General features: G+C 56.6%; 50 protein-coding genes, 1 tRNA gene, 4 pseudogenes and 1 riboswitch (2 of these 56 only partly in view). Of the genes and pseudogenes, 44 read left to right on the plus strand and 11 right to left on the minus strand.

Annotation, left to right across the window (positions count from 1 at the left end):
* On the plus strand, positions 1-353 hold the final stretch of the coding sequence (gene ltaE / locus WJM78_RS07940; RefSeq protein WP_042034357.1) for a low-specificity L-threonine aldolase. The gene continues 664 nt to the left of window position 1, outside the view; 353 of the gene's 1,017 nt are visible here — the last part of the coding sequence; its start codon lies off the left edge, out of view; it ends in the stop codon at positions 351-353.
* 55 nt (positions 354-408) lie between these two features.
* Here the strand turns inward: ltaE and WJM78_RS07945 are convergent, their stop codons facing one another.
* The 4 genes from WJM78_RS07945 to WJM78_RS07960 all read right to left on the minus strand — a co-directional run bounded on the left by WJM78_RS07945 (position 409) and on the right by WJM78_RS07960 (position 3,646).
* Positions 409-840, minus strand: coding sequence for a PAS domain-containing protein (locus WJM78_RS07945; protein ID WP_042034356.1), 432 nt, complete (start codon positions 838-840; stop codon positions 409-411).
* A 9-nt stretch (positions 841-849) separates the two neighbouring features.
* The gene (locus WJM78_RS07950) at positions 850-1,878 is read right to left on the minus strand and encodes a response regulator (protein WP_339014984.1); all 1,029 of its coding nucleotides are present in this window, start codon (positions 1,876-1,878) and stop codon (positions 850-852) included.
* Between the two features lie 54 nt (positions 1,879-1,932).
* Entirely contained in the window at positions 1,933-2,871 is a 939-nt protein-coding gene (locus tag WJM78_RS07955; protein ID WP_339014986.1) for a LysR family transcriptional regulator, read from the minus strand.
* Between the two features lie 73 nt (positions 2,872-2,944).
* Positions 2,945-3,646: a DUF2982 domain-containing protein gene (locus WJM78_RS07960; RefSeq protein ID WP_042034352.1), complete on the minus strand. Its 702-nt coding sequence runs from the start codon at positions 3,644-3,646 to the stop codon at positions 2,945-2,947.
* 169 nt (positions 3,647-3,815) lie between these two features.
* Between WJM78_RS07960 and WJM78_RS07965 the strand changes: the two genes are divergently transcribed.
* The 4 genes from WJM78_RS07965 to WJM78_RS07980 all read left to right on the plus strand — a co-directional run bounded on the left by WJM78_RS07965 (position 3,816) and on the right by WJM78_RS07980 (position 8,083).
* Positions 3,816-5,753 carry a putative bifunctional diguanylate cyclase/phosphodiesterase gene (locus WJM78_RS07965; RefSeq protein ID WP_339015799.1) on the plus strand — a complete coding sequence of 646 codons (1,938 nt, stop codon included), beginning with the start codon at positions 3,816-3,818 and terminating at the stop codon, positions 5,751-5,753.
* Between the two features lie 94 nt (positions 5,754-5,847).
* Positions 5,848-6,573: an oxygen-insensitive NADPH nitroreductase gene (nfsA, locus tag WJM78_RS07970; protein ID WP_339014989.1), complete on the plus strand. Its 726-nt coding sequence runs from the start codon at positions 5,848-5,850 to the stop codon at positions 6,571-6,573.
* A 188-nt stretch (positions 6,574-6,761) separates the two neighbouring features.
* Positions 6,762-7,526, plus strand: coding sequence for a hypothetical protein (locus WJM78_RS07975; RefSeq protein ID WP_042034349.1), 765 nt, complete (start codon positions 6,762-6,764; stop codon positions 7,524-7,526).
* Complete coding sequence (locus WJM78_RS07980) at positions 7,520-8,083, plus strand: VOC family protein (RefSeq protein WP_339014991.1); 564 nt, start codon at positions 7,520-7,522, stop codon at positions 8,081-8,083. Before WJM78_RS07975 ends, WJM78_RS07980 begins: the two co-directional genes overlap by 7 nt.
* A gap of 59 nt (positions 8,084-8,142) precedes the next feature.
* Here WJM78_RS07980 and WJM78_RS07985 read toward each other — a convergent pair whose 3' ends face one another.
* Positions 8,143-9,357, minus strand: a complete 1,215-nt coding sequence (locus tag WJM78_RS07985) for an MFS transporter (protein ID WP_339014993.1) — start codon at positions 9,355-9,357, stop codon at positions 8,143-8,145.
* A gap of 93 nt (positions 9,358-9,450) precedes the next feature.
* Between WJM78_RS07985 and WJM78_RS07990 the strand changes: the two genes are divergently transcribed.
* Positions 9,451-10,326 (plus strand): LysR family transcriptional regulator, encoded by an 876-nt coding sequence (locus WJM78_RS07990; RefSeq protein WP_339014995.1) that lies wholly within the window; start codon positions 9,451-9,453, stop codon positions 10,324-10,326.
* A gap of 73 nt (positions 10,327-10,399) precedes the next feature.
* Complete coding sequence (gene cysB / locus WJM78_RS07995) at positions 10,400-11,374, plus strand: HTH-type transcriptional regulator CysB (protein ID WP_042034344.1); 975 nt, start codon at positions 10,400-10,402, stop codon at positions 11,372-11,374.
* Positions 11,375-11,454: 80 nt separating this feature from the next.
* On the opposite strand, the gene ribA is transcribed toward cysB, so the two are convergent.
* On the minus strand, positions 11,455-12,048 hold the full coding sequence (gene ribA, locus WJM78_RS08000) for a GTP cyclohydrolase II (protein ID WP_042034343.1): 594 nt from the start codon (positions 12,046-12,048) through the stop codon (positions 11,455-11,457).
* A gap of 248 nt (positions 12,049-12,296) precedes the next feature.
* On the opposite strand from ribA, the gene cmk reads away from it, so the two are divergent.
* The 6 genes from cmk (at position 12,297) to pyrF (ending at position 17,575) form a co-directional block, all read left to right on the plus strand.
* Positions 12,297-12,989 (plus strand): (d)CMP kinase, encoded by a 693-nt coding sequence (gene cmk / locus WJM78_RS08005; RefSeq protein ID WP_339014998.1) that lies wholly within the window; start codon positions 12,297-12,299, stop codon positions 12,987-12,989.
* A gap of 94 nt (positions 12,990-13,083) precedes the next feature.
* Entirely contained in the window at positions 13,084-14,754 is a 1,671-nt protein-coding gene (gene rpsA, locus WJM78_RS08010) for a 30S ribosomal protein S1 (protein WP_042034339.1), read from the plus strand.
* 92 nt (positions 14,755-14,846) lie between these two features.
* Positions 14,847-15,131, plus strand: coding sequence for an integration host factor subunit beta (ihfB, locus tag WJM78_RS08015; protein ID WP_005299934.1), 285 nt, complete (start codon positions 14,847-14,849; stop codon positions 15,129-15,131).
* A 156-nt stretch (positions 15,132-15,287) separates the two neighbouring features.
* Positions 15,288-15,572, plus strand: coding sequence for a LapA family protein (locus tag WJM78_RS08020; protein WP_042034338.1), 285 nt, complete (start codon positions 15,288-15,290; stop codon positions 15,570-15,572).
* A 9-nt stretch (positions 15,573-15,581) separates the two neighbouring features.
* Positions 15,582-16,748, plus strand: a complete 1,167-nt coding sequence (gene lapB, locus WJM78_RS08025; protein ID WP_042034337.1) for a lipopolysaccharide assembly protein LapB — start codon at positions 15,582-15,584, stop codon at positions 16,746-16,748.
* A 125-nt stretch (positions 16,749-16,873) separates the two neighbouring features.
* Positions 16,874-17,575 (plus strand): orotidine-5'-phosphate decarboxylase, encoded by a 702-nt coding sequence (gene pyrF, locus WJM78_RS08030; RefSeq protein WP_042034336.1) that lies wholly within the window; start codon positions 16,874-16,876, stop codon positions 17,573-17,575.
* Positions 17,576-17,639: 64 nt separating this feature from the next.
* On the opposite strand, the gene rrtA is transcribed toward pyrF, so the two are convergent.
* A complete protein-coding gene (gene rrtA, locus WJM78_RS08035) occupies positions 17,640-18,218 on the minus strand; it encodes a rhombosortase (RefSeq protein WP_258224666.1) in 579 nt (192 codons plus the stop codon).
* Between rrtA and WJM78_RS08040 the strand changes: the two genes are divergently transcribed.
* The 5 genes from WJM78_RS08040 to WJM78_RS08060 all read left to right on the plus strand — a co-directional run bounded on the left by WJM78_RS08040 (position 18,148) and on the right by WJM78_RS08060 (position 21,073).
* Positions 18,148-18,837, plus strand: a complete 690-nt coding sequence (locus WJM78_RS08040; protein WP_275929444.1) for a tRNA-uridine aminocarboxypropyltransferase — start codon at positions 18,148-18,150, stop codon at positions 18,835-18,837. The two genes, rrtA and WJM78_RS08040, sit on opposite strands and share 71 nt — an antisense overlap.
* Positions 18,838-18,858: 21 nt before the next feature.
* Positions 18,859-19,548, plus strand: a complete 690-nt coding sequence (gene queC, locus WJM78_RS08045; RefSeq protein ID WP_275929443.1) for a 7-cyano-7-deazaguanine synthase QueC — start codon at positions 18,859-18,861, stop codon at positions 19,546-19,548.
* Positions 19,549-19,609: 61 nt separating this feature from the next.
* Positions 19,610-20,281: a 7-carboxy-7-deazaguanine synthase QueE gene (gene queE / locus WJM78_RS08050; RefSeq protein ID WP_181364727.1), complete on the plus strand. Its 672-nt coding sequence runs from the start codon at positions 19,610-19,612 to the stop codon at positions 20,279-20,281.
* 1 nt (position 20,282) lies between these two features.
* A complete protein-coding gene (locus tag WJM78_RS08055; RefSeq protein ID WP_042034330.1) occupies positions 20,283-20,513 on the plus strand; it encodes a DUF3820 family protein in 231 nt (76 codons plus the stop codon).
* Positions 20,510-21,073, plus strand: a complete 564-nt coding sequence (locus WJM78_RS08060) for a cob(I)yrinic acid a,c-diamide adenosyltransferase (protein ID WP_339015007.1) — start codon at positions 20,510-20,512, stop codon at positions 21,071-21,073. Before WJM78_RS08055 ends, WJM78_RS08060 begins: the two co-directional genes overlap by 4 nt.
* Positions 21,074-21,140: 67 nt before the next feature.
* Here the strand turns inward: WJM78_RS08060 and WJM78_RS08065 are convergent, their stop codons facing one another.
* Positions 21,141-21,545 carry an H-NS family nucleoid-associated regulatory protein gene (locus WJM78_RS08065; RefSeq protein ID WP_042034328.1) on the minus strand — a complete coding sequence of 135 codons (405 nt, stop codon included), beginning with the start codon at positions 21,543-21,545 and terminating at the stop codon, positions 21,141-21,143.
* Between the two features lie 321 nt (positions 21,546-21,866).
* Positions 21,867-22,038: riboswitch (Lysine riboswitch) on the plus strand.
* Between the two features lie 86 nt (positions 22,039-22,124).
* Here WJM78_RS08065 and WJM78_RS08070 point away from each other — a divergent pair.
* The gene (locus WJM78_RS08070; protein WP_042034327.1) at positions 22,125-23,705 is read left to right on the plus strand and encodes a Na+/H+ antiporter NhaC family protein; all 1,581 of its coding nucleotides are present in this window, start codon (positions 22,125-22,127) and stop codon (positions 23,703-23,705) included.
* Between the two features lie 86 nt (positions 23,706-23,791).
* A complete protein-coding gene (locus WJM78_RS08075) occupies positions 23,792-24,373 on the plus strand; it encodes a thymidine kinase (RefSeq protein ID WP_042034326.1) in 582 nt (193 codons plus the stop codon).
* A 58-nt stretch (positions 24,374-24,431) separates the two neighbouring features.
* Here the strand turns inward: WJM78_RS08075 and WJM78_RS08080 are convergent, their stop codons facing one another.
* The gene (locus tag WJM78_RS08080) at positions 24,432-25,769 is read right to left on the minus strand and encodes a flavohemoglobin expression-modulating QEGLA motif protein (protein WP_339015010.1); all 1,338 of its coding nucleotides are present in this window, start codon (positions 25,767-25,769) and stop codon (positions 24,432-24,434) included.
* Positions 25,770-25,926: 157 nt separating this feature from the next.
* On the opposite strand from WJM78_RS08080, the gene WJM78_RS08085 reads away from it, so the two are divergent.
* The 4 genes and pseudogenes from WJM78_RS08085 to WJM78_RS08100 form a co-directional block, all read left to right on the plus strand.
* Positions 25,927-26,382 (plus strand): YbjN domain-containing protein, encoded by a 456-nt coding sequence (locus tag WJM78_RS08085; RefSeq protein WP_339015012.1) that lies wholly within the window; start codon positions 25,927-25,929, stop codon positions 26,380-26,382.
* 213 nt (positions 26,383-26,595) lie between these two features.
* A tRNA-Ser gene (locus WJM78_RS08090) sits at positions 26,596-26,683 on the plus strand.
* 299 nt (positions 26,684-26,982) lie between these two features.
* Positions 26,983-27,365: pseudogene (locus tag WJM78_RS08095) on the plus strand (transposase); the annotation flags it as partial.
* A 163-nt stretch (positions 27,366-27,528) separates the two neighbouring features.
* Positions 27,529-27,773: pseudogene (locus WJM78_RS08100) on the plus strand (integrase core domain-containing protein); the annotation flags it as partial.
* A gap of 71 nt (positions 27,774-27,844) precedes the next feature.
* On the opposite strand, the gene WJM78_RS08105 reads toward WJM78_RS08100, so the two are convergent.
* Both WJM78_RS08105 and WJM78_RS08110 read right to left on the minus strand, forming a co-directional pair.
* Positions 27,845-30,538: a cation-transporting P-type ATPase gene (locus WJM78_RS08105; protein ID WP_339015014.1), complete on the minus strand. Its 2,694-nt coding sequence runs from the start codon at positions 30,536-30,538 to the stop codon at positions 27,845-27,847.
* 320 nt (positions 30,539-30,858) lie between these two features.
* A pseudogene (locus tag WJM78_RS08110) lies at positions 30,859-31,308 on the minus strand (transposase); the annotation flags it as partial.
* 379 nt (positions 31,309-31,687) lie between these two features.
* Between WJM78_RS08110 and hcp1 the strand changes: the two are divergent.
* The 20 genes and pseudogenes from hcp1 to WJM78_RS08210 form a co-directional block, all read left to right on the plus strand.
* Positions 31,688-32,206, plus strand: a complete 519-nt coding sequence (gene hcp1, locus WJM78_RS08115; protein ID WP_010634822.1) for a type VI secretion system effector Hcp1 — start codon at positions 31,688-31,690, stop codon at positions 32,204-32,206.
* A gap of 276 nt (positions 32,207-32,482) precedes the next feature.
* On the plus strand, positions 32,483-34,528 hold the full coding sequence (gene tssI / locus WJM78_RS08120) for a type VI secretion system tip protein TssI/VgrG (RefSeq protein ID WP_339015017.1): 2,046 nt from the start codon (positions 32,483-32,485) through the stop codon (positions 34,526-34,528).
* Positions 34,518-35,246, plus strand: coding sequence for a DUF4123 domain-containing protein (locus WJM78_RS08125; RefSeq protein WP_339015019.1), 729 nt, complete (start codon positions 34,518-34,520; stop codon positions 35,244-35,246). The genes tssI and WJM78_RS08125 overlap by 11 nt, the downstream gene beginning before the upstream one ends.
* A complete protein-coding gene (locus tag WJM78_RS08130; protein WP_339015021.1) occupies positions 35,243-40,123 on the plus strand; it encodes an RHS repeat-associated core domain-containing protein in 4,881 nt (1,626 codons plus the stop codon). The genes WJM78_RS08125 and WJM78_RS08130 overlap by 4 nt, the downstream gene beginning before the upstream one ends.
* A 2-nt stretch (positions 40,124-40,125) precedes the next feature.
* Positions 40,126-40,347, plus strand: a complete 222-nt coding sequence (locus WJM78_RS08135) for a hypothetical protein (protein WP_042036294.1) — start codon at positions 40,126-40,128, stop codon at positions 40,345-40,347.
* Positions 40,348-40,684: 337 nt separating this feature from the next.
* A pseudogene (locus WJM78_RS08140) lies at positions 40,685-42,877 on the plus strand (RHS repeat-associated core domain-containing protein); the annotation flags it as partial.
* Positions 42,874-43,245: a hypothetical protein gene (locus tag WJM78_RS08145; protein ID WP_339015024.1), complete on the plus strand. Its 372-nt coding sequence runs from the start codon at positions 42,874-42,876 to the stop codon at positions 43,243-43,245. The pseudogene WJM78_RS08140 and the gene WJM78_RS08145, both read left to right, overlap by 4 nt.
* A gap of 227 nt (positions 43,246-43,472) precedes the next feature.
* On the plus strand, positions 43,473-44,252 hold the full coding sequence (locus WJM78_RS08150) for a hypothetical protein (RefSeq protein WP_339015026.1): 780 nt from the start codon (positions 43,473-43,475) through the stop codon (positions 44,250-44,252).
* The gene (locus tag WJM78_RS08155; protein WP_422388441.1) at positions 44,252-44,455 is read left to right on the plus strand and encodes a hypothetical protein; all 204 of its coding nucleotides are present in this window, start codon (positions 44,252-44,254) and stop codon (positions 44,453-44,455) included. Before WJM78_RS08150 ends, WJM78_RS08155 begins: the two co-directional genes overlap by 1 nt.
* A 685-nt stretch (positions 44,456-45,140) precedes the next feature.
* Entirely contained in the window at positions 45,141-45,644 is a 504-nt protein-coding gene (gene tssB / locus WJM78_RS08160; RefSeq protein WP_042036289.1) for a type VI secretion system contractile sheath small subunit, read from the plus strand.
* A 38-nt stretch (positions 45,645-45,682) separates the two neighbouring features.
* Entirely contained in the window at positions 45,683-47,161 is a 1,479-nt protein-coding gene (tssC, locus tag WJM78_RS08165) for a type VI secretion system contractile sheath large subunit (RefSeq protein ID WP_042036288.1), read from the plus strand.
* Between the two features lie 6 nt (positions 47,162-47,167).
* On the plus strand, positions 47,168-47,599 hold the full coding sequence (gene tssE / locus WJM78_RS08170; protein WP_042036286.1) for a type VI secretion system baseplate subunit TssE: 432 nt from the start codon (positions 47,168-47,170) through the stop codon (positions 47,597-47,599).
* A 3-nt stretch (positions 47,600-47,602) separates the two neighbouring features.
* Positions 47,603-49,369, plus strand: coding sequence for a type VI secretion system baseplate subunit TssF (gene tssF / locus WJM78_RS08175; RefSeq protein WP_339015029.1), 1,767 nt, complete (start codon positions 47,603-47,605; stop codon positions 49,367-49,369).
* Entirely contained in the window at positions 49,333-50,331 is a 999-nt protein-coding gene (gene tssG, locus WJM78_RS08180) for a type VI secretion system baseplate subunit TssG (RefSeq protein WP_042036282.1), read from the plus strand. Before tssF ends, tssG begins: the two co-directional genes overlap by 37 nt.
* Before the next feature lie 40 nt (positions 50,332-50,371).
* Positions 50,372-51,613 carry a type VI secretion system-associated FHA domain protein TagH gene (tagH, locus tag WJM78_RS08185; protein ID WP_339015032.1) on the plus strand — a complete coding sequence of 414 codons (1,242 nt, stop codon included), beginning with the start codon at positions 50,372-50,374 and terminating at the stop codon, positions 51,611-51,613.
* The gene (gene tssJ / locus WJM78_RS08190; RefSeq protein WP_042036279.1) at positions 51,610-52,125 is read left to right on the plus strand and encodes a type VI secretion system lipoprotein TssJ; all 516 of its coding nucleotides are present in this window, start codon (positions 51,610-51,612) and stop codon (positions 52,123-52,125) included. The genes tagH and tssJ overlap by 4 nt, the downstream gene beginning before the upstream one ends.
* A gap of 2 nt (positions 52,126-52,127) precedes the next feature.
* Positions 52,128-53,462 (plus strand): type VI secretion system baseplate subunit TssK, encoded by a 1,335-nt coding sequence (gene tssK, locus WJM78_RS08195; protein ID WP_339015035.1) that lies wholly within the window; start codon positions 52,128-52,130, stop codon positions 53,460-53,462.
* Positions 53,463-53,484: 22 nt separating this feature from the next.
* Complete coding sequence (gene icmH / locus WJM78_RS08200; protein WP_181364890.1) at positions 53,485-54,264, plus strand: type IVB secretion system protein IcmH/DotU; 780 nt, start codon at positions 53,485-53,487, stop codon at positions 54,262-54,264.
* A 21-nt stretch (positions 54,265-54,285) separates the two neighbouring features.
* On the plus strand, positions 54,286-56,928 hold the full coding sequence (tssH, locus tag WJM78_RS08205) for a type VI secretion system ATPase TssH (protein ID WP_042036275.1): 2,643 nt from the start codon (positions 54,286-54,288) through the stop codon (positions 56,926-56,928).
* A 2-nt stretch (positions 56,929-56,930) separates the two neighbouring features.
* On the plus strand, positions 56,931-57,671 hold the start of the coding sequence (locus WJM78_RS08210) for a sigma-54 dependent transcriptional regulator (protein WP_339015038.1). Its footprint extends 798 nt past the window's final position; the window shows 741 of its 1,539 coding nt (coding positions 1-741); the start codon lies at positions 56,931-56,933; its stop codon lies beyond the right edge, outside the window.

Here is a 57,671-nt window from a genome sequence, read left to right on the forward strand (position 1 = left end):
TGCGCAAGATGGTGGGTGGCGGTATGCGTCAGGCGGGGATCCTGGCTCAGGCTGGCCTGTTTGCGTTGCAGCAGCATGTGGTACGCCTCGCGGACGATCATCGCCGTGCCAGACGGTTGGCCGAGGGGCTGGCTGCGCTGCCTGGCATCAGGCTGGATCTGGCGCAGGTTCAGACCAACATGGTGTTCCTGCAACTGACGAGTGGCGAGAGTGCACCCTTGCTGGCCTTCATGAAGGCGCGGGGGATCCTCTTCTCCGGTTATGGCGAGCTGCGGCTGGTGACCCATCTGCAGATCCACGATGATGACATCGAAGAGGTGATTGACGCCTTTACCGAGTATCTCGGGGCGTGACAATCTCATGGAATGAACCAGGGCGCCGCGGCGCCCTGTGTTGTTTGCGGCTGGCTCAGGCTTGCCGCTGGCCACTTATCAGCATGGCCTCGTCGGTGGCATCGTAGATCATCACGGCGATATGGGTCACCTGGCCACCAAAGTCGGCCAAGGGCACCAGGGTCAGATTCTGGAACATATGGGGTGCCGAGCCCGTGATGGGGCGATAGTTGGAGAAACGCAGCAGATAGGGTTTCTGCTCCCAGGTGCTGAAGGCGCGATTGTTGAGCTTGAACACCATGTTGGCCTTGCGCTCGAACCAGGCCCTGTCCACATCGGGGAAGAGATCGAACAGCACGCCATCGCGTACCTCACCGGCTAACCTGCCGCTGTGGCTCTCCATGAAGCCGTTCCACACCTGTACCCGGTACGCCTTGTCGAGCACCACCAGCCCCACGTCCAGATTCTGGACTATGTTCATCAGCCAATGAAATTCACGAATTTCCATGGTCACTCCCTAGAGCATGTGCATGATTTTATTGTTCATGGTGGCGATGGAATCTTCGGTAAACAGCAGCAGCAAGTCACACTGCACCGCGTAATCCTGGACCCGATAGTTGATCTCGATGGCCAGGGTGCGGCGCCAGCGGCTCTTGTTGGTGTTAATGAGATCCTTGATGGGTCTGTGCTGGCCGAGCACCACCGGATGACCTTGGCTGAAAGGGGTATCGAGCTGGCTGGCGTAACCGCGCAGGAAGGCACCGATCAGCACGTTGGCTGTGTCCATCAAGAGTTCCAGCTCGGCATTGCGATCCAGCGCCCCCTGGTGGTTCATCAGCCGGGCCAGATCCGTGAAGCTGGAGTCGTGGAACAGGATCAGCGCTTCGCCGGCGATCCCCGCCCCGATGAAGCCCTGACAGACGGCGGAGAGGGTATCCGAGTCGGCGGCGGCCGAGAGGGCCATGTGCAGCTCAGAGACCTCCAGCACGTTGACGTTGGGAATGGGCAGCACCACAAAGGCGTTGAGCAGGCGGGCAAGCAAGTCGGCGGCCTGGCCCATCGAGATGTTGGCGAGCTCTTGGTAAACGTCGCGGATCTCGGGGGTGAGCTTGACGCCAATATCAGCATCAGGCCCACCTGCCGTCAGGCCTTCAAGCAAGGCAGGCGCAGCGGCAACACCATTGGGTTGCCACAAACCGTGTTGCCTGAGCAGGGCACTCAGGGTTTCGGGGGCGGCCGGTTTCTTGATGAAATCGAGGGCGCCAAGACTCATGACCCTTTGATGCGCCTCGGGCTGGATGTCGCCAGAGACGACGAACACCTTGTTGCGCAGCCCTTCCTGTTGCAGGGTCTCCAGCACCCCGTAGCCGTCCATCTCCGGCATGGTCAGATCCAGAAAAATCAGATCGCCATGCCCCATCAGCACTTGTTCCACCCCTTCGAGCCCGTTTGCAGCGTAATGCAGCGTCACATCCCAGTCGGCAGGAAGGGCGCGGGCCAGCTGTTTACGAGCGAATCCTGAGTCATCACATATCAATACATTCATAGTGTTAGGCTGGCCTGGTCAACGAGAATTGTTAATAGTGTGGCCCGCTGACGGTCAGATGCAACGGGACAGACTGGTTGCCGGTGAAAATTGGTTGTCCCATTGGTGGTTCCGGTAGCGCGCTGAGTATTTTTCAACGAATTCAGCGAACATCTTAACACGTAGTGGGGCGAACTGAGGCTGACAGCGCAACATATAGAAGGGGCGATTGCCGGTTTGCCAGTCAGGCAGCACGGCAACCAGTTGCTCATCCTGCAGGAAGGGGTGGACGTAGTGGTGAGGTGCGTTGACTATTCCCAGATGCCGTCTGGCGGCCCTGACTGCCGCCTGGGTCTGGTTGACGGTGAGCTTGGCGGTGCGCTTGATCTGCACTGTCTGCTCGTCCCGGCCGGTCAGTTGCCAGTGCTGATGGGGCCAGCAGTAGATCAGGGAGTGCTCCTCCAGCTGGGCCGGGTGAGTCGGTGTGCCCATCTTCTCCAGATAGAGCCTGGAGGCGAACAGGCCGTATTCGATGTGACCGAGACACTGGGCATTGGTCATGGATTGCGGCAGTTCACCGTTGAAAAACACCAGATCCCGATCGTTGTCGAGCAGGTGCTGATGATCATTGGTCTGGGTGATGTCGAACCGCACAGCTGGGTAGTGCAGGCCAAAATCCGCCAGCATGTCGACCAGTATGGTGTTGGAGAGTGCGATGGGCGCGGCGAGGCGTATCACCCCGTTAATGTCGGCTTCCCGGCCCTGAATTTCACCGGTAGCCTGCTCAATCTCGGCCAGCGGGGTACACAGACGCTCGTAATATCTGAGCCCATCGTCGGTGAGGCGGAGTTTGCGGGTGGATCTGTGTAGCAAGGAGCAGCCGAGCTGCTCTTCCAGCTGAGAAATACGTCGACTGATGGTGCCAGTAGGCATGCCCAGTGCGGCAGCCGCATGGGAAAAACCTCCCTCTTGCACCACCTTGACGAACAGATAAAACTCTTCGATGTACTTCATAAGCGGTGTTCTGGGTGTAACAAGGGAGTGACCTTAAAAAGAGCCGCCAGCCTTGGCAAGTGCAATCCGGCGTTTAATTGATCTGGATTAGATTCGACTCCCGCTGGTATTGGTGCAACAGGCGGACAAATTCGGCAGGGTCCCGATCCAGGCTGTTGTCCGGCACCAGCAGATCGTAACCGAGCAGGTCACGCAAGCGGGTCATGCGATTGGCCAGCATTGCGATGACCCCCTCGTAGCGCTGACCAGATGGGGAGCGAAAGTGGCTCTCCTCCAGCAGACCTTCTCCCTGAAAGGCATCACCGCAGCTGCCGCTGGCACAATCTTGCCGTTCACTGCGCAGGGCTTGCAGCAGCACGGCCCTCTGTTCTGTCAGCAGGCGCACTGCCAATCTGGGTGTGATCAATGTCAAAAAATCGTCGTAATCTTTTATCTTCAAACCTATGTAGGGCAGGGCAACCAGGTCCCAGCCCAGATGAATGAGTGGTTGGTCAATACGTTGAATATTTCTCCATTTCAGGATCCAACCACCGTATTTATGGTGATATTGCAAACAATCGTGACAGAGCGAGAGGCTGAAATGGGGTTCAACCAGTTTCAATGAGCCGATAAATATCATCAGCAGACCCGCCAACAGGCCGGAGATGAAGGGGATTAGTGGTTGTTCACGGAATAAAAAAAGTATAAAAATCATAGTAATGGTTACTATGATGCCCAACAATATCAAGGTGAGTCCGTTTTTCCTGACCATGGGTTTCACATGTAGCGTTTTCATATGAAGTCAGCCCTTGTGCGCATGCTTATTTCCAGATTATGGGCTGGATCCGATTTTGTACCAGCGCCGGGCGTCCCGAGAGGGCGTCTTGTTGCAGGGTTTCCCTGTGATCACACATCATGAATCACCATATTAGATGAATACGCTAGACGAACGGTTATTGAACGGGATGGATGTGCTGCATACCCCGATCTGGGTTTATGACATCCAACATCATCATATCTACTGGGCTAATCGCACCGCATTGGGGGTGTGGGAAGCCAGCTCGCTTGCCGAACTGCAATCACGTGACTTCTCGGCCGACATGGCCGATGCCATCGACTTGTTGCTACAGCGCTATCTCGGTGATTTTCAGCAGGGACGCAGCTACAGCGAGTGGTGGACGCTCTCGCCCAAGGGGGTCAAGAAGCAGATCTACCTGCGGTTGTCCGGCGTTCAGCTGGCCGGTCGCTTGATGATGATGACGGAGGCGGTGATCGACGCCGATACCCTCTATCAGGAGTCCTCCCTCGCTACCGGCGATACCCTGGCCTGTCTGTTTGACAATCAGGGTCGGTTGGAGAGTGGCAACCACCATTTCGACATGTGTTTCGGTGACCAGGTCAACCAGCTCTCCCAGGTGTTTTCCGGCAACGACCAAGCCTTCTATCAGAAGCTCTCCCGACTCGATGAAGTCGTGGCGGAGGGGGAGTGCCGGACGCTCAAGGGGATGCGCTGGTTCCAGTACCAGTTCCGTCATATCCAGCAGGGGGCGCAGATCCTGCTCACCATGCGCGACATAACGGACCGCAAGCTCGAGGAGCTGGAACACCGCCATCTGGCCTGGCATGACTCGCTGACCGGGCTGCTCAACCGTTACGGCCTGATGAAATCCCTCGAGGCATATTGCGGCCTGGGTGGGCGCTTCGCGCTGGTGTTCATGGATCTCGACAACTTCAAGCTGGTCAACGACAACTATGGCCACAAGGCCGGGGATCGTCTGTTGGAGCGGGTGGCCGGTCGGCTCAAGCAGGTTTGCCCGCGAGATGTGGAACTGGCACGTCTCGGTGGGGACGAGTTCACTGCCCTGGTGCCGCTGACTCACGCCAGCAATCGGGCGCAGGAAGTGGCCGATCTCATGCTCTCCCAGATGACCAAGCCGCTGCAGCTGAGCGGGGTGCCCGAGGTGACCATTGGCGGCAGCATAGGCATCGCTATCTACCCGGACGATGCGGATGACGGCGACAATCTGATCACCCGCGCTGACATGGCCATGTATCAGGCCAAGCAGATGGGGCGCCTGCGCTGGCAGCGTTTCACCCCCAGCATGCAGCAGAATCTGCACCGCAAGCTGACCCTGAAGCAATTTCTGGCCAAGGCAATAGGTCGGCAGGAGCTGAGCCTCTGCTACCAACCCCAAGTGGATGTGGCAAAAGGCAAACTGCTCGGTTACGAGGCCCTGTTGCGCTGGCACAACCCTGTGCTCGGCCATGTCTCGCCGGTGGAGTTCATCCCGCTGGCCGAGGAGATGGGGCTGATCCGGGAGATCGGCGGCTGGGTGCTCTCGACGGCACTGGCCCAGATGGCGCATTGGCAGCAACAGTGGCAGGTGCGGGTGCCGGTCTCGGTCAATCTGTCCGGGTTCCAACTCTCCTCCGCCTTGCCGGAGCTGGTGGCTCAGCAGCTCAAGGCGTATGGCGTGGATGCAGGCCTGCTGACTTTGGAGTTGACCGAGACTGTCCTTATGCTGGATATGAAAGGTTGCATCGAGATCCTCGATGCCCTGAGCGAGCAAGGCATCAAGATCGCCATTGACGATTTTGGTACCGGCTATTCGTCGCTGGCTTACCTGAACCGACTGCCGATCGACACCATCAAGCTGGATCGTTCGTTCGTGGTGGGGCTGAACCTGCCAGTGATCCGTGCCACTGTCGCCATGGCGACCAGCCTGGGGCTTGGCATCATGGCCGAAGGGGTGGAGGATGAGCACGAGCTCGCCGCGCTGCGTTCCCAGGGGTGTCACGTGTTTCAGGGCTTTTTGTTCAGCAAGCCGATGACGGTGGCGCAGGTAGAGGCCAGCGCCTTTCTGGTTAGCTGCAAGGCGGGTGTCTATCCGCTGGCGGGATAGGGTCAAGGAACGTGCATCTGTCATCGTTAGCTGCGAGGGGCCTTGGGCCCCTCCGTTTTTTTGGGTAGAGTGTGGACTTCTTCCTGGAGACATCATGAACCCGACCATAGACCTTATTCTCGCCCATCGCTCCATCCGTCAATTTACCCAAGAACCCATCACGGCGACCCAGCTCGACCAGATCCTGAGCGCGGCCCAGTCTGCTTCCAGCTCCAGTTTCCTGCAGACTAACAGCATCATACGGGTTACCGACATGGCCCTGCGCACCCGGCTCGCGGAGCTGGCGGGGCATCAGGCTCATGTGGCCGAGGCGGCCGAGTTTCTGATGTTTTGCGCCGATTATCATCGTCACGGTCAAATCGTGCCGGACGCCCAGACAGGTTATATCGAGCAGCTGATGATCGGCGCCATCGACGGTGCCCTGATGGCCCAAAATGCCCTGCTGGCAGCCCAGTCGCTGGGATTGGGTGGCGTCTACATCGGCGGCATTCGCAATAATCCGGTCGCTGTGAGCGAGGCGCTGGGGCTACCAGACCTGGTTATCCCCTTGTTTGGGCTCTGTCTGGGCCATCCGGCGCAGGTTCCCGAACAGAAACCCCGTTTGCCCCGGGCGCTGGTTGTGCACGAGAATCACTATCAGGCCGAGCTGGATCGCCCCTTGCTGGCGCGATACGATCAGCAGATAGAGGCCTACTATCAGGCCCGCAGCAGCAATAACAAGCAGCAGACCTGGAGCAGCCAGATCCGGGGCATCCTTGGCAAGGAGGCACGCCCCTTCATGCAGGCATTCTTGCAATCGAAAGGGTTCAACCTCAAGTAATGGGCCCGATGGGCGATACTATGAAGTAATGGCAGTGTTGCCATCACTGCGTGATCCTGATCTTCGCTGCTGATTTGTGGGCCCAGAGCACAATAAATCGTGGGTAAGCTCGACGGTGCGGACTACCTTAAGTGGGTCAGCTGTTGTAGGATCGCGCAATTGGATTGGGACAGGAGTTTGAACATCCTATGATTTTAACCTTGGTATTGCTGTCTATTGGCGCACTCCTGTTTCTGGTTATCGCCTATAACGTGATGCAGCAATATAAGCAGAAGGCAGAGGCAGACAGGCGCCATGCCATCGCTCGTCATAAGGCAGTGGCGGATGAAACCGAAGAGGTGCTGTTGAATGTCAACTTGGTGCCCTTCTCCAAGAACATAGTGTTGTTGCTGCAACACCGTATTCTGGATGCGTACCGGGCGATCGCCTTGGTGATGCCCAACGGCCAGATCAAACAGCGCATCGCCGACGTACAGACCCAAATCAAAAATGTGCAGGAGAACTACAGCAACCAGGATGAGGGGCACTTCAAGACACCCGAATCCGACCGCCAGGCCATTCAGATGCTGCAACTGGTCAAGAAAATGCGTGCGGTGCTGCGGGTCGAGCACAACAAGGGCAAGATAGATCCCCACGGTTTTGCCCAAGAGGATCGTCGCCTCGAGCTGATGCAGCTCAAGATCAACATCTCCAATCTGGTCAAACGGGCCATGGATGCCCAGATCCAGGGGCAATATGGCACTTGTCGTCAGCTCTATACCAAGGGGCTCTCTGCTTTGGCCGGGGTATCTGACAAGGACCCTTATCTGATGGCCCGTGAAGAAGACATGCGTCAGGGGCTGGCCGGGCTGGATGCCCATCTGCAGCAGCACAGCGAGAAAGAGCTGCAGAGCATTAAGAATAAAGAGGCTGATGAGCTGGATGTCCTGTTCCAACCCAAGAAGAAATGGTGATCATGTCCCACCCACTCGATACCACACTGGGGCCCATGGCCCCATTTGTTTGCCAGCTGCTGGCTGAACTGGATCAAAGAGCTGTCCATGTCGATGCCATCGACGTTGACCACCTCTGTTACCGCGCGGCCACGCTGGTCGAATATCAGACGCAGAAGCAGACCCTGGCGGCGTACGGTACCCTGCTGGTGGAAGGCATGATAGGGGGGCGTCCTATTGCCACCTACCAGCTGTTTCATCCCGTGCAATGCGGTGACGTCAGGGTGCCCTGCATCGAACTGGCGGCGCCCAAACCGGGCCGCAGCCATCAGGCTGGGCTGGAGCACATAGAGCTGGTGGTGCCGTCACTGCCAGCGCTGGTCGCCGCGCATCCCGATGTGCCGTTCAAGACTGGCAACATGGATGATCTTCGCAACCCGGACGTGGGCTTGATGTTGGCGTCGGGCCAGATCAAATTTCACTTGCGCGCCTTGGCCGAGGTGATCGAAGAAGAGCTGCGCACTGGCGCTGTGGTGCCTGTGCCCGCCGATTATTACGATAACATCGGATTGCTGTGAGAGCGGGCACAGGTGCTCGTTGATGATACGCAGTGTAAGCGTGTGAGCCCGACCGATGACTACGACTGCATATGGCAGGAGAGGGGGCGGGTGGTACGCCCCTTCACGTGACCGAGCCAGAGGCTCAGGCCCGCGGTGATCACCAGCACCAGCTCGATGCCGAGCACCAATCCTACCAAGCCACCCCGCTCCCAGAAGGGGTGCAGGTAGAGGCCTCCCAGGCTGGCTCCCAGATAATACCCCACCAGATAGAGTGACGAGGCGAGCGCCCGGTTATGTTCCACGTGCTGGCCAACCCAGGCACTGGCACAGGCGTGGGCGAGAAAGAACCCGAAGCTCGAGATGAGCAGCCCCGTCAATATGGCCGCCAGCGAGCCGTGCAACAGCAGTGCACTGCCCAGCGCCATCAGCGAGATCCCCGCCAGCAGCAGGCGCTGTGCCCCCCAGCGGTGGGCGCAGCGACCACTCAGGGAGGAGGCGACCGTGCCCGACAGATAGGTCAGGAACAGCATGCCGAGCCACTGGGTGGGCAGGGAGAAAGGATCCTTGGCCAGCAGGAAGGTGAGGTAGCTGTACTGGTTCAAAAACACCATGAAGTTGAGCCCGCCGATGAGATAGGCTCCGACCAGCAGCGGGTTGCCCAGGTGGCTGCTGATGGCCTGCCGGAATTGGCCCGGAGCGGCGATGACCGGCATGAAACGGGTCTGGGCGGGCAATAACCAGATGACGAGGGGCAGCAGGGTCAGGCTTATCAGGCCGATGCCGAGAAAAGTGTGTTGCCAGTTGCCAAACCAGCCAGCCAGCAGACCACCGACGACCCGGCCTGCGATCCCGCCGAGCGAGTTGGCGGCGATATAGACCCCGACGGCGGAGAGGAGGGCGCGTTTGCTGAACTCTTCTCCCATATAGGCGATGGCGGTGGCGGGCAGTCCGGCCAGCAATATCCCTTGCAGTATCCTCAGCAGCAACAGCTGTTCAAACTGGTGCACCAAGCTGATGAGCAGGGAGAGCAGGATGGCACCGGCCAGGCTCCACAGCATGATCCTGCGCCGGCCGAACCTGTCCGCGAGGCGTGCGCAGAGCAGCAGCGAGGCGGCCAGACCTGCAGTGCAGCCAGCCAGTGTCCAGCCCGCGGTCAGCGAGCTGACGGAGAAGACATCTGCCAGCAGTGGCAGCAGTGGATGGGTTTGGTAGAGGTTGAGAAACACCAGGAAGGAACCCAGGCTCAGGGCCAGGGTGGCGCGTCTCCATTCACGGCTGCCTACTTCGATCATATGCGGTTGTCCTGACGGCTTTTGTGCAGAGTAGTGCGCCGCAGGGCATAAATATAATATATTTAAGTTATCCAACTAATAAGATTAATTGATATGGACTTGAAACAGCTCACCTATTTGCTGGCGGTACGGGATGCTGGCTCCTTCACCAGGGCTGCCAATGGTCTGCATGTGGCCCAGCCCGCCATCAGCATGGCCATCGCCAAGCTGGAGCAGCAACTCGAGTTGCGGCTGTTTGACCGGCAGGATCGCACAGTGCGGCTCACCCCGGAGGGGGAGGTGCTCTGCCGTCATGCCGAACGACTGTTGTTGCAGATGCACCAGGCAGAAGCCGAGATGGCCGAATTGAAAGGGTTGGAGCGTGGCGAGGTGCGCATCGGCATTCCCTACATGATGGGCTCTTACTACTTTCCTCCGATCCTGATGGCCTTCAAGCATCGCTATCCCGGCCTCAAGATCCGGGTGGAGGAAGCGGGCTCGCGTGAGCTGCTGAGCCGCATGGTGGATGGCACCCTGGATCTCGCCATCCTGATCACCAGCGATCTGCCACCTGCGCTGGAAGGGGCCCAACTGCTGCGTGAAGAGATGTTGATGGTGGTGGGGGAGGAGCACCCGTTGCGGCAAGTCCCTGCCGTCTCCCTGACCCAGTTTTTCGGCCAGGAGCTGGCCATGTTCCGGCGCGGTTTCTACCACCGCGAGCACATGGAGGCATTGGCGCAGGGGCTGGGCTGTGAGCCCAATATTTCCTTCGAAAGCAACCTCATTCCGTTGCTCAAGGCGGTGGTGAAGCAGGGCTTTGCGGTGACCACCTTCCTGCGGATGGTGCTGGACGAGGAGACAGCCCTGACCGGAGTGCCGTTTGCTCCGCCTATTTTCCTCGATCTCTGCGTGGCGTGGCGACGGGGGGATCCACTCTCCATGGCGAACCGCGCCTTGCGGGATTTTTTGCTGGCGCAGGCCCAGCCATAAATAGCCAAGAAGAAAAGGCTATCAGGCAAAAGTTTGTTAGTATTAGTTCAAGTCGCCTTTAGAGCTTAACATCATGAAACTCCAACAGTTGCGTTATATCGTTGAGGTTGCCAACCACAGATTGAACGTGTCGGCAACGGCAGAGAGCCTCTATACCTCTCAGCCAGGGATCAGCAAGCAGGTACGCATGCTGGAAGATGAGCTGGGGATCCAGATTTTCGAGCGCAGTGGCAAGCATCTGACCCAAATCACACCGGCAGGACGAGATGTGATCAAGATAGCCAACGAGATCCTGGGCAAGGTGGAAAGCATCAAGGCGGTGGCGAGCCAGCATACTCATCCCGAACAGGGCACGCTTCATATCGCGACCACCCATACTCAGGCCCGTTATGCGCTGCCTGATGTGATCAAGGGGTTCATCAAGCGCTTTCCCAAGGTCTCCCTGCACATGCATCAGGGTACACCGACCCAGATCAGCGAAGCCGTGGTCAAGGGGCTGGCCGATTTTGCTATCGCCACCGAAGCGCTGCACTTGTATGAAGATCTCATCATGCTGCCTTGCTACCACTGGAATCGCAGCGTGATCGTGCCCAAGGGTCATCCTTTGACCCAGGTTGGCAAGCTCTCCATTTCAGATATTGCCCGTTTCCCGCTAGTGACCTATGTGTTTGGCTTCACCGGGCGCTCCGAGCTGGATAACGCCTTCAACCGGGCCGGGTTCGAACCCAATATCGTCTTCACCGCCACCGATGCAGACGTGATCAAGACCTATGTCCGGCTGGGGATTGGCATAGGCGTGATGGCGACCATGGCGCTGGATCCTGCGGTCGATACCGATCTGGTGGCGCTCGATGCCAGCCACCTGTTCGCCCACAGCACCACCAAGATAGGGTTTCGCAAGGGATCCTTCCTGCGTACCTACATGTATGACTTCATGACCCGTTTTGCCCCGCATCTGACCCGGGATGTGGTGGAGCGCGCTATCGCACTGCGCTCCAGTGACGATGTGGATGCCATGTTCGCCGATATCGAGTTGCCTATCCGCTAGCACGGCCAGCCACTGTGTCTGCCAACAAAAACGCCTCCCGATGGGAGGCGTTTTTTATGCGGGCGTGCGGTGCTCCGGGATCACTTCTTGAACAGGTGATCCAGCTTGCTCGCTTTGGTTGAGAGATAAAACTCGTTGTGGGGATTGCGCCCTTCCTGCAGGGGAACCCGCTCCGCCACCGGAATGCCAAAGCTCTCCATCGCTTTCATCTTGCGTGGGTTGTTGGTCATCAGGCGTAAGCTGGTGACGTGCAACGCCTTGAGCATGTCCGCGCAGATGGTGTAGTCGCGCATGTCGGCGGCAAAGCCCAGTGCCACATTGGCCTCAACGGTATCGGCGCCCTGATCTTGCAGGTGGTAGGCCCGGATCTTGTTGAGCAGGCCTATGCCACGTCCTTCCTGGCGTACATACAGTAAGACGCCCCGACCGGCCTTGGCGATGTTTTCCATGGCTGCCTGCAATTGGAAACCACAGTCGCAGCGCAGGCTGAACAGGGCGTCTCCGGTGAGGCACTCAGAGTGAATGCGGCCCAGCACAGGCGCATCACCCGTGACATCGCCCATCACCAGCGCAGCATGATCCTTGCCGGTACCGGTTTCCTGAAAGCCTACCAGCGTGAAGGTGCCCCAAGGGGTCGGCAACTTGGATTTGGCCACGAGGGTAACGCTGCTCATAGGTTGCTCCTTACTACAGCTGCTTAAAAAGGGCGGCCAGTTTAGCGCGCCTTGTCCATAACAACCATAAGAACAAAACCTTGAACTGTTTAATGACTTGAGTCGCTGTACGCAAACCACGCGATCGCGACGGCTTCTGTGCAAATGTGCGTCCTGACGACTGTCAGGCTCGGCACATTTGGGTATAATAGGCGCCCATTACCCCATCCCTTCCGGGATGTGTGCAACAAGAGTGCAGGAGAGAAATTATGCCTCAGATGGCCCCCGTGATGACAATCGATGGCCCGAGCGGTGCCGGTAAAGGCACGTTGTGCCAGCTGCTGGCTGAGAAACTGGGTTGGCACTTGCTTGATTCCGGCGCCATCTACCGGGTGTTGGCCCTGGCTGCCTTGCACCACGATGTAGAACTCGATTCTGAAGCCGCACTGGTCCCACTGGCTGCCAATCTGGATGTGCAATTCCAGGTGGACAGCGAGCAGGTCAAGGTGGTGCTGGAAGGGGAGGATGTGTCCCGCACCATCCGTACCGAAGAGGTGGGCAATGCCGCGAGCAAAATCGCCGCCTTCCCGCGGGTACGCGAAGCCCTGCTGCGCCGTCAGCGTGCATTTCGTCAGGCACCTGGTCTGATCGCCGACGGGCGTGACATGGGAACCGTGGTTTTCCCCGAAGCCGAAGTGAAGATTTTCCTCGACGCCAGCGCGGAAGAACGCGCCCAGCGCCGCTATAAGCAGTTGCAAGATAAGAGCTTTGATGTTAACTTCGAGCGTCTTTTAACCGAGATTCGGGAACGTGACGATCGCGACAGAAATCGCGCCGTAGCGCCCCTTAAAGCGGCAGAAGATGCTCTCGTGGTGGATTCTACCGCCATGACCATAGATGAAGTGCTGGCAACAGTACTCGCCTATGCAGAGCAACAACTTGGTGATGCCAGCGCAAGCTGACATCCGGTCGTCTGCACCAAGGATGGCGCAGATTATTTAAAACAGCCCCGCTTGTGCCGGATTGCAAGTGGATGTTTCATTTGTGACATAAACAATGATCGAATCTTTTGCTCAACTCTTTGAAGAGTCCCTGAACTCCGTTGAAACCCGTCAAGGTTCCATCGTCAAGGGTACTGTCGTTGCTATCGAGAACGGTTTCGTACTGGTTGACGCCGGTCTGAAATCTGAGTCCGCCATCCCGGCTGAAGAATTCAAGAACGCCCTGGGCGAGCTGGAAATCAGTGTGGGTGACACTGTTGACGTAGCTCTGGACTCTATCGAAGATGGTTTCGGCGAAACCAAGCTGTCCCGTGAAAAAGCCAAGCGCCACGAAGCCTGGCTGCAGCTTGAAAAAGCTTACGAAGAGCAAGCTACCGTTATCGGTATCATCAACGGTAAGGTCAAGGGTGGTTTCACCGTTGAACTGAATGGCATCCGTGCCTTCCTGCCGGGTTCTCTGGTTGACGTGCGTCCGATCCGTGACACCGCTCACCTGGAAAACAAAGAACTCGAGTTCAAAGTCATCAAGCTGGACCAGAAGCGCAACAACGTTGTTGTTTCCCGTCGTGCCGTGATCGAGACCGAGAACACCTCCGAGCGCGAGAGCCTGCTGGCTAACCTGCAAGAAGGTCAAGAAGTTAAGGGTATCGTCAAGAACCTGACCGACTACGGTGCATTCGTAGATCTGGGCGGTGTTGACGGCCTGCTGCACATCACCGACATGGCGTGGAAGCGTGTTAAGCATCCTTCCGAAATCGTCAACGTTGGCGACGAGATCGCAGTCAAGGTTCTGAAGTTCGACCGCGAGCGTACCCGTGTATCCCTGGGTCTGAAGCAGCTGGGTGAAGATCCCTGGGTTGCTATCGCCAAGCGTTACCCGGAGACCACCCGTCTGTCTGGCCGCGTGACCAACCTGACCGACTACGGCTGCTTCGTTGAAATCGAAGAAGGCGTTGAAGGCCTGGTACATGTATCCGAGATGGATTGGACCAACAAGAACATCCACCCGTCCAAAGTTGTTAACGTTGGCGACGTGGTTGACGTGATGGTTCTGGATATCGACGAAGAGCGTCGTCGTATCTCCTTGGGTCTGAAGCAGTGCAAATCCAACCCGTGGCAGCTGTTTGCCGAAACTCACGCCAAGGGCGACCGTGTTTCCGGCAAGATCAAGTCTATCACTGACTTTGGTATCTTCATCGGTCTGGACGGCGGTATCGACGGCCTGGTTCACCTGTCTGACATCTCCTGGAACAACCAGGGCGAAGAAGCAGTTCGTGAATTCAAGAAAGGCGACGAAATCGAAGCCGTTGTTCTGCAAGTGGACCCGGAGCGTGAGCGCATCTCCCTGGGTGTCAAGCAGATCGAAGAAGACCCGTTCAATAAGTACCTGTCTGATAACAAGAAAGGTGCTATTGTTAAGGGTAAGGTTACCGAGGTTGATGCCAAGGGTGCTGTGATCGAACTGGCTGACGGCGTAGAAGGCTACCTGCGTGCCTCCGATGCTGCTCGTGACCGTGTTGAAGACGCGACTCTGGTACTGTCTGTTGGTGATGAAGTTGAAGCCAAGTTCATGGGCGTTGATCGTAAGAACCGCACCGTAAGCCTGTCTGTCCGTGCTAAGGACGAGGCTGACGAGCGTGTTGCTATCGATAGTCTGAACCAACAAGAAGAAGTTGTGTTTAGCAATGCTATGGCTGAAGCGTTCAAAGCTGCCAAGGGTGAATAATCCTTGATGCAAGAAAAGGGCGGCTTCACGCCGCCCTTTTTTATATTGGCGTAATGAATATTGCATGTGATCGGGGAAGGAGATTTAACGTTATGACCAAATCAGATCTCATCGAACAATTGGCTGCGAGCCGCATGCATATGCCGGCCAAAGATGTCGAAGCTGCCATCAAGGAGATCCTTGAGCAGATGGCATCGACTTTGCAAAACGGCGATCGGATTGAAATCCGTGGATTTGGCAGTTTTTCACTGCACTATCGTGCCCCCCGAGTGGGTCGTAATCCCAAGACCGGGGACAAGGTTGAGCTGACCGGGAAATATGTCCCTCACTTCAAGCCTGGCAAAGAGTTACGCGAGCGCGTGAACATTATTGAATAATGCAGAAAACGGCATACTTGGGTATGCCTTTTTTGTTTTTATAGCCGCTATTGTGCCAATCGTCCGGTTTCTCCAAGTCTTTTCCCATTCGCGCTAGAGTCTGCCCGTGATTTTAAGGATAATCAGCCTTTCATTAGATACTGACAGGGAGCTCCTATGAAGCGTATCTTGGCCCTCATTCCGCTGGTGCTGGTGTTTATTCTGACCTTGGCCATCGGGTCGCAAAATGGTCAGCTGGTGCAGTTCAATTATCTGATTGCCCAGGGGGAGTTCTCGCTCTCCATGTTGCTGGGTTTCTTCTTTGGTGGTGGTTTTCTGCTGGGCTGGCTGGTGTTCGGTCTGTTGTTTTTGCGCCTAAAAATGCAAAACCGTACCCTCAACCGCACCATGCGTCGTCAATCCCGCGAGTTGGAGCTGGCTCGGTCGGCAGTCAAGGAATAATGTCCCTCGATGCTTGAACTGCTTTTCCTGCTGTTGCCGATTGCCGCTGGCTATGGCTGGTACATGGGGCGCAGGAGTGTTCGCCAGGACACCCAGAAACAGAGTAACCAATTTTCCCGGCAGTATGTGGCGGGCCTCAACTATTTGCTGTCTGATGAGTCGGACAAGGCGGTGGATCTCTTCATCCAGCTGCTGGAAGTAGACAGCGAAACCATCGAAACCCATCTCTCGCTTGGCAATCTGTTTCGTCAGCGTGGCGAGGTCGACCGAGCCATCAAGATCCACCAAAACCTGGTGACCCGCGAGCTGACCCGTGAACAGCGCCAGCTCGCGCTGCAGGAGCTCGCGCGCGACTTCCTGGCTGCAGGCTTGCTGGATAGAGCCGAGGCGCTCTGGAACGAGCTGTGCGAAGACGGCGACTATGAAGAGACGGCGCTGGCCCAGTTGCTGATCATCCATCAGCAGTTACGTGACTGGGACAAGGCCATTGAGGTCGCAGTGCGGTTGCAAAAATATCAGGGCAAGAAGCTGGCCGATCCCATCTCGCATTTCTATTGCGAGCAGGCAGACAGTGCATTGCGCGACGGCGACAAGCCTGCGGGGCTTGCCAAGCTCAAGCGGGCGCTGGGTGTCAATCCAGCTTGTGCCCGTGCCAGCCTGCGACTGGCCGAACTGGCGATGGCGGCGGGGCAGTATGAGCAGGCCAGCAAGGATCTGCTGCGGGTGTTCGAGCAGGACATCGACTTTGCTTCCGAGGCCATCCCCTGGCTCACCGAATGCTATCAGCGCCAGGGCCGCTCTCTCGAGCTCATTCCCTTGCTGGAGCAGGCGGTGGAGGATCACGCCGGCGTCAGCGTGACCCTGGCCCTTGCCAAACTGGTGGAGGAGCGTGATGGCCTGAGTCAGGCCCGCGCGTTGGTGCTGCGCCAGCTGCGCCGTCATCCTTCCATGAAGGGTTTCTACCAGCTGGTGGGCTTCCAGCTGGCCAGTGCGGAGGAGGGGCCTGCCAAGGAGAGCCTGGAGTTGCTGCAGCAACTGGTTGGCGAACAGATCAAGATCAAATCTACCCACAAGTGTCGGCAGTGCGGCTTTGCCACCCACTCGCTGTTCTGGCAGTGCCCATCCTGCCGTCAGTGGGGATCCATCAAGCCGATCCGCGGCCTGGACGGCGAATAAGAGCCAAATCAATTGAAAGTGAGATGCCGTGTGCGGCAAGTGCCGCTGCGGTGTTATCAGGTTGAGCCTGGGCCTGGATGGTGACGCCATGCCCAGATGGTGAACAACAATCAATAGGAAGTGAGATGCTAGATCCCAAAGTACTGGTCGCGCTGGATTATCAGCACGAGGCCGATGCCTTCGCGTTCATTGAACGTATCTCTCCGGCCCAGTGCCGCCTCAAGGTGGGCAAGGAGATGTTTACCCTGTTTGGCCCCCAGTTTGTGCGTCAGCTGGTGGCCAAGGGATTTGATGTGTTTCTGGATCTGAAGTTTCACGACATTCCCAATACCGTGGCCAAGGCCGTGGCCGCCAGTGCCGAGCTGGGAGTCTGGATGGTCAACGTCCATGCCAGTGGTGGCGAGCGAATGATGCGTGCTGCCAGAGAGGCGTTGCTGCCTTATGGCGACAAGGCGCCGCTGCTTATTGGGGTGACAGTGCTGACCAGCATGGAGCAATCCGACATGGCGCCGCTTGGTCTGGACGTGAGCCCGGCCGAGCAGGTGATCCGGCTCGCCACATTGACCAAGGCAGCCGGGCTGGATGGGGTGGTCTGCTCCGCCAATGAGGCTCGTGATCTCAAGGCCTTGCTCGGCGCCGACTTCAAGCTGGTGACCCCGGGTATTCGCCCCACCGGGTCTGCGGCCGGGGATCAACGCCGGGTGATGACGCCGCTGGCTGCGACGCAAGCCGGCGCCGACTATCTGGTCATAGGTCGCCCTATCACCCAGGCAGACGATCCCGCCGCCATGTTGTCCAGCATCAATGCGGAGCTGACTGGGCGTTAAGATTTGAAGGCCGGGTACACCCCCGGCCTGCTTTTTTGTCAAGGCAACCTGGTGTTGGGCACCATCACTCCTTGATGGCCTGACTGCCGAGACTGACCGGCAACAGGCCGAGCAGCAGGCCCGCCACCGAGCCAATCAGATGTGATTCGATGTGAACCCGGGCACCAATCAGTGCAGAAGCCGGGCTCTCGCCTGCGCTGTAGAAGTCCACTCCGAGCTTGATGACCACCCCCAACAGCATCAGCCAGCCCGAATAGCGGCGATAGCGTATGTCCTGCAAGGCTCCCCACACGAACAGGCCGTGCAAGGCTCCCGACAGCCCCATGTACCACTGGGTCTGCGGGCATAACCACCAGATGCCGACACCGACCGCGCACCCCAGTAACAGCAGCAATACCGGCAGGCGGCAGCCCGTCAGGTATTCGCGAAACAGGCTGTAGATCACGCACAGGCCACTCAGGTTGAGCAGCAGGTGCCATAAATTGGTGTGGGCCAGATTGCCTGTTATGATGCGCCACCCTTCGCCTTGGGCGATCAGGGCGCGTTCGAAGGAGAGCAAATGATTCGGTACTGTGAAGAAAAGCAACAAGCTGGCGAGTGAAAGCGTGATGACCCAGAGCAATCCTGATTTTTCTGACGACATGAAACAGCCCAACGACAAGAACAGTCGATACTGTACACGTTGCGCCAGAGCACTCAAAGCCTGTCTGTGTGATTATATTCAGCAGGTGTCTCATCTTGCTCCCCTCCATATTTTGCAGCATCCGAGCGAAGCGGGGCATCCCAAGGGGACCGCAGCCCTGCTGGCCGCCTCCCTCACCCGCGCCAGCATTCATGTCGGGGAGGATTTTGCCGAGGCACATTGGCTCAATGCCTTGCTGGCGGATCCCAAGGTGCACTGCTATCTGCTCTGGCCTGACGAACATGCGCTGGGGCTGGATCAGGTGCGCGATCAACTGCGCCAGGCGGGGGAGTACCGTCAGGTCTGCTTTTTGCTGCTCGATGGCACCTGGCGCAAGGCGTATCGCATCTTGCACAGCAATCCGGCCCTGCTGCGGCTGCCCAGGATCAAGCTCGGTGCCATACCGGGCCAGTACTCCATTCGCAAGAAGCCGTTTCCCGAGGCGTTGTCGACCCTGGAGGCGGGCTACCATCTGTTATCCCAGTGGGAGGGTGAGCCCGCGCGCTTCGCTCCGCTGATGAACCTCTTTACCCATTTAAACCGGCAGTGGCATGACTTTGCACAAGGTCGCCGTACTTGAACTGCCTGAAGGAGTGAAAAAGTGAAAAAAGCCGTCGTGGTATTCAGTGGTGGGCAGGACAGTACCACCTGTCTGGTGCAGGCTCTGGCCCATTATGACGAGGTGCACGCCATTACCTTTGACTATGGCCAGCGCCATCGGGAGGAGATTGAGACGGCTCGCCGACTGGCCAGTGCGCTTGGGATTGCCGCCCACAAGGTGATGGACGTGACCCTGCTCAATGAACTGGCGGTCTCGGCCCTGACCCGGGATGACATTCCGATCAGCTGCGAGCTGCAGGACAATGGTCTGCCCAATACCTTCGTGCCGGGTCGCAACATACTGTTTCTGACCCTGGCCTCCATCTATGCCTACCAGGTGGGCGCCGAATCGGTGATCACCGGGGTGTGCGAGACCGATTTCTCCGGCTACCCGGACTGTCGCGACGAGTTCGTCAAGGCGCTCAATCAGGCGGTCTCCCTGGGGCTGGGTCGCGGCATTCGCTTCGATACCCCGCTGATGTGGCTCGACAAGGCCGAAACCTGGGCGCTGGCGGATCACTATGGTCACCTGGAAACGGTGCGCCAGCAGACGCTGACTTGCTACAACGGCATCGCTGGCGATGGTTGTGGCACCTGTCCAGCCTGTGAACTGCGTAGCCGGGGGTTGAACCTGTATCTGGCCGACAAGGCGGGTATCATGGCTCGGCTGTACGAGAAAAGCGGACTGTGAGCCTGCGTCTTGCCCTCGCTTGGGGTATAATCCGCGACTTTTGCAACAAGCCGTGACCGAGATGCACTACCCAATCAACGAGATATTCCAGACCATTCAGGGGGAGGGCATCTTCACCGGCCTGCCCGCCATTTTCGTTCGCCTGCAAGGCTGCCCTGTGGGTTGTCCCTGGTGCGATACCCGTCATACCTGGATTGTCGATCCCGCTCGTGAAGTGGGGGTTCAGGCGGTGCTCGACTGTTCCAATGAATCCGATGGTTGGAGCAAGATGAACACTGAGCAGATCCTGGCCAGTTTCCAGCAGCTCGGTTATCAGGCCCGGCATGTGGTGATCACCGGGGGTGAGCCTTGTCTGTATGACTTGCAGGCGCTCTCCTGTGCCTTGCTGGCAGCCGGCTATCAGGTGCAGATCGAAACCAGCGGTACCAGCGAGATCCAGACCCACGCCAATACCTGGGTCACGGTTTCGCCCAAGATTGGTATGAAGGGGGGACTGCCCGTGCTGATATCTGCCCTTGAGCGTGCCAACGAGATCAAGCATCCAGTGGCCACTGAGCGCCATATCGAGGAGCTGGATGCCCTGCTGGCGACCGCCACCTTGCGCCCAGACGTGGTGATTGCGCTGCAACCTATCAGCCAGAAGCCCAGAGCCACCCAGCTGGCGATGGCCACCTGCATCGCCCGTAACTGGCGGCTCTCCATCCAGACCCATAAATATTTGGACATCGATTAATATGGAGTGGCTGTCTGACGAGCGGGTGTTGTTGACCCTGACCCACAAGATGCCTTACGGCAAATATCAGGGGCGGCGCATCATAGATATTCCTGAACCCTATCTGGTGTGGATGGCCCGTACCGGCTTTCCCGCTGGCGCGTTGGGCCAGACGCTGGCCCTTGCCTATGAGATCAAGCTCAACGGGCTCGAATCCATGATTGTTCCCATTATTAACAGGATGTCGGTATGAGAATATATACAAGGCAGGGTGATAAAGGTATGACCCGGTTGGCCGATGGTGTGCAATTGGCCAAGGATGATATGCGGGTGGAAACCTATGGTTATATTGATGAATTAAATTCTCATATAGGTCTACTCATTGCCGAGGTTCCTGCCACTGAAACCGGCTTATTAGCCGACCTGTTATTGTTACAACAAGAGTTGTTCGATCTGGGTGGTGAACTGGCATTTTCCAGCGATGGTCAGCAGGAGGCCATCTGGCAGGTGAATAATGCGTGGACGTTGCGACTGGAGCGGCAAATTGATGACTACAGCGCCAATTTACCCGTGCTGCGCAATTTCATTTTGCCCAGTGGTTCCCGGGCAGCGGCGCAAGCCCATGTAGTGCGCACCCTGACCCGTCGCTGTGAGCGCCTGCTGCTGAGTCTGAGCCGTGCAGAGCAGATCAATCCCGCCATCCTGCCTTATATCAACCGGCTGAGTGACTGGTTCTTCACCATAGCCCGCTATCTGCTGGCCTGTACCGCGACGCCAGAAGTGCTCTGGGTCAAGGCGACAGAACGGAGTTGATGAGCTGACATCCGGCATAAAAAAACCTCGCAGTGCGAGGTTTTTTTATTGGAGGTATTTTATCTGATCAGATGGCAAATTCTTCGACGGATTTACCGTCGGCAACGGCCTTGGCAATCGCGGACGGCATGCGGCCCTGACCGGTCCAGGTTTTTTCAACGCCGTTATCCAGATAGCGATATTTGGCTGGGCGAGGGGCGCGCTTGCTTTTCGCGGCTTTGGCCGGTTCAGTGGCAACGGTTCCCACCAGTTCGGCAGGGTCAATGCCGGCGGCTTTCAGCATTTCGGCATATTCGTTAATCTTGCGCTGATGCTCTTCACGGGCTTGACGATCGGCGGATTCATCTTGCTGACGTTCGGTAACAATAGCAGAGAGTTTTTCCATCCCCTCTTCCAATTGCTCCAGAGTGAGCTCACGGCACGCTGCGCGCAAGCTACGGATATTCAGCAGTACTTTCAAAAATTCGTTCATAGTGTCCACCACGCGAGCAAAGGAGTGAATTAAATAAAAAGAGTAATTTTGTGTAATTTATACGGCAGATTACTATTAAGTCAAGATAAGCGAAATAATAAATTCAGCATGAAAATTAAGTGAGCTATTTCGGATTCAGGCAGGATCCAGCGATATTGACCTAAATAATACTCGACTGAGTTCTGAATAGATGAAAATAGCGACAAAATCGAAATAATTGCACCGTTTGACTACCATTTCGCCATTTTTAAACGCTCTGCATGGGGATTTAATCAAAAAACTTGCTATAACGTGCCAGCGCGATAAAATGTGCCCCGAATACCTTTAAGTAGAGGCGCGCTGCCTATAAGTACTTGTGCGGAGGGTGATGCCTGTGATGCACAACGAAAGGAGTCAGCGCCGAAGTGGCCAGGCCATCATACCGGGCTGCTGGTTCTGCATCGAACAGGTGCAGGACTGCCATAGTCATCCACTATGGAGCGCTACCTGAAGGGGCTGAGGAGTATAACCTCCCCATGGGTTTTGTTTCTTTATCCTCTCGGTAGATCTCCACCTGCTGTCTTTAGGTGTAAAGAGATCATGGACATCATTCATTACGCCGACTCCGGTTGGTCTGTCATTCCCCCTTTACTGGCCGTCGCTCTGGCGATTATCACACGCCGCGTCCTGGTGTCGCTGGGCGTTGGTATTGTTGCCGGTAGTCTGTTGCTCAATCAGTTTTCTCCGCTCGATTCCCTGCATTACATGTTGAACACTGTGCTCAAGATCTTCTGGGTCGACGGTGCACTCAATAGTGACAACGTCAACATGATCCTGTTCATGCTGCTGCTGGGCGGCCTCATCAGTCTGATGAGCGTCTCCGGTGCGACCCGCGCTTTCGCCGAGTGGGCTGAGCGTCGTGCCAAGACCCGTAAGGGGGCCAAGGCGCTCACCGGCATGATGGTGTTTGCCTTCTTCATCGATGACTTCTTCCACAGTCTGTCGGTGGGGGCCATCTGCCGTCCGGTCACCGACCGCTTCCAGATCTCCCGCGCCAAGCTGGCCTATCTGCTGGACTCCACCGCGGCGCCCGTCTGCGTACTGATGCCCATCTCCTCCTGGGGTGCCTACATCATTGCCCTGGTGGGCGGCATCATGGCGGCGCACGGTCTGACAGATCAGAGCCCTATCTCTGCCTTTGTCGAGATGATCCCGATGAACCTCTACGCGGTGTTCACCCTGGTCATGGTGCTGGTGGTGATTGCGTTCCAGCTCGATATCGGCCCCATGCGTCAACACGAAGAGTGGGCGCTGGCAGGCAAGCTGTGGGATGAGTCCAAGGGCCGCCCCATCGGTCTGGATATGGAGAGCCCGGAAGAGAGCAACGGTGGCATGATCGACATGGTATTGCCGATCCTGACCCTGACCGTTGCCACCATCTATTTCATGATCCACTCCGGCGCCGCCGCGTTGAGCGAACAAGGGCTGCCGTTCAGCGTGCTCGGCTCGTTCGAGAATACCAACGTCGGTTCTTCTCTGGTCTATGGCGCTCTGTGCAGCCTGGTGGTCTCCATCGGTCTGGCCATGCGCCTCAAGCTCGGTGCGAATAACTGGATTAAGGCCGCCCCACAAGGGGTCATGGCCATGCTGCCTGCCATCAACATATTGCTGTTCGCCTGGGCTATCGGTGCCGTGGTACGCGACGTGGAAACCGGCAAGTACCTGGCCTCCATGGCCAACGGCAACCTGCCGACCGAAGTGTTGCCAGCCGTGGTGTTTATCCTCTCCTGTGCCATGGCGTTTGCCACCGGCACCAGCTGGGGCACCTTCGGTATCATGCTGCCGCTGGCCGGTGACATGGCGGCCGCCAGTGATATCAGCCTGATGCTGCCCATGCTGGCTGCCGTGCTGGCAGGCTCTGTGTTTGGCGATCACAGCTCGCCCATCTCGAGTACCAGTATCCTGTCGGCCACGGGGGCAGGGTGCCATCACATCGATCACGTGATGACCCAGCTGCCCTATGCGCTGGCCATCGCCTTCGGTGCTGCGCTCGGTTACCTGGTCATGGGGCTGATGCATTCCGTGCTGGCGGGCTTTACTGTCAGCGGGCTCTGGTTTGTGATCTTCTCCGGTTATCATCTGCGCAAGGCTCGGCGCCATCGAGCGCTAGCTATGGCATAAATAGAACAAGGGGCCCACGGGCCCCTTGGTTTTGGCAGGGGCTTTGGTTAGCATGCGCCCCATAAATTCAGTTTCGGAACAACACCATGGCTTCACTGCACTACAAATTTGCCACCATGAATTCAGGCAAATCCACCCAGCTCATCCAGGCCCACTTCAATTATCTGGAGCGGGGCATGCAGCCCCTGGCCATGACACCGGCCATTGATGACCGCTTCGGCGTGGGGGTGATCAGTGCCCGGGTGGGATTGGAGCTGAAGGTGGATGTGTTCAGTGACAGTTGCGATCTGTTCGAGATGGTGAAGGCGCGCCATGCCCAGAAGCGTATCGATGTGTTCATCGTCGACGAGGCCCAGTTCTTGACCCGCGAGCAGGTTTACCAACTGGCGCGCATCGTCGACGAGCAGGATATTCCCGTGATGGCCTACGGCCTCAAGACCGACTTTCGGGGGGAGCTGTTCCCGGGCTCCTATCATCTGCTCTGTCTTGCCGACAAGTTCGAAGAGCTGAAAAGCATCTGCTGGTGTGGCAACAAGGCGCACATGAACTCCCGGGTGAGCGCTGCTGGCCAGGTGATGCGGGATGGTGAGCAGGTGGAAATCGGTGGCAACGATCGCTATGTGTCGTTGTGCCGCAAGCACTATCTGGAAGGGCGGGCCTACAAGTGATCGGGCCGCGATAAGAGAGAAGGGCGCCAATCTGGCGCCCTTCTTGTTTGTTTACGACTCAGTCGATCTCGATATCCACCGGCGCAATGATGGGATCGGCCACCGGCAGACGATGGAACAGCTGGCGAAAATGTTGCTGGACCCGGCCTATGTCCACCAGTGACATGCCCGAGGCGAAGCCGAACCAGACGTAGAGCCCGGTGAGATCGCGAAACATGGGAGGCAGGTAGCGGGGGGCATCGATCAGCCCCTCCAGATAGTGCTGATAGAGCACAGGAATGTCGTCCAGGGTCACCTTGCCGACGAACAGCATGGGCAGGATCTCGGGGACCCCTTCCAGCACAGCGCTGCGGATGAAGTTGACCGTCTCCACGTAGCCGCGCACGTAGGAGAGATCCTTGGTGAAGCAGGCACCGCCGCCAACCATGCCGCCGCGAAACACCCGCTGGGTGATCATGTAGGCGTCGTGTTCGCTGGTGCCCTGCGCCACAAAATGCTGGAACACCTCGATAAAGTCGGCGCCGCGCTCCGCCATGTCGATGGCTATCACGCGATCCGAGATGCGCTTGGCCCGATCCGGAAAGGAGCTGAAGGTGAGCGTTTCGATCAGGACCGCCAACCCCTCCTGACAGGCGGTGATACGCGGCGAGCCAGCGCTGAGCCAGGTGGCGTAGGGTTGCTGGCGGCCGTTGAGGGTGGTGCCCACGTGCACCCAGCCTTCGTGCACCTCCAGTACCTGCAGGTCCAGCTCGGAGAAACGGGCGTGGGAATTGAGCTTGATGTAATCGCTGCCGGCGGCGGCATCCGAGACGATGCCATCGCTCAGCTTGACCTGCACCGTGCCATCGCTGAAATAGCTCGACAGTTTGCCCTGCAGCTTGGCGACCGCCGCTTCCCCTTCAAATTCCTTGGGATAGGGGCGCACCAGATGGCGGGCACCAGGCAGGGAGAAGATGTCGCACAAGCGGGCTCCCAGCTCCCTGAGGGTCTTGCGATCGCCGCGCAGGTGATCACTGGCCGAGCCGTACAGCAGCTGGCTGTAGCGCAAGAAATCAGGCTGTCCGCGTTGGCGCAGCATCTCGATCACCACCATGTACTGATCGACCGTCTCTTGCAGTATGCGACCCAGATCGTCCTGAGGGCCCAGCCGGCGCCGGATCCTGTCCCGCAACTCCTTGAGTTCAAGATACTTGTTGCGGGGATCGAAGCCGAGGGGCAGGGAATCGTAGAAGTGCTGATCGATGGCGGGCAGTGCGCGTCCTCCGTTGGCCAGAAAATCGGCCTGGAGATGACGGGGCCACTTGATGGCATCCAGAATGCGAATGGGCTTTTGCAGGGCCAGCAGTTCATCCGACAAGGATTTCAGATGCAGGCGGTACTTTTCTTGGATGGTCATCAGGCCTTCTGCGGGGTGAAGGTGGGGCGAGAATAACTGAGTATATGCATAGTGCTTGCCAAAAAGAAGCTGGCGCCCAGCTTATCCGGCCACTGCACTTTTGGTTGCCGGAAAATTGGTTTAGACTGCGCCCCTTGATCCTTATCGTGTCGTGGAAATGATGAATATCCCCAGCTCTGAAATGATAATGCGTTGGTTGCAGCAGGCTCGTATCGAGCACTATGTCTGCGATCAGTGTCATGGCATCCACATTGTCTCCCTGCAGTCCGTCGACGGCATTCAGGAGAGCCGGATCTTTGTCGAAGAGGAAGGGCTGCTGTTTTCATCCGAGCTGGAAGTGCGTCCTTCCTCGCTGCTGCCGCTGATGGCCGAACTGGGTCGCCTCAACATGCAATATCCGTCGCTCAAGGTGTTCCTCGACATCATTGATGACAACCTGCCGCGTCTCATCGTGGGCCACACAGTGTTTACCAAGGCGGGTCTCTCCGTGGAACAGTTCCTGCTGTTTGTCGAAAGCACCACGGCCGCGACCCATGAAGTGGTGTCCGAATGCGAGCGCCTTGGCTTCCTGAACCTGCCCGAGTTCCAGGTCGCGCCGGAATGCGTGCACTGATTTGTGCGTTAAATGTGCGAACGATTCGTCAGGGAAAAAAAGCCGTTGACGCCGGCGGGGCTTTCCCCTAAATTACGCCCCGTTCCAGCGCAACAGCGCCATGAACACTGTGTTGGCTGAACACGTTAAACAACAGACCAGAATTTGGTGATGTGCCCGAGTAGATGCCAGGCAATGATCTTGGCAAGCATGAGCTCATGACTAAAACAAATTGGTGAGGTGTCCGAGTGGCTGAAGGAGCACGCCTGGAAAGTGTGTATACGGCAACGTATCGAGGGTTCGAATCCCTCCCTCACCGCCAAATGATAAGCCCAAGCAATTGCATTGCTTGGGCTTTTTCTTTATGTGTGATTTTTGATATGCCATCTGATATTGGCTGATACGGCACTATGTCGTACCGCGTTGGATGCGCAGGTCGATACTGATAGGCTGTCGTCTATGGTAAGGCTCGCCCGAGCCCACAGTCAATGAGAGTGCAGCGGGTGTGGTCTGTATGTGGGTAACAACCGCATTGGTGATGGTCTCCGGTGCGGTCGTGCTGAATGCCTGACCATTTACCGTACCCGATGCGGTAATGACTAAAACCCCGGGTGCAACGCCCTGCTCAGCCCTTTGCGACGCAAGTTGGGGCGTGTTTATGCGGATGGCGCCTATGACAGCAAAACCAGCCATCAGCTTATCTCGCGTAAAGGGGCAGCAGCCTGTATCCCGCCGTGCAAGAATGCCGTTTATGGGAAGAGGGGCATCCACGTAATGAAGCGGTTCTGGTTATGCGCAAGGAGGGGCTGACTCACTGGAAGCAGCAGTCCGGGTATCATCGGCGCTCATTGGCCGAGACGGTGATGTATAGGTTCAAACAATTGATGACGGGAAAAATCAGTCTACGTAACTACAACGGACAAGTGGGAGAGATCATGGCCTACGTGTGTGCGATGAACAAACTGAATGCCCTTGGTCTGCCTGTTAGAAAGTCCCAATTGTAGCTATTTATTGGGGCTGGGGAAGTTGTGGCTCATGTCTGATTTAGGAAACCACGCCCTGTTATCTATAAGTAAGGTATCCATACTTGGTCAAGTGGTTAAATAATATAGATTAGTCTGAATATTAACTTAATAATGCCACACGTCAAATATGTAGGGGGAAAATCGCATGACCCAGAGCATGAATCGGCGTGGCAACTGTTAGAATTACGCACTTATGGAAAGGTTGTTCAGAAGTCTTAAAACGGAGTGGCTCCCGGCTGCGGGCTCCATGAGCCTGCGGGAAGCGAAGCGGGATATCAGTTACTACCTGATAGATGACTACAACTAGCAGCGTCCGCATCAACACAATGACAGGATACCGCAGCAGAAGCTGAACATCAGCCTAACCGGGGGGCCGGATTTAGTTGATTACTATAGACAGCCAGTTTACCAGAAAGGGCGACCAACTTGATCGCCCCTTCTATTATCGTAGTACTACATTACGCCTTTTTGGATTTTCTAAATATGTACTTTTCAAGTTCAACGATGAGGAAAACAATGAAGCCGAACAGGATACAAATACCCCATTGAGTCATGCTTAACGGTGTGCTGCCAAACCATCTGTTCATCATCGGTAAATAGACATAGGCGATTTGCAATAATAGTAACGTACCAACCATTAACCAAGCAACCTTATTGCTAAGGAGTCGAGAGAGGCTTAGGCTGGAAACTTCGATATACCGACTATTAAACAGATAGAACGTTTGTGCCAATACGAGAGCATTGAGTGCCATGGTTTTAGCGATAGCATCGGATGATCCAGAGGCCAGTTCAAATGCAAATAGACTCATAGTTAAAACGCCGATCAGCGTAGATACTATAGCCACACGCAACAGGAAAGGCGCACTGATAATTGATGTACCTGGTTTACGTGGAGGGCGACTCATCAAATTAGGCTCACTGGGCTCAAATGCCAGTGCAAGTGCCAGAGTGACTGCTACTACCATATTAACCCATAAAATCTGCACAGGAGTCAAAGGAAGTGTCAATCCGAGCAGAACTGAAAAGAGCATTACAAAACCTTGCGCACCATTGGTTGGCAGAATAAAAAGCAAGGATTTTTGAATGTTATCGTAAATGGTTCTTCCTTCTTCAATCGCTTTTTCAATAGAAGAGAAGTTATCATCGGCGAGTACTATATCGGCGGCATCTTTTGTGGCTTCAGTTCCCTTAATGCCCATAGCGATACCCACGTCGGCGCGCTTTAGCGCTGGAGCATCATTCACGCCATCCCCCGTCATGGCAACAACCTCCCCCCGAGCTTGTAGAGCCATTACAAGGCGAAGCTTATGCTCTGGGCTGGTTCTGGCAAAGATATCACAACTACCCGCCAGTTGTTGTAACTCCTCGTCACTTGCGACCTCAAGCTGATCACCAGTCACCACCTTTATCGTCTCGGCATTACCAATGCCCATCTCAATACCTATTGCCTTAGCTGTATCTGCATGGTCTCCAGTAATCATTTTTACCCGAATCCCGGCTTTATGGCATTCTGAGATGGCAGCTATCGCTTCAGGCCTCGGTGGATCAACAATACCGATCAAACCGACAAAAACCATTTCTTGTTCAAGGTCACTCAACTCTAATGTACTTTTACTGGAAGGCACCACACATGTAGCGGCAGCGAGGACACGCAACCCTTGGCGTCCCAACATTTCAACTTGCTGATGCCAGTATGAGGCGTTGATCACCTCAGTTGCTCCATTTGCATTCAGCTCTGTTTTACAGCGTTCGATTAGACGGTCCGGTGCCCCTTTCAAGAGAATTTTCCGTTCACCAGACGGCGTATCGTTTAAGGTTGCCATGAATTTGTTTGATGATTCAAATGGAATAGCGGCCAGGCGAACGTAGCCAGTAGCATCAAAAGATGCTTTATTGCCAAGAACACGCAGAGCAGCCTCAGTTGGTTCACCTACGATTCGCCACTCATCGTTCTCCATTATCACATGAGTATCATTGGCAACAGACACCACTTCTAGCAGTGCAGATAAACATGGGGCATTGGATATAACTACTTTCTTATCAGCGATAGTTATATCGCCTATCGGTTGGTATCCATCCCCACTCACATCATATTGTCCACACCGGGTGAGCACTTTCTGTGCTGTCATTTCATTGCGCGTCAAGGTACCGGTTTTGTCTGAACAGATAACAGTAATTGCACCAAGCGTTTCGACAGCGGTTAGTTTACGGGTGATGGCATTACGCCGAGCCATACGCTGAACACCTATAGCAAGGGTAATGGTCAGAATGGTGGGTAGACCTTCTGGAATGGCTGCCACTGCAAAGCCAATTGCAGCCATAAAAACCTCTGCTATCCCTTGGCCATGGAACAGCACACCAATAATCAGCATTAGCGCCAGCATGGATAGGACAACCCATGCCAAGGATTTACTAAAACGATCCATCTGTTTTGTTAACGGAGTATCCAGAGTCTCGACTTCAGTGATCATTCGACTGATTTGACCAATCTCAGTTAAAGCACCTATTGCCGTAACGACTCCAACACCGCGTCCAGCAGAAACCATTGAGCCTGAATAGGCCATACAGGAGCGATCACCAAGCGGAGAGTCTGTGGCCATCGCCGCAGTCCCCTTATCTGCGGGTACCGATTCACCTGTCAGTGCCGACTCTTCTATCCGCAGCCCTGTGGCTTCCATTAAGCGGAGGTCGGCAGGGACTCTATCGCCAGATTTCAATCTTACAATGTCGCCAACCACCAACTCATCAGCATTAATTTCATCCCATTTATGGTCTCGTAGCACCTGAGCACGAGAGGAGAGCATATTACGGATCCCGGCTAAGGCAGTCTCTGCTTTCCCTTCCTGTACGAAACTGACAATTGCGTTAAGGACGACGACCCCGACAATTACCCAAGTATCAACCCAGTGTCCTAGAAATGCGGTTGCGATTGCTGCTGCAAGGAGGACATAGACCAGCATATCTTTGAAGTGGCTAATGAAGCGAACAAAAGCTGACTTGCCCTCCGGCTCTGGGAGCTTATTTGGGCCATATAACTTTAGTCGCCGTTGTGCTTCATTACTTTCCAAGCCATTTTCGGTAGCGTTCAACGCTGTTAGCGTACTAGCAACATCAAGGGAATAAGGTTTTAGCAACTCATCTTTTTCAATCATAAATTCACCTTAAAATTAACACTGAGGCAGCCTAATAATATGTTACAGTTTCATATAAAGCCAAGTTAGTCCTTCTCAAAAGCATTTCTGTTAATTCATCCAAGCCAATATTGCCAAGTCATGGCTCATACACAAGAACTTTAGCAGCAACTAATTGAAATAGACATGAAAAAGGCTTCGTTTATGAGCTAATCGGCGCTGTTTACCAAATCGATACGGTTTGAATGGAACTAACTGAAAACATAGCGATTAGACCTGATCGGCGTTGTTTCCCAAATCAGCCGTAAGAATGCAGCTTCCCCAGCCCCAAGTGACCGTTACACCCGGCGCTTTTCAGCGCCGTGTTTTCTGACTTGCCACTCGCCTTCGCCAAATACTTTCAGGCCAGTTGAGTCGATAAGCAGGTCGGTAACCTTCGCTTTAGATGGCTGCCGATACGCCACCTTCACCGTGCGGGCCCGCTTGCTGACACAGCGATAGTCCGGCGTACACAGCGGCACATTCATCAACGCGAACAAGGCGTCGAGTAGCCTCTGGGTCGCTCGCAGAGTGAGGCTTAAAATCCCCTTGAGTATCAGAAAGGTGCAGATGGTCTGGTCGGTGTAGCGCTGGCTACGTCCCCGTCGCCCGTAATGGTCTTGGTGAAACCAGTTATCTATGGCATCTGCATCAACGGCATCTGCATCAACCCAGAAGGTGAGAGAGTCACGGTCAATCAGAGACTTGTTGTATTGATGCCAGTTGGTGATGGGGTGAAGCGACTTGCCCATGGTGCAGACTTGAAGGGGGTGGTGGTGATCAGCTCGCCACATTTTCAGTTAGTTCCATTCAAGCTGCATCGATTTGGGAAACCACTCGGTTGTAAGGGGTCTAGGGAACTGGGGGTAATTCAGAAAAGAGCGGCATTTTTTAGATTTAAGCTCTTCCTTGAGCAATAAGTTGCGCCACATTTGGCTATAAATGCCAAAAGAGCAACTTTTTGCAGTGGTATACTCTAATTGAGCAACTAATTGCGCGTCTGTAGACGAGGGTAACACGCGGCTTGATGATAAGCATTTGTTTTATATATTAAAAAAATTTTGGCACGGTCACTGCTAAGAGGTTGGTCGAGTGCTATCTCATTTAACTTACCTATTTAGGAGCATACCCATGCCAACTCCATGTTATATCAGCATTGAAGGTAAAACTCAGGGCAACATCACTGCCGGTGCCTTCACCTCTGACTCCGTCGGCAACATCTTCGTACAAGGTCACGAAGACGAGATGCTGGTACAAGAGTTTCAGCACGTTGTCACCGTGCCGACTGACCCGCAATCCGGCCAGCCTGCTGGTCAGCGTGTCCACAAGCCGTTCAAGTTCACTGTTGCGCTGAACAAAGCCGTGCCGCTGATGTACAACTCCCTGGCTTCCGGCGAAATGCTGCCGAAAGTGACCCTGAAGTGGTACCGCACCTCTGTGGAAGGCAAGCAGGAGCACTTCTTCTCTACCGTGCTGACCGATGCCACCATCGTTGACATCGACTGCCAGATGCCGCACTGCCAAGACCCGGCGAAGTCTGACTTCACCCAGCTTATCCAGGTCTCTCTGGCCTACCGCAAGATTGACTGGGAGCACACCGTTGCCGGTACCTCTGGTGCTGACGACTGGCGCGCCCCGATCGAAGCGTAACGGGATACACAAGGGCACTGCTTGCGGTGCCCTTTTTGCCATCTGCGTGTTTGACGCGCTTGCTATTCACTTTTCCATCCCGGCGATTTTTTCTTATGCCTGTTTGCTCTGCGCAAGCGGGCACAAGAAAAAAGACGAGTTCACGTCTTGCCGCACGCCGTCAAGGGTGTGCGGTAGCCATGGTGTCAGAAACGCCGGGGCGATGACGGATCTCTTACACAGTTTGAATGGCTCCCGATTGTGCGGGGCCGCATGACATCTCAGGGGCGCTCACCGATGGCAGACAGCACAGGATTACAATTTACCGTCAAGGTAGGGGCCTTGCCCGAGACCACCTTCGTGGTGGCCGAGTTTGCGCTGGAAGAGGCGCTGAACGGGCCGTTCCAGTTGCGATTGGAATTGGCGAGCCCGGAGCCTGACGTCGACGTTGGCGCCGTGCTGGACCAGCCCTGCGAGCTGCTGGTGTGGTACCACGGCGAGCTGCAGCGCCGGGTATGCGGGGTAGTGAGCGATTTTGCGCAAGGGGACAGCGGCTTTCGCCGCACCCGCTATCAGCTGCAAGTCAAACCTGCCCTGTGGCGATTGGGATTGCGCCAGAACTCCCGTATCTTCCAGGCGCAAAAGCCTGACGAAATCCTCTCCATTTTGCTGCAAGAGCACGGCATCACCGACTACGCCTTTGCCCTGAAAAATGAACACGCCCAGCGCGAATACTGCGTTCAGTACCGCGAGACCGACCTCGACTTCTTGAACCGTTTGGCCGCCGAAGAGGGGCTGTTCTACTTCCACGAGTTTGAAGCAGGCAAGCACCGTATCGTGTTTGCCGACGATGCGGCGGCATTAACAGCTGGCCCCGAGCTCTTCTTCAACCTCGGCAACCGCTCGCTGGAACAGGGGGCCTATGTGCGCCAGTTCCACTACCGCGAGTCGGTGCGCCCCTCAGAGGTAGAGCTCAAGGACTACAGCTTTAAAACCCCGGCTTATGGTCTCTCCCAGAAGAAAATGGGGGCAGAGCTCGAGCACCAGCGCGACACTTACCAGCATTTTGACTATCCGGGCCGCTACAAGCAGGACGGCAGTGGCAAGGCCTTTGCCCAGCACCGGCTCGATGCCCTGCGCAATGACGCTGTGGCGGGCAGTGGCAAGTCCAACAGCGCAGCCCTCTTGCCGGGCCAGAGTTTCTTGCTGACCGAGCATCCGAACGGCAACCTCAACACCGACTGGCAAATCGTTCATATCCGCCACACCGGCGAACAGCCCCAGGCGCTGGAAGAAGAGGGCGGCAGCGGCCCGACCGTGTACCACAACGAATTTGGCGTAGTGAAAGCGAGTACCACCTGGCGCGCCCGCATCGGCAGCCCCGAGGCACCCCACAAGCCGATGGTGGATGGCCCGCAAATCGCCATCGTGGTGGGCCCCGAGGGCGAAGAGATTTACTGCGACGAACACGGCCGGGTAAAACTGCAGTTCCCGTGGGACCGCTACGGCAGTTCCAACGACCAGAGCTCCTGCTGGGTACGGGTGAGTCAGAGCTGGGCCGGTGGCCAGTATGGCATGATGGCCATCCCGCGCATCGGCCATGAGGTCATAGTGAGCTTTTTGGAAGGGGACCCCGACCAGCCCATCGTCACCGGCCGCACCTTCCACGCCACCAACCGGCCGCCTTACGAGCTGCCCGCCAACAAGACGCGTACCGTGCTGCGCACCGAGACCCATCAGGGCGAGGGCTTCAACGAACTGCGTTTTGAAGACCAGGCGGGGCAGGAAGAGATTTACATCCACGGTCAGAAAGACCTGAATGTGCTAATCGAGAACGATGCGGCTTGGCACATCAAGCACGACCAGCACACCGACATCGACAACGAGCGGGTGACCCGCATCAAGGCCAACGACCACCTGACGGTGGAGGGCGAGAAACGCGACCACATCAAGGCGGACTATTCCCTCACCGTCGATGCCTCCATGCACCAGAAGCTGGGAGATAGCTGGCTGACCCAGGCGGGACAGGAAGTACACGTCAAGGCCGGTGCCAAGGTGGTGCTGGAGGCTGGCAGTGAGATCACCGTCAAGGTCGGCGGCTGCTTTATCAAGGTCGATGGCGGTGGCGTCACTATGGTCGGCCCGACTATCAAGATGAACTCGGGCGGCAGTGCCGGTTCTGGGTCGGGGTGGGCCGGTAAATCCCCCCTGGGCCCCTTGGGGGTGAGTGTTCCCCCCATACCCAAAGTGCCGCTCAGTCCTGCCCAGCTTGCGACCATGAAGAGTGCCGCACCTTTCTGTGAGGAGTGTGAGAAGTGCAAGGAGGGCGGCTGTGAAATCTGAGGCTATGTCGCTTGCAGAGTGGGTGGCTGAGCAAACTAGCCCACTCTATGCCGTACTGGCAGGGGCCAGTGATGCGGCGCCCTTGCAGCACTACTACCAGCTTGATGGCAGTCATACACCGCGCGGACTCTATCTCGGTACCCCCTATCACGACTGGCTCCCCGTGATGCCCTATCTGGTCGCGCTGGACAAGGAGAGTCCTTTTATCGAATGGGCAGAGACGACCGATGCTCGCGATTGGGGATTTATTCTGGCGACAGCGCAACCTGTTGGCACCCTCTATGGTCATTTTCAGGGGCTGACCCAGGTCTGGCATCAGGGGGACGCCGTGTTCTTTCGCTATTGGGATGGTGTGTATATGTCTGCCATCGCCTCACAGCTTGGTGATGGCATGACGACGCTGTTGCCTGAGCTGGATGCGATGTGGTGCCAGGGCAATGCATTTTCATGGGGTCTATCGGAGCCCTGCGCTGCACGTCCGTTTCCCTGGTGGGAACTTCCTTCCGCTATCGCAGCCGCGTTGGCTGGGCAAGATACAGGTCCCCTTATCAACAACCTGATGCAACAGTTGGCAGATCAGAATGGCCAGCTTTACTGGTCTTTTCCCGAGGCCAATCTCAGGTGCAAAATCGCCCGTTTCATTTCCCGTAGTCCATCCCCTGATATCGATCTATTTCCAGCGCTGGAAGCGGCGCTGCTCAACGAGGTTCAAGCATGAGTAATGCCGGCCAGGCCGTCTTCACCCAGGTGATCGCCGATTATCGTAATGCCCTGACTGAGTACCGCAAGGATGCCGAGAGTTTCTTTCTGGGCGACATGCTCGGTATGGACATGGAGCAGACCATCAAGGTTGGTGACAAGACGATAAAAGCCTCATCAAGCAGCAAGAAGGCGCAATCCGTGGTCACGCAGTGCCCGTTGAGCGGCACCTTGCGGCTGGTCCATCTGTTTGAATCCGTGCGCTTTATTCCTATCGGTAACACCCCCTACAAGGTGGAAGCGGGCAAGATGGTTCGTGGGCGTTTTGTCAGTGAGGGGGTCGCGAAGGAGGGAACCCTGGATGCCAAGGGGATTGCTGAAGTCGGTAAGCTGACTCCGGGCCAGTCCTATCAGGTGACCTTCTATCCCAATGTGAAGAAGAGCGATCTGGACGGGTTATTTAGCTCATACCAGACGGTGCAGGCTGATTTGGCTGCCTGGTTGGAGCGCGAGTGGGCCTCGACCCATCAATCAGCATGGGTTAATTATCAACGCAATGGCGGTGGTGGTGTTGCGGTTGCCGCCGGGGTGTTGCGGGGGATTGGCGGGGCGCTTGCCTCGGTATGGGACGATTTAACCGGCCTGTATGATTTGTTGGCTGATCCACTGGGTAATGCCGAGAAGCTGCTTGAGTTCGGGGTGAAAGCGGCCGATGTGGCACAAGTGGGGGTGGAGAAGATCGAGAGCGCCATGCTGGTGCTTCAAGATGAGGCGCTGCTCTATCTCTATGTTTATGCCCTGGTGAGCTGGATCAAGATGCTCCCCCCGGATGAACTGGTGGAGTTTGGTACCCAGGCGGTGGTCACTGTGCTGTTTGATGTGTTGGTTGGGGTAGTATTGACCGGTGGCGCCGGGATTGCCGTCCGCTATGGTACCAAGGCGGTGACCACCATAACCAGGGCGGCCAAGCAGCAGGCGCGGATGACCAAGCTGGCGACAACCTTGATCACCATGTCAAAAAAGCACAACCTGGTAGCTCATATCGATGTAGCCAAGCCGGTGTTGGTGACTGGTGTGGCGCCGTTGAATCCGCTTAAAAAAGCCGATCTGAAGCTGATCGACAGAGAAGCTCCGACGCTTGTAGAAAAAGCGACGGCCGAGACCCGTAGGCACAAGTCACACACCACCATCGAGCAGGTTGGTGGTACTTCAGATGCCTCTAAACCCGCGACCAACGCTGCTGGCCATGCCAGCCAGCCGGAATTTAAAACCTGCAAGAACAACTGCCCTGTGTCCATGGTCACCGGCGAGGAGTTGCTGGCGCTGGAGGATGCCCATCTACCGGGCATGCTGCCGTTTACCTTTGGTCGCCTCTATCGCACGTCAGCTGTTGAGCGTTCCTGTGGCATGGGGGCGGGGTGGAGTCATGCGCTGGCCCATCGGCTCGAACGTCACGGTGATAGCCTGACCTGGTGGGACCAAGAGTCTCTTGCTATCGAGTTGCCGATGCCCTCGGCAACCAGACCCATGATCACCAACCAGTTGTCAGAGGCGGCCGTTTATCTGGGGGATGAGCCTGACGAGGTGATAGTAGCCAAGGCGGGATCGCCCTTCCTGCATTTCACCTGGCATGGCAAGACAGGCCGTCTGACGGCCATGTCGGATCTTTATGGCAACCGGCTTACTATCCGCGCCGATGAGCAGGGGCGCCCCTGCTGGATAGAAAACGAGGGCGGTCTGGCTCTTCGCATTGTCTATCAAAAGGCATATCTGACCGCTGTCGAATTGCAGCATTTTGATGGTATTAACTGGCAGCCAGAAGCGACCTTGCAACGTTATTACTATGACGATGCAGGGCACTTGGTGGTGGCTGAAAACGGGGCCGGTGAGTGCGAACGTTACCGCTATCGCCCTGATGGGGTGATCCTGGAGCGCCGACTGGCGGGCGGCGCAGGTTTTTTCTGGGAATGGGAGCGGGAAGGGAAGCTGGCGCGCGCGGTTCGCCACTGGAGTGATGTTGCCCGTTTTGATGTCAGTTACACCTGGGATGATGACAAGGGTGAAGTGACAGTCAGCAATGCTGATGGCAGTCAGGAGGTGTACCAGCATGACAGCAACGCCCGGCTGATCCGCCAGCAAGATCCCGACGGCGCGGTCAGCGAGTTTGTCTATAACGACAAGGGTCAGAAAGTGCTGGCCCGCGATGCGCTGGGGGGCGAAACCCGTTACCACTATGACGAAGCGGGCTTGCTGGAGTGCGAGATTGCTCCCGATGGCAGTCAGACCGCCTATCACTATTGGGATGGTCGGGTTCGCAAGGTGGTGCAGGGGGATCGTGAGTGGCGTTTTGAACGCAACGAGCAAGGGGATGTGATTGCAAGACGGGATCCCCTTGGCCGGGAGACTCGCTACAGCTATAACGCGCAAGGCAAGCTCAGCACCGTGGTGCAACCCGATGGCAGCCGCATCGAACTGGGCTGGAACCGCCTTGGGCAGCTGATTGAGGAGAAGGGTGCCAACGGTGGCGTGACCCGCTGGCGCTATGACGAGCGGGGTCGCCAGATAGTACGGCGCGACCCGCGTGGCGCGATTACCCGTTATGAATGGAATGCGGCCGATCGCTTGCAAGCCGTGCATCTGCCTGGTGGTGGCATCCGCCGCTTCGAATATAACGCCTACGGCAAGGTGACGGCCGAGTGGGACGAGCTGGGCCGCGAGACCCGCTACGAATATCACCCCGGCCTGCATCTGGTAAGCCGCCGCATCAACCCCGATGGCAGTGAACTCAAGTATCGCTACGATAATGCCAAGCTCTTCTTGAGCGAGATTGAGAACGAGCATGGCGAACAGCACCGCATCCACTACTTCCCCAATGGCCTGGTCGCGCGGGAAACCGGCTTTGATGGCCGCACCACCGCTTATCGCTACGACCTTAACGGCCACCTGAGCGAGAAGGTCGAGTTCGGCAAGCAGGAGACCGAGCTGGTCACCCGCTATGAGCGAGACCCCATGGGGCGGCTGCTTACAAAAACCTTGCCCGATGGCCGTGAAATCCAGTTCAGCTATGACCAGTACGGTCAGTTGACTCAGGTGGATGATGGCGCCTGGCCGCTCACCTTTGAATACGATGCTGCAGGCAATCTGCTGGCCGAGCATCAGGGCTGGGCTTCCAGCTATTTCAAGCATGATGCCATGGGGCGGTTGGCCCACTGGCAGCTGCCTGATGGCAACCAGCTGGCTTACCACTACCTGCATGGCGAGCTAAGCGGGATTGATCTGAACGGCGACGAGCTGACTCGCCACCAGAGGGTGGGCGGACTGGAGCTGCGCCGCAGCCAGGGGGCGCTGACCCAGCAATACGAATATGACGAGCAGGGGCGGCTGACTGCGCTGCGACTGCAACGGGGCAAGCAGGTCGCCCGTGAGCGGCGTTACGGCTATGACCACACCGGCAATCTGCTGCAGATCAATGACAGCGTGCAAGGGGAGCAGCACTACCGCTACGACCCGCTGGACCGCTTGCTGGAGGTGCGTGGTGAACTGACCGAGCGGTTCTTGCACGATCCGGCTGGCAACCTGTTGAGCCAGACGCTGGGTGGCCAGTTTGATGGGGCCCGCACCCAGGGTAACCGGCTGCTGTTGAGTGGCGATCGCCATTTTGAGTACGACGAATTTGGCCGATTGGCCATCGAGCGACGGGGCAAAGGCCAGTCACTGGTTACCCGCTATCACTACGACTGCCAGCATCAGCTAGTCAGGGCTGAACTGCCGGATGGCACCACGGCCCGTTATGACTACGACGCCTTTGGCCGCCGTATTCGCAAGACGGTGGGTAGAGAAAACGGCGAACTTGTCACCGAATTCTTGTGGCAGGCCAACAACCTGATTGCCGAAAGCAGTTATCAGCTTGGTGATGATAAACGTCGTACCGACGAGCAATACCGCAGCTTTATCTATGAGCCGGGCAGCTTCAAGCCATTGGTGCAGTTGGAAGGTGAAGGGACGGATGCAGAGGTATTCCACTACCAGCTTGACCACCTCGGTACCCCGCTGGCGCTGACTCGTGGCAATGGAGCGACTGCCTGGCAGGTGCGCTATCGCGCCTATGGCAATGTGTGGCGGGAAGAGATAGCGGAAGTGGCGACGCCGCTGCGTTTTCAAGGGCAATATTTTGATGCCGAGACCGGTCTGCACTACAACCGGCACCGCTACTACCAGCCTGAAACGGGTAGATTTATCACCCCCGACCCGATAGGCTTGGCTGGCGGGCTCAACAACTACCAGTACGCCCCCAACCCGATTGGTTGGGTGGATCCGCTGGGGTTGAAGAATGTAAAAGAAAATGGGCCGAATAATATTGATGGTAAATCCAGCCCAAGCTTGCAAGGTGGGCCGGAAGCACCACCGAGTGTTGGCCAAAGTAAACCCGATTTTTATGTTGGCCCAAGTGGCCCCGACTCGACATTGCCGAGTACTGGGTATAGGTATGATAGATATTTAAATGATGATGGCTCATTATATAAATACGGCCAAGATGCAATTAATACGGGAGAAGCTCGACTGTCATATTTCGGTTTTGATAAATTAGATACAGGAAATCAGGTTACAGAGGCATTCCAGATTCGAGCGCCAAAACATGTGACGATGAATGATCCAGATAAGTCATGGAGTGATGGACGATTACGTATCAAGTTTGATACTTTGCAATTATATGATGGCTCAGGTGTTCCAAGAGTGGAAGTGCCTAGAAGTCATGGGGGTAAAGGGCCTGATCTAGAACCATTCACTGAGGCTTATCCAAAGTATGGGAAGGGTGGTGCTAGACAATTAGTTCCTAACACGGATGAGTCTTTATATATAAAGGCTGATGCAATTGATATTTTACCAAAGGAATGATTATGACCGAAGGTGAATACTTTAGAGAACAATTAATAATTCTTATTGAAAATCATAAAGAGGATTTTTTTTATGACTATGAAAATCTGATTGAAATTCTCAAAGATAAGAATAGACGAATACCCATAAGGGGGATTTGGGAGAGTATGAAAGGGTATGACCAATCAAAGTACTCTGATGCTGAGAAAGAGCTACTTGATGAAGCTATGTATCGTTATGGTTAGACCAATATAAATATTGAGACTCTCACCATTTTTACTGAGAACAAGCGTTCGAAGCTGAGTAGTAAGAGAGAATTTTAACTCAATAGAGATAACTTGGGTTGGATGATTTTTTAACCAGTGTAAGGCGTCTGTACTATAGAGCAGTGGTTATGACTAGGGCCGTAGGCTCGATTAGCGCAGCGTAATTGGGCATTCACAGAGCAATCTGTACAGGTCTGGTTATCGCCAGACACTGGACTGAACCTTTATTAATTCAGTCAGCCCTCTTCCAAAATGTGGATGTGTAAAGGTCTGGATAACGTAATGTCCTGACCTTTTTGTTTGTTTACTTCCCCTCTACGGTAAGGTGACGGCCGAGTGGGACGAGCTGGGCCGCGAGACTCGCTACGAATATCACCCCGGCCTGCATCTGGTGAGCCGCCGCATCAACCCGGACGGCAGTGAGCTTAACTATCGCTACGACAATGCCAAGCTCTTCTTGAGCGAGATTGAGAACGAGCATGGCGAGCAGCACCGCATTCACTACTTCCCCAATGGCCTGGTTGCGCGGGAAACCGGCTTTGATGGCCGCACCACCGCTTACCGCTACGACCTCAACGGCCACCTGAGCGAGAAGGTCGAGTTCGGCAAGCAGGAGACCGAGCTGGTCACCCGCTATGAGCGAGACCCCATGGGGCGGCTGCTGACAAAAACCTTGCCCGATGGCCGTGAAATCCAGTTCAGCTATGACCAGTACGGTCAGTTGATGCAGGTGGATGATGGCGCCTGGCCACTCACCTTTGAATACGATACCGCAGGCAATCTGCTGGCCGAGCATCAGGGCTGGGATTCCAGCTATTTCAAGCATGACGCCATGGGGCGGCTGTCCCATTGGCAGCTGCCTGATGGCAACCAACTGGCTTACCACTACCTCAATGGCGAGCTAAGCGGGATTGATCTGAACGGCGACGAGCTGACTCGCCACCAGATGGTTGGAGGATTGGAGCTGCGCCGCAGCCAGGGGGCGCTGACCCAACAATACGAATATGACGAGCAGGGGCGCCTGACGGCGCTGCGACTGCAACGGGGCAAACAGGTCGCTCGTGAGCGGCGTTACGGCTATGACCGCACCGGCAATCTGCTGCAGATCAATGACAGCGTGCAAGGGGAGCAGCACTACCGCTACGACCCGCTGGATCGCTTGCTGGAGGTGCGTGGTGAACTGACCGAGCGGTTCTTGCACGATCCGGCGGGCAACCTGTTGAGCCAGACGCTGGGTGGCCAGTTTGATGGGGCCCGCACCCAGGGTAACCGGCTGCTGTTGAGTGGCGATCGCCATTTTGAGTACGACGAATTTGGTCGATTGGCCATCGAGCGACGGGGCAAAGGCCAATCACTGGTCACCCACTATCACTATGACTGCCAGCATCAGCTAGTCAGGGCTGAACTGCCGGATGGCACCACGGCCAATTATGACTACGACGCCTTTGGCCGCCGTATTCGCAAGACGGTGAGTGGGGCAAAGGGCGAGCAGGTTACTGAATTCTTGTGGCAGGCCAACAACCTGATTGCCGAAAGCAGTTATCAGCCTGATGGTGATAAGCATCGCACCGACGAGCAATACCGCAGCTTTATCTATGAACCGGGCAGCTTCAAGCCATTGGTGCAGTTGGAAGGTGAAGGGACGGATGCAGAGGTATTCCACTACCAGCTTGACCACCTCGGTACCCCGCTGGCGTTGACTCGTGGCAATGGAGCGACCGCTTGGCAGGTGCGTTATCGCGCCTATGGCAATGTGTGGCGGGAAGAGATAGCGGAAGTGGCGACGCCGCTGCGTTTTCAAGGGCAATATTTTGATGCCGAGACCGGCCTTCACTACAACCGTCACCGCTACTACCAGCCTGAAACGGGTAGATTTATCACCCCCGACCCGATAGGCTTGGCAGGTGGTTTGAACAACTACCAGTATGCCCCCAACCCGATTGGTTGGGTGGATCCGTTGGGGTTAAGCAATGTGCTAGGTCAATGTCCTGATTCATTGCCGCGTTCCAGAATTCCGTCCGAGCAGCAAGACGTATTTAAGCAGTTTGAACAACATCATGCTGGACAGTTTAAAGATGACCATTCGTTGGTTAGTGCATTCGAAGAGCTCAGGGATAATGAATCGCCATGGCCAGTTGGATTTACTCCCAAGAGCCGAATTATTGAGTCGGGGGAACGTTTTAATATGGCATTGGGGCCTGGTCAGCCAATAACTAGCCCTGGTGGGTTTGGTACTATGGATAATATTAATTCTGCAGACTTTGTATGGGATAAACTAGCTGTAAAGCAGTCATGGAAACCAGCCGGTATCGATCGCGTGGTTACATATGAGGTAACGCATCCCTTTGAAGTACTAGCAGGCCCGGTTGGGCCTCAGATTGAAAAACTACCTGATCGTAGTTATAAATATCTCACTGGTGGCGCGAATCAAATTAATTTGAGGTTGTCACGAGACCCAGTTGAAAAAATGAATCACCTTAAGGTTGTCGATGTGAAGGAAATAAAGTGAAAATAATTAATGATACTGATTTCATGTATAGTGAATGGGCTTGTGGTGAGCAGTTGATTAGATTGTTACACCCCAATAAAGGTTATGCGGTGTATTCGGAGAAAAAAAGCGTAGTGGTTTCTATGGAATATGGCACAGGGGATCACCTTGATGCAACTGTTTATGATATTACAGGTAATATGATTGGGAAAATACACCCTTCAACAGAGAATGTCTTCTATCAATATATATCTCAACATCCAAGTTCTGTTAGTGGCATTGCTATAGCGGGGGCGTTAGATAAAGTGATTGATAACTTTCAAGATTGGTTTTTTGAGATTGACTTAGATCGCTTTTGTGTCGGAAAACGTATTTCCCCTGCTTATTGAAGAATGGTGTGAATATAAGAGGTGTTTTTTAGCACCACTGGGATTCTGGATGCCAACCATTTTGACTGGGCCCATGCTCGATTAGCGTAGCGTAATCGGGCATGCTGCTAAATCTATCCAGTTCTAGTTGTCGCCGAATAATCAACTTCCCTCCTTTATTGCCTCAGTTAATATTTTTTCAAAATTTGGATAGGCAAACTGGTCAGAGTTAAATTTTTCTGACCTTTTTGTTTTTTATTTTCCACTACGACGACCGGGGCTGCCAGATTGTACGACGCGACCCGCGTGGCGCGATTACCCGTTACGAATGGAATGCGGCAGATCGCTTGCAAGCCGTGTATCTGCCTGGTGGTGGCTCCCGCCGCTTCGAATATAACGCCTACGGCAAGGTGACGGCCGAGTGGGACGAGCTGGGCCGCGAGACCCGCTACGACTATCACCCTGGCCTGCATCTGGTGAGCCGCCGCATCAACCCGGACGGCAGTGAGCTTAACTATCGCTACGACAATGCCAAGCTCTTCTTGAGCGAGATTGAGAACGAGCATGGCGAGCAGCACCGCATTCACTACTTCCCCAATGGCCTGGTCGCGCGGGAAACCGGCTTTGATGGCCGCACCACCGCTTATCGCTATGACCTCAATGGCCACCTGAGCGAGAAGGTCGAGTTCGGCAAGCAGGAGACCGAGCTGGTCACCCGCTATGAGCGAGACCCCATGGGGCGGCTGCTGACAAAAACCTTGCCCGATGGCCGTGAAATCCAGTTCAGCTATGACCAGTACGGTCAGTTGACCCAGGTGGATGATGGCGCCTGGCCACTCACCTTTGAATACGATACCGCAGGCAATCTGCTGGCCGAGCATCAGGGCTGGGCTTCCAGCTATTTCAAGCATGATGCCATGGGGCGGCTGTCCCACTGGCAGCTGCCCGATGGCAACCAGCTGGCTTACCACTATATCGATTGGCTGCCAACGCCCATCATAGATCGGCCCAGTATCGCATGGGGGTGATGCGTGAGCAGGGATTGGGGGTACCGCGCAACAGACTGCATGCTTATGCATGGTGCCTGCTCGCTGCGACGGATGGTAATAATGATGCGACCAAGGCACGTGATGAGCTGGAAAAAGGCATGACAGAGAAGGAAAAGAGTGCCGGTCAGAAGCTGGCTCAGCACAGGTTTGCTCAGCAGCAGAAGCAGGAATCAATAGGGTAGGTCATCATTTTTATTTATATCATTAAATGACTTTTTCCATGATTGATGCACTTGAGTTCATCAAAGTGGCTTTTTGATGATTAACTTTTTCATTCTTTAGCAGGGAGAGGGGACATCTCAGTCATGGCTATTTTATATCAATATCAGGGTGTTTTTCTTTGTGCGCCAGTTATTGACGCTTGCAGTGTGCCCACCTTGCTGCGCCAACACTTGTCGCATGCTGGTGCGAGTGAATAAATTTAGTCTCTTGCTCATTCATGGAACTTTATGTCATTTTTTCTTTTGCATATGGTGCATATATATTTTTTGTTTTTTACCACGCCTTTGATTTGCAATTAAGCGATTGTTTTTGTTCATTTTTTTGTTTTAGGTTGTTGGGGTTTTCAATGTCTTGTTGACGCGAGTAAATATATAAATATACCATTTGTCGCAAATGGCTCTTCAGCCAATATGACCTCTCACAAAGAGTGGAGGCATGAGTGGGTTGTGTGATTAACAAGGTTAATACTGTGTTTTTGATTATTAGAGTATCTACTCTTTATTTATCAAAAACATATCAAGCGGCCAATGGATTTTCCTTTCGCTACCCAGCGATATCGTCAACTGTCATTTTTTACAGTTGTTGGTTAAGCCATCGGCTATAAGATTTTGGGTCTGAGTAGGTCCATAACTTGGTATTTAAAGCATGGGAAAGAGTATCGATGGCGCCACTGTTGCGCCCAAAGAGCGCGTCAATATTAAATATGTGCCAGCAACCACTGGGCAACAGGGGGAGGTTGAACTTCCGCTGACCATGATGGTGGTAGGCAATATGAAAGGACGTGCCGAAGAAACGCCTATCGAGGAGCGTCAGACCGTCTCCATCGACAAGAATAATTTTTCTTCCGTCATGAAAGAATCTGCACTGGAACTGAATTTTTACGTTCCCAATCGCCTGGAGGAGAACAGCCAGGAGGAGATGCCGGTTTCGATCAAGATCCAGTCTCTGGAAGACTTCACCCCTGACCGCGTGGCCCAGCAAGTACCCGAGCTGCGCAAGCTGCTGGAACTGCGCGAGGCGCTGGTTGCCCTGAAGGGACCATTGGGAAATATTCCCTCCTTCCGCAATCGTTTGCAGGATCTGCTGTCCAGTGATGAGGCTCGTGAGCAACTGCTCAAGGAGCTGGATTTGATTAAACCTGCCGAGTGATCGGCTGGTTGGATTGATTGACGAGAAAGGAATAAAACATGTCTTTGGTCGAAGAACAGGTTCAAGCGGGGGCGAGTGCCGCTCCCTCGTCCTTGCTGGACGAAATCATGGCGCAGGCCCGCATCACTCCGGTTGATGAAGGCTACAGTGTCGCCAAGCAAGGCGTTGCCGCCTTGATCGCTAACATCCTTGATAACGGAACCACCAGCGATCCGGTCAACAGGGCGCTGGTAGACAGCATGATTGTCGAGCTCGACAAGAAGCTCAGCAAGCAGATGGACGTTATCCTGCATGCCAAAGAGCTGCAGGAGATGGAGTCTTCCTGGCGTTCACTCAAGTTGCTGGTGGATCGCACCGATTTTCGTGAAAACATCAAGATCCAGGTGTTGCATGCGACCAAGGAGGAGCTGCTGGAGGATTTCGAGTTTTCTCCTGAAATCACCCAGTCTGGTCTCTACAAGCATGTTTATTCCAGCGGTTATGGCCAGTTTGGCGGGCAGCCCGTCGGTGCCGTGATAGGGGATTATGCTTTCACCCACAGCTCACCCGATATCAAGCTGATGCAGTATGTCAGTGCCGTCGGTGCCATGGCCCATGCCCCCTTTATTTCCTCGGTTGCCCCCGCCTTTTTCGGCGTCGACAACTTCACCGATCTGTCCTCTATCAAGGATCTCAAATCGGTCTTCGAAGGTCCGTCCTACAGCAAGTGGCGCGTACTGCGAGAGTCGGAGGATGCCCGCTATCTGGGCCTGACAGCGCCGCGTTTCCTGGCCCGTCTGCCGTACGATCCGACCGAGAACCCCATCAAGGGCTTCAACTATCAAGAAGATATCAGCTCGGATCACGACCACTACCTGTGGGGCAACACCGCCTACCTGATGGGCACCTCCCTGACCGACAGCTTCGCCAAATACCGCTGGTGCCCGAACATCATAGGCCCGCAGAGCGGTGGCGCCGTCCACGATCTGCCGGTACATGTGTATGAGGCCATGGGTCAGCTGCAAGCCAAGATCCCGACCGAGGTCCTCATCACCGACCGTCGCGAATATGAACTGTCCGAAGAGGGGTTCATCACCCTGACCATGCGCAAAGACAGTGACAATGCGGCCTTCTTCTCTGCCAACTCGGTGCAAAAACCCAAGGTGTTCCCGAACACCAAGGAAGGCCGGGAAGCGGAGACCAACTACAAGCTGGGCACCCAGCTGCCCTACATGTTCATCATCAATCGCCTGGCACACTACATCAAGGTGTTGCAGCGCGAGCAGATCGGCTCCTGGAAGGAGCGTCAGGATCTGGAGCGTGAACTGAATGGCTGGATCAAGCAGTTCGTTGCCGATCAAGAGAACCCGCCGGCAGACGTGCGTAGCCGTCGCCCTCTGCGTGCCGCTCAGATCAAGGTGCTGGACGTGGAAGGGGAGCCGGGTTGGTACCAGGTTGCCATGGCCGTGCGTCCGCACTTCAAGTACATGGGGGCCAGCTTCGAGCTGTCTCTGGTAGGTCGACTGGACAAGGAATAATGCCCGATGCCGTATCTCTCTTCCTGGGATAGAGGAAATGCGGCCAGTCTGTTTGATCGTATCCGGGGGGAGGGGCTTGGCTCTTCCCCCCATTCGGAAGTTGAGGAATTGGTTGATTCTGTCAAGCGGCAGCTCGAGCAGATCCTCAATACCCGTCCCGGTAATTGCCGCAGTGCGCCTGAGCTGGGTGTCATCGATTTCAATGATGCCACCCAGGGCAGTGCGGACATCAAGGGGCGGATCCGTGAGGCGATCCGGCAATGCATCCGTCGTTATGAACCTCGGATCATTCATGTGGATGTCTGTTCACCCGACCATCAGGCTAGCCCGCTTGAGATGTCATTTCAGGTGACGGCCCACGTGAGGCTGGAGCATATCGAGCAGGTTACCTCGTTCAACGTCCATATGGACAGTCACCGTCACTACCGCATGGTCTGATCAATGTCGCTGGAACATTACTTCAGGGATGAGTTGGCATTTTTGCGCCTGCAAGGGCGCGAATTTGCCGATGCCTATCCCGAACTCACCCGTTTTCTGTCGGAGCAGAATACCGACCCGGATGTGGAACGCCTGCTGGAAGGTTTTGCGTTTCTCACGGGCAACCTGCGCGCCAAGATCGAGGATGAGTTCCCCGAGCTGACCCATGGTCTGCTCAATATGCTCTGGCCCAACTATCTGCGTCCCGTACCCAGTATGACCATCATGCAGTTTTCGGTCATTCCGGGGGCCATCGCCCAACCGGCGCTGGTCAGGCAGGGTTGCCAGCTCGACAGCCTGCCCATCGATGAGGTGACCTGTCATTTTCAGACCTGTCACGATACCTGGGTCTATCCGGCAGATATCCATCATATTTCGGCGCAAAGTGGCAACGATCTCTCCACCATCTCGCTGGATATCGCCCTGCATGCTCCTTTGCCATTGAGCGAACTGCAGCTGGACAAGCTGCGCTTTTTCCTCGGTGGCGACAGTTATACCGCCTATGAGCTTTACTTCTGGCTCTCCAACCAGCTCTCCCACATAGAGCTGGAGATCGATGGCAAGCGCTTTCGCCAGGAGGCCAAAGCGTTGAAGTCGGTCGGCTTCGAGCGCGATGATGCGTTGTTGCCCTATCCGAACAACGTTTACTCCGGCTACCGGATCTTGCAGGAGTATTTCTGCTTCCCGGAGAGCTTCCTCTTCTTTGAACTTTCGGGTGGCGAGTGGCCCAAACAGCCGCTACCGGTGAGTGAATTCAAAATACATTTCTGTTTCGACCGGCCGCTGCCGGCGGAGCTCAAGATCCGCCCTGACTCTTTCATGCTCAACTGCGTGCCGGCCATCAACCTGTTTCAGCACGACAGTGAGCCGGTCAATCTCAACGGACGTCAGGCGGAGTATCCCCTCAAGGCGAGCTATCGCCATGCTGACAGTTTCGAGATCTTCTCGGTGGATCAGGTTGAAGGGTGGGTCGAGGGCAATCTGGGCCGCTCCCGCGGTACGCCGCGTATCTATCAGCCGTTCGAAAGCTTTCAGCACCAGATTGAACGTGCCAAGCACAGGCTGGCGCTCTATTACCGGGTGCGGGTCAGGGAGTCGGTCAGCGGCGATGGTTTCGAGCACAGCCTTTCGTTCGTGCGGGGTGATGAAACCACCACCATCGATCTGGATGAATCCATTTCTGTCACGCTCACCTGCACCAATCGCTCCCGCGCCGCTCGTCTCAAGGTTGGCAGCATCTGCGTGCCGACCGGCAGTTCACCCTCGTTTGCCACTTTTCGCAACCTGATCAGGCCGACCCGGCCGCTGCGCCCGGCACTCGATGGCAGCCTGCACTGGACCCTCATTTCCAACCTGTCGCTTAACTATGTCTCCCTGCTGCGCCGGGATGCCCTGGTGCAGGTGCTGCGTACCTATGACTTTCCTGCGTTGTATGACAAGCAGGCGGAGCAGGCGTCCCGCAAGCGGCTGGCGGGGATCGAGGAGATTGAAACCACCCCGGTCGACCGTCTGGTGCGGGGCATGCCGGTGCGTGGACTCAAGTCGGTGCTCTCCATTCGCCAGTCCGCGTTTGGCAGCGAAGGGGAGCTCTACCTGTTCAGCACAGTACTGGCGCACTTCTTCTCGCTGTACGCCAGCGTCAACGCCTTCCACCTGCTTGAGGTGGTCAATCTCGACAACAAGGAGCGCTATCAATGGCCAGTCCAGATCGGTCAGCACTCCCTGATGTGACGTCCACCAGGGACGCACCTCGCTTCAACTTCTTCCAGCTGGTTGAGCTGCTCAACCGGCTGGACGGTGCCGATCAGGAGCGCGGCCTTGACCATCTGCCGAGTGACGAGAACATCCGCTTCAAGGCGACCGCCTCTCTGGGCTTTCCCACCAGCGACGTGTTGCAGATAGGTAGAGATGGCAAGGGTCGCCACGAGCTGGAGGTAGCCTTCCTCGGCCTGCATGGCAGCCAGTCTCCCATGCCGGGCTATTACCTGGACTCACTGGCGTGGGAGTACGCCCAGGGTGAGCAGAAGCTGGGTCTGTTTCTGGACTTCTTTCATCACCGCCTGCTGACCCTGCTGCACCGGATCTGGCGCAAGTATCGCTATCACGTGCGCTTTCAGGACAACGGCGAAGATGGATTTTCCCGCCTGATGTTTGCCCTGGTGGGGCTGGGTAACGAGGCGGTCTGCCAGAGCCTGCCAGTCAACCGCGCCAAGATGCTCTCTTACGCGGGCATGCTGGCCAGCCCCAGTCGCTCCCCCGAGGTGGTAGCCGGTCTGGTGGCACACTGTTTCGATCTGGCGGATGTGGAGGTGAGTGCCTGGCAGTGGCGCAAGGTGCCCATCCAGCAAGATCAGCAAAACCGGCTGGGCGGTGCTTGCGCCACCCTGGGGAGCGACTTTGTCATCGGCGACAAGGTGAACGACTGCGCCGGCAAGTTTTTATTGAAGATCAACAACCTGAGTTTTGGCCAGTTTCTCGGGTTTCTCCCGAACGGGGAGCACTTTCACGCCCTGGTGACCTTTGTCTCCTTCATCCTGCGCGACCAATTGGCCTGGGATCTGCGACTCGGTTTCGGCCAGGAGCAGGCCCGGGGGTTGCGATTGGGGGAGGAACAGAGTGCGCGCCTGGGCTGGAGTACCTTTCTCGGCCAACCGCCGAGTGACCCGTTCGTGACTATCTGTGTACAGGAATAAGCGCAGGAAATTCAGTGTCGGAATCAGTGCAGGAGTGAATGTGGACGACTTTAACCAGCAACTTTCCCTGGTGGTGCTCAACAGCGAGCAGCTCGACGGCAGCCAGCAGGTGCAGTATCGCTTCGACGAAATGGGGGGCACTCTGGGCGCCTCCGAGCAGGACGACTGGCAACTGAAGGACAGGTTGGGGGCCGTCATGTCGGCTCACGCCAGAGTCGAGCTCAACGATGGTCGCTTCTGCCTGTGTGATCTGAGCGGTCAGACCTATATCAACGGTGCGACCTCGCCCATAGGGCGGTCCCGCAAGGTGCATCTCGAACAGGGTGACGAACTGATCGTCGGCCCGTTCCGGATGCGGGCTTATCTGGGGGCCATCTCCCCCGAGCAGAGCCTGCAACAGGTGCTGGGCAACCGCCCCTCCGAGCAGCTCGATGAGTGGTTGACCTGCGATGAGCACGGCGCTCGGACCATGGCCGATCCGCTCACCCTCGCCGTCGATCCCTTGCTGGCGTTGCAGCAGGAGCGCGCGGCGCCGTCCCCGTTGGCGGACTCCCGCCTGCAGGCACCACTACGTTCACAACCGGATATGGACGCCGTATCCCTTGCCCCTTTTTCTGCTGTCGAGAACACCATGAACCAAGAATTTCTGGATATGCCCACCATAGAGAATCACCCCGACTACCACCCTTCGCTGGATGGTGTGGATCACGTGGCACTGACCCCCTTGATGCGTGGCCTGGGTCAATCCCTGCAGCTGCAAGATACCCAGCAGGCTCACGACATGCTCGAAGAGATGGGCAAAACGGTGCGTGCCATGGTGGAGGGGCTGCTGCAGTTGCAAACCGATCAGGCGGCGCTGGCGGATCGGCACCTGCGCCCCATCGAGGACAACCCGCTGCGCCTCGGGCTCGACTATGACGAGACCCTGGCGGTGATGTTCGCCGAGCAGAAGAGCCCGGTTCATCTGACCGCGCCGGCGGCGGTGGCCGAGAGCCTGCGCAATGTGCGCATTCATCACGTCGCAAACCAGCAGGCCATAGGCGCGGCCCTTGACAGCATATTACAGGCGTTTTCACCAGAGGCGCTGCTCGGGCGGTTCGAACACTACCGCCGTACCGGTGCTCCGGGTGTGGCCGATGAAGGCTGGGCCTGGAACATGTATCAGCACTACTACCGTGAGTTGACCTCTGCCCGTCAGCAGGGGTTCGACAAGCTGTTCCATCAGGTCTATGCCCAGGCATATGACCAGGCCGTGCGTCAGCAACAGGGACTGATTGGATGATACGTGCGCTGATGCTGGGGGCCTGTCTGCTGGCCCTGGCCGGGTGTACCACCATGGGCAAGATGGCCGACGTGGCCATGGATCCGGATATCCAGGTGGGCAGCAATGGTGACCAGCCCTCTACCCTGGGGCTGAGCCTGCTGGCGGAGCCCGACGTCAACCCCAACGAGAGCGGGGAGGCGGCGCCCATCGAGTTTCAGGTTGTGGTGCTGGCGGAAGATTCCAAGCTGCTCGCCACCGACTATGACCAGGTGACGGCGGATGTAGAGAAGGCCCTTGGCAAAAACTACCTGGATCATCAGGACTACACCCTGCTGCCCGGCCAGTTCAAATACCTGCCCCCCGTCAAGCTTGACGAAAAGACCCGTTACATCGGCGTGATTGCACGCTACGCCGATCCGGACAGCGCCGAGTGGCGCAAGGTCATCAAGGTCAAGAGCAAGGGAACGGCCTATCACATCCTGGTGCACCTGCGCCTGGATGAAGTGGAACTACAAAAAGAAGAAGAATAACCATGTCGAGTCGAAATCGGGTTATCTGGCGTGAAGGGCTCTTTATCAAGCCCCAGCACTTCCAGCAACAACAAAGACATTCAGAATATGCGCTGCACGCTCGCCTGAGCGCGCTGTCTGACTATTTCTACGGGCTGCAGTCACTCGCCATCAACGAGGATTATCTCGGTTTTGGCCGCATCGCCCTGGTGGGCGCCACGGGCATACTGCCGGACGGTACCGTCTTCAACATCCCGAACGACGATGTGCTGCCGACGCCGCTGGAGATCACCGACGCCTCGGTGGCCAACCAGAAGGTCTATCTGGCGCTGCCGCTGTCGGTGAGCGGGGTCAACGAGGTCAATCAGGGCGGCCAGGTGGCTACCCGCTTGCAGGCCCATCGCCACGATGTACGCGACCTGCACAGCGAGGGGGGGGATGTGGTCTCCCTGGAAGTGGGGCGTGTGAGCATGCGGCTGATGCTGGAGCGGGAAGATCGCAGCGCCTATGCCTCGCTCGCCATCGCCCGTATTCTGGACAAGCGGCCCGACGGCGGTTTGGTGCTGGATCCCAACTTCATGCCCTGCAGCATCAGCGTTTCCGCCATCCCGACCCTCAAGCGCTTCCTCGGCGAGTCGGCGGGCCTCGTGGCCGAGCGGGCCCGCAGCCTCTCCCAGCGTATCGCTGCCCCCGGTCAGCAGGGGGTTGCCGATGTGGCCGAGTTCATGATGTTGCAGCTGCTCAACCGCGCTCAGCCCCAGCTCTCTCATCTGTCACGCCTTGGCACCCTGCATCCCGAGCGGTTGCACGAGGCCCTGGTGCAGATCTGTGGCGAGTTGATGACCTTTACCGATGAATCCCGTCTGCCGCCCGAGTTTGCCGCCTATCGTCACGACGATCAGCAGGTGAGTTTCGAGCCTGTGATGCTGGCCCTGCGTCAGGCCCTCAGTACCGTGCTGTCGCCGCGTGCCGTCTCCATCCAGCTGCGCAAGCACCAGTACGGCATCATGGTGGCCATGGTCAACGAGAGCGAGCTGATGCAAAGCGCCGACTTCGTGCTGGCGGTGCGAGCCCGCATGCCGCAGGAGCAGTTGCGCAAGCAGCTGTTGCAGCAGACCAAGGTGGCGTCGAGCGACAAGATCCGCGAGCTCATCAGTCTGCAGTTGCCCGGTATCCCGCTGCTGCCGCTGCCGGTGGCACCGCGCCAGTTGCCCTATCACGCCGGTTACAGCTACTTCCAGCTCGACAGGCAGAGCCCTGCCTGGCAGATGCTGGCGGTCAGTAACACGCTCGCCTTCCACATTGCCGGTGATTTCCCCGAGCTCGACATGCAGCTCTGGGCTATTCGCAGCCAGTGATCGCATCAAGGAATAAGCAGAGATGACCACGGACATTATCAAGAACGAGCAACTCAGCGATCTGCTGTTCGATCATGCCGAGCAGCTGGACATGGATTCGGACTACTGGTTCCGCCTGCGGGGCCAGAGCATCAACCCCATGATAGATGCGGTGACCCCCTTGCTGGGGCTGGTGCAGCGGGTACGCCTGCTGTCGCGTTACGACAGGGTGCCCGATCTCTATCAGCGGGTGGTGACCGAGATCCAGACCATCGAACAGGAGCTGATGGCCCAGGGTTACGAGAACGGCGTAGTCCTCTCGTTTCGCTACATCCTCTGCACCTTCATTGACGAGGCCGTGATGGGCCGCGACTGGGGCAGCCAGAGCGAATGGTCTGAGCACTCATTGCTGACGCGCTTTCACAACGAGACCTGGGGCGGCGAGAAGGTGTTCGTGCTGCTCACCCGTCTGCAGGAAGATCCGGTGCGTTACCGCGACATCCTGGAGTTCATCTACCTGTGTCTGTGCCTCGGTTTCGAAGGGCGCTACAAGGTGATGAGCCAGGGCCGTGACGAGTTCGAGCGTATCGTCAAACAGCTGCACAAGCTGCTTGCCCCCGAGGCCAGCGGTGAGGCCCCCAGCGTGTTCCACCTCGACCTCGGCCAGCAGGCGTCCCGCTACCAGCTGCGCAAACAGATTTCCCTGCGCAGCCTGTTCATGGGCGGGGCCCTGATCCTGGCCATCATCTTTGGCCTGTACCACCACCAACTCAATAACCAGACCCAGGACGTACTGCGTCAACTGGGCGAATTATTAAAATAATTATTCTGAGGAGAGCATGCTTTGATTCGTATAGAGCTACCGGTACTGGTGGAAAGACTCAACCCCATCTGCCGTCACATGTTGGAGGAGGCCGCGGCCCTCTGCGTCAACCATCAGGGGGCCGAGATCCGCATCGAGCACCTGCTGCTGAAGATGCTGGATACCCCGCTCAGCGATGTGCGCCAGATCCTCAAGCGGGCCGAGGTGGAGGTCGAAGAACTCAGAACCTTGCTGCAACCTTCGGCCGCCGATCACGGCTATGGTCAGGGTTATCCCTCCTTCTCGCCGCTCTTGGTGGAGTGGCTGCAAGACAGCTGGCTGCTGGCCTCTGCCGAGTTGCAACACGCCCAGCTTCGCAGCGGCGTCATGCTGCTGGTGCTGTTGATGACCCCGCAGCGCTACCTGCCGGGGTCGGTGACCCGGCTCTTGGCCAACGTCAATCGCGAGCTGCTGCGCCAGCAGTTCGATGAGTGGGTGAAAGAGTCTGCCGAAACGCAAGTGACCGTCTCCGCCAGCGGCGCTGCTACCCAGGCAGCCCTGCCAGCCGATGCCAGCCTGCTGGCTCGCTTCACCGTCAACGTCACCGAACAGGCCCGTCAGGGTAGTCTGGATCCCGTGCTCTGCCGGGATCACGAGATCGATCTGATGATCGACATCCTGTCCCGTCGCCGCAAAAACAACCCCATCGTCGTGGGGGAGGCGGGCGTCGGTAAAAGTGCCCTGATCGAGGGGCTGGCCCTGCGCATCGTCGCGGGTCAGGTGCCGGAAAAATTGCGCGATGTGGAGCTGATGACGCTGGATCTTGGCGCCATGCAGGCGGGCGCCTCGGTCAAGGGGGAGTTCGAGAAGCGCTTCAAGGGGGTGATGCAGGAGGTCAAGGATGCGGTGCGTCCTGTCATCCTCTTTATCGATGAGGCCCACACCCTGATCGGGGCGGGCAATCAGGCGGGCGGTCTGGATGTATCCAACCTTATCAAGCCAGCGCTGGCCCGGGGTGAGCTGCGCACCATCGCCGCCACCACCTGGGGCGAGTACAAGAAATACGTGGAAAAAGATGCCGCCCTGTCGCGCCGCTTCCAGCTGGTGAAAGTGGGTGAGCCCAATGCCGAGGAGGCTACCGTGATCCTGCGCGGCCTGCGCAGCATCTACGAGAAGGCCCATGGGGTGCTGATCGATGAGGAGGCGCTGCAAGCCGCCGCCCAGCTCTCTGCCCGCTACATCTCCGGTCGTCAGCTGCCGGACAAGGCGATCGACGTGCTCGATACCGCCTGTGCCCGGGTGGCCATCAACCTGACCACGCCGCCGCGCGCCGTCAGCCACCTGCAAAACGCGTTGCGCCAGCGTGAGCTGGAGATCCGCCAACTGGAGCGCCAGAGCCTGATAGGTCTGGGTGACAACGATGAGCGGCTCGCCGAACTGCAAACCGCCCAGCAGACCTGCCGTGACACCCTGCGTGAGCAGGAGGCCCAGTGGCAACAGCAGCAGGGGCTGGTGCATCAGATTGTCGAGCTGCGTGCCGCGCTGCTGGCCGATCAGCAGGATGAGCTGTTGACCAGAGAGGCGCTGGATCTCGCCGATGTCCCGCTGGATCCACAAGCCGCCGCTGACCAGCTGGCGGCCCTCGAGCGCGAGCTGACTGCCCTGCAGCAGGGCGAGGTGCTGGTCTCAGCCCATGTCGACAAGACCCAAGTGGCTGCCGTGATCGCCGAATGGACAGGTGTGCCGCTCAACCGCATCTCGCAAGGGGAGCTTGACGTGGTGACCCGGTTGCCCGAGTACCTCGGGGATCTCATTAAAGGACAGGATGTGGCGGTGGCGCATCTGCACAAACACCTGCTGACCGCCCGCGCCGATTTGCGTCGTCCGGGTCGTCCGCTGGGCGCTTTCCTGCTGGTGGGGCCAAGCGGGGTCGGCAAGACCGAAACTGTGTTGCAGATTGCCGAGCTGATGTTTGGCGGTCGCCAGTACCTGACCACCATCAACATGTCCGAGTATCAGGAGAAGCACACAGTCTCCCGTCTTATCGGTTCGCCTCCCGGCTATGTCGGCTTTGGCGAGGGGGGCGTGCTGACCGAGGCCATTCGTCAGAAACCCTATTCGGTGGTGCTGCTGGACGAGGTGGAGAAGGCCCATCCGGATGTGCTCAATCTCTTCTATCAGGCGTTCGACAAGGGCGAGCTGGCCGATGGGGAAGGGCGCATCATCGACTGCAAGAACGTGGTCTTCTTCCTCACCTCCAACCTCGGCTTCCAGACCATAGTCGATTACGCCGAGCAGCCCGACGCGCTGCTGGATGCGCTCTATCCGGAGCTGGCCGCCTTCTTCAAACCTGCCCTGTTGGCACGGATGGAGGTGATCCCCTACCTGCCGCTGGGCCACGATACCCTGGTGCAGATTGTGGGTGGCAAGCTCAACCGGCTGGTCAAGCTGCTCAAGGAACGTTTCGGTGCCGAGGTGGTACTGGAGGAGGAGGTTGCCGAGGAGATACTGCGCCGTGCCAATCGCAGCGAGAACGGCGCCCGGATGCTGGAGTCTGTCATCGACGGTGCCCTGCTGCCGCCAGTCTCCCTGCAACTGTTGCAGCGTCTCTCGGCCGGTGAGCCTATCAAGCGGGTGCGTTTCTCTGTGAGCGAGCGCCAGTTCGTCGCCGAGGTGGAGGGCTGAGCATGGAACAAGCCCTCGCATTTGCCCTCGCCTTGACACAGCAGCGCGATGAGCAGCACCTGTGTCACTGGTGGACCTCGACCCTCAATGCCAGCTTTCAGCCCAAGGGTATCCTGCTTGGCATGCTGGATGTGAGCGGTCGCCAGCTCGAATGCACCGGCTGGGTCAAGGGGCAAGCGGTGGCGTTGGCGCTGGCGGTGGATGATTTTTCCCACCCGCTTGCCTATGTGTTGCACAAGGCCCAGTCCCGTACCTGGGACTCCTTGCACGGCGGAGCCCGCATCGAGCACACCGCGTTTCGCTCCCTGCTGGCCAACCTGGGTCAGCAGTGTGGCCTGCACGCCTTTCCCCTCAGTGATGGCAACGGCAAGCCGTTTGCCGTGCTGGCCATGATGGACGGCGGTGATGTGCTGCAGGAGTGGGCAGGTCGCCCTGAACTGGCCCAGCTGTCACAGGTGTTTTGCAACCAGCTCACCCTCATTCGCGAGCTGGGACGCAGTCGCCGGGATCAGGGAGTACTGCGTGACTCTCTGCGCCAGATGAAGGGAGAGGGGGAGCGTCAGCGTCAGCATGAGAAGCTGCTCGGCGATCAGCTTATCGGCCAGTCAGCGGTGATCCGCGGATTACGCGAGCAGATCGCCCAAGCGGGCCAGCACAAGCTGAGCGTGCTCATTCAGGGGGAGACGGGCAGCGGCAAGGAGGTGGTTGCCCGGTTGGTGCACCAGTGCTCCGAGCGCGCAGCC

It is taken from the genome of Aeromonas popoffii (assembly GCF_037818705.1).
In the GTDB taxonomy this organism is placed as follows: domain Bacteria; phylum Pseudomonadota; class Gammaproteobacteria; order Enterobacterales; family Aeromonadaceae; genus Aeromonas; species Aeromonas popoffii.

What these genes read in the sequence shown, in the direction of transcription:
- tssJ (WP_042036279.1), top strand. Translation starts at nt 51,610, where the DNA reads ATGATACGTGCGCTGATGCTGGGGGCCTGTCTGCTGGCCCTGGCCGGG.
- rpsA (WP_042034339.1), top strand. Translation starts at nt 13,084, where the DNA reads ATGATCGAATCTTTTGCTCAACTCTTTGAAGAGTCCCTGAACTCCGTT.
- WJM78_RS07980 (WP_339014991.1), top strand. Translation starts at nt 7,520, where the DNA reads ATGGTGATCATGTCCCACCCACTCGATACCACACTGGGGCCCATGGCC.
- pyrF (WP_042034336.1), top strand. Translation starts at nt 16,874, where the DNA reads ATGCTAGATCCCAAAGTACTGGTCGCGCTGGATTATCAGCACGAGGCC.
- WJM78_RS08135 (WP_042036294.1), top strand. Translation starts at nt 40,126, where the DNA reads ATGACCGAAGGTGAATACTTTAGAGAACAATTAATAATTCTTATTGAA.
- WJM78_RS08075 (WP_042034326.1), top strand. Translation starts at nt 23,792, where the DNA reads ATGGCTTCACTGCACTACAAATTTGCCACCATGAATTCAGGCAAATCC.
- tssB (WP_042036289.1), top strand. Translation starts at nt 45,141, where the DNA reads ATGGGAAAGAGTATCGATGGCGCCACTGTTGCGCCCAAAGAGCGCGTC.
- WJM78_RS07950 (WP_339014984.1), bottom strand. Translation starts at nt 1,878, where the DNA reads ATGAATGTATTGATATGTGATGACTCAGGATTCGCTCGTAAACAGCTG.
- WJM78_RS08055 (WP_042034330.1), top strand. Translation starts at nt 20,283, where the DNA reads ATGGAGTGGCTGTCTGACGAGCGGGTGTTGTTGACCCTGACCCACAAG.
- WJM78_RS08085 (WP_339015012.1), top strand. Translation starts at nt 25,927, where the DNA reads ATGATGAATATCCCCAGCTCTGAAATGATAATGCGTTGGTTGCAGCAG.
- WJM78_RS08070 (WP_042034327.1), top strand. Translation starts at nt 22,125, where the DNA reads ATGGACATCATTCATTACGCCGACTCCGGTTGGTCTGTCATTCCCCCT.
- WJM78_RS08020 (WP_042034338.1), top strand. Translation starts at nt 15,288, where the DNA reads ATGAAGCGTATCTTGGCCCTCATTCCGCTGGTGCTGGTGTTTATTCTG.
- WJM78_RS08105 (WP_339015014.1), bottom strand. Translation starts at nt 30,538, where the DNA reads ATGATTGAAAAAGATGAGTTGCTAAAACCTTATTCCCTTGATGTTGCT.
- cysB (WP_042034344.1), top strand. Translation starts at nt 10,400, where the DNA reads ATGAAACTCCAACAGTTGCGTTATATCGTTGAGGTTGCCAACCACAGA.
- WJM78_RS07985 (WP_339014993.1), bottom strand. Translation starts at nt 9,357, where the DNA reads ATGATCGAAGTAGGCAGCCGTGAATGGAGACGCGCCACCCTGGCCCTG.
- WJM78_RS07975 (WP_042034349.1), top strand. Translation starts at nt 6,762, where the DNA reads ATGATTTTAACCTTGGTATTGCTGTCTATTGGCGCACTCCTGTTTCTG.
- WJM78_RS08060 (WP_339015007.1), top strand. Translation starts at nt 20,510, where the DNA reads ATGAGAATATATACAAGGCAGGGTGATAAAGGTATGACCCGGTTGGCC.
- ribA (WP_042034343.1), bottom strand. Translation starts at nt 12,048, where the DNA reads ATGAGCAGCGTTACCCTCGTGGCCAAATCCAAGTTGCCGACCCCTTGG.
- WJM78_RS08080 (WP_339015010.1), bottom strand. Translation starts at nt 25,769, where the DNA reads ATGACCATCCAAGAAAAGTACCGCCTGCATCTGAAATCCTTGTCGGAT.
- ihfB (WP_005299934.1), top strand. Translation starts at nt 14,847, where the DNA reads ATGACCAAATCAGATCTCATCGAACAATTGGCTGCGAGCCGCATGCAT.
- WJM78_RS07945 (WP_042034356.1), bottom strand. Translation starts at nt 840, where the DNA reads ATGGAAATTCGTGAATTTCATTGGCTGATGAACATAGTCCAGAATCTG.
- rrtA (WP_258224666.1), bottom strand. Translation starts at nt 18,218, where the DNA reads ATGTCGTCAGAAAAATCAGGATTGCTCTGGGTCATCACGCTTTCACTC.
- tssI (WP_339015017.1), top strand. Translation starts at nt 32,483, where the DNA reads ATGGCAGACAGCACAGGATTACAATTTACCGTCAAGGTAGGGGCCTTG.
- WJM78_RS08155 (WP_422388441.1), top strand. Translation starts at nt 44,252, where the DNA reads ATGCGTGAGCAGGGATTGGGGGTACCGCGCAACAGACTGCATGCTTAT.
- WJM78_RS07955 (WP_339014986.1), bottom strand. Translation starts at nt 2,871, where the DNA reads ATGAAGTACATCGAAGAGTTTTATCTGTTCGTCAAGGTGGTGCAAGAG.
- icmH (WP_181364890.1), top strand. Translation starts at nt 53,485, where the DNA reads ATGACCACGGACATTATCAAGAACGAGCAACTCAGCGATCTGCTGTTC.
- WJM78_RS07960 (WP_042034352.1), bottom strand. Translation starts at nt 3,646, where the DNA reads ATGAAAACGCTACATGTGAAACCCATGGTCAGGAAAAACGGACTCACC.
- tssG (WP_042036282.1), top strand. Translation starts at nt 49,333, where the DNA reads ATGGCCAGTCCAGATCGGTCAGCACTCCCTGATGTGACGTCCACCAGG.
- nfsA (WP_339014989.1), top strand. Translation starts at nt 5,848, where the DNA reads ATGAACCCGACCATAGACCTTATTCTCGCCCATCGCTCCATCCGTCAA.
- cmk (WP_339014998.1), top strand. Translation starts at nt 12,297, where the DNA reads ATGCCTCAGATGGCCCCCGTGATGACAATCGATGGCCCGAGCGGTGCC.
- WJM78_RS08130 (WP_339015021.1), top strand. Translation starts at nt 35,243, where the DNA reads ATGAGTAATGCCGGCCAGGCCGTCTTCACCCAGGTGATCGCCGATTAT.
- WJM78_RS07990 (WP_339014995.1), top strand. Translation starts at nt 9,451, where the DNA reads ATGGACTTGAAACAGCTCACCTATTTGCTGGCGGTACGGGATGCTGGC.
- queE (WP_181364727.1), top strand. Translation starts at nt 19,610, where the DNA reads ATGCACTACCCAATCAACGAGATATTCCAGACCATTCAGGGGGAGGGC.
- WJM78_RS07965 (WP_339015799.1), top strand. Translation starts at nt 3,816, where the DNA reads ATGGATGTGCTGCATACCCCGATCTGGGTTTATGACATCCAACATCAT.
- WJM78_RS08065 (WP_042034328.1), bottom strand. Translation starts at nt 21,545, where the DNA reads ATGAACGAATTTTTGAAAGTACTGCTGAATATCCGTAGCTTGCGCGCA.
- tssE (WP_042036286.1), top strand. Translation starts at nt 47,168, where the DNA reads ATGCCGTATCTCTCTTCCTGGGATAGAGGAAATGCGGCCAGTCTGTTT.
- lapB (WP_042034337.1), top strand. Translation starts at nt 15,582, where the DNA reads ATGCTTGAACTGCTTTTCCTGCTGTTGCCGATTGCCGCTGGCTATGGC.
- hcp1 (WP_010634822.1), top strand. Translation starts at nt 31,688, where the DNA reads ATGCCAACTCCATGTTATATCAGCATTGAAGGTAAAACTCAGGGCAAC.
- tssK (WP_339015035.1), top strand. Translation starts at nt 52,128, where the DNA reads ATGTCGAGTCGAAATCGGGTTATCTGGCGTGAAGGGCTCTTTATCAAG.
- tssC (WP_042036288.1), top strand. Translation starts at nt 45,683, where the DNA reads ATGTCTTTGGTCGAAGAACAGGTTCAAGCGGGGGCGAGTGCCGCTCCC.
- tssF (WP_339015029.1), top strand. Translation starts at nt 47,603, where the DNA reads ATGTCGCTGGAACATTACTTCAGGGATGAGTTGGCATTTTTGCGCCTG.